This window comes from Viridibacillus arvi (assembly GCF_001274945.1).
In the GTDB taxonomy this organism is placed as follows: Bacteria; Bacillota; Bacilli; order Bacillales_A; family Planococcaceae; genus Viridibacillus; species Viridibacillus arvi.
Map to the genome: position 1 here is coordinate 1,256,465 of NZ_LILB01000001.1, position 57,671 is coordinate 1,314,135.

53 protein-coding genes and 1 other annotated feature (1 of these 54 cut by a window edge) are annotated in these 57,671 nt (G+C 33.9%); of the genes, 11 read left to right on the forward strand and 42 right to left on the reverse strand.

Annotation, left to right across the window (positions count from 1 at the left end; translation table 11 throughout):
- Positions 1-233: 233 nt before the first annotated feature.
- The 4 genes from AMD00_RS05915 to AMD00_RS05930 all read right to left on the reverse strand — a co-directional run bounded on the left by AMD00_RS05915 (position 234) and on the right by AMD00_RS05930 (position 5,098).
- Positions 234-1,136, reverse strand: a complete 903-nt coding sequence (locus AMD00_RS05915) for a tetratricopeptide repeat protein (RefSeq protein WP_169786324.1) — start codon at positions 1,134-1,136, stop codon at positions 234-236.
- 405 nt (positions 1,137-1,541) lie between these two features.
- Positions 1,542-2,678 carry a hypothetical protein gene (locus AMD00_RS05920; RefSeq protein ID WP_053416127.1) on the reverse strand — a complete coding sequence of 379 codons (1,137 nt, stop codon included), beginning with the start codon at positions 2,676-2,678 and terminating at the stop codon, positions 1,542-1,544.
- A 327-nt stretch (positions 2,679-3,005) separates the two neighbouring features.
- Entirely contained in the window at positions 3,006-4,010 is a 1,005-nt protein-coding gene (locus AMD00_RS05925) for a restriction endonuclease (RefSeq protein ID WP_053416128.1), read from the reverse strand.
- 353 nt (positions 4,011-4,363) lie between these two features.
- Positions 4,364-5,098: a polysaccharide deacetylase family protein gene (locus tag AMD00_RS05930; protein ID WP_053416129.1), complete on the reverse strand. Its 735-nt coding sequence runs from the start codon at positions 5,096-5,098 to the stop codon at positions 4,364-4,366.
- 309 nt (positions 5,099-5,407) lie between these two features.
- Between AMD00_RS05930 and AMD00_RS05935 the strand changes: the two genes are divergently transcribed.
- The 3 genes from AMD00_RS05935 (at position 5,408) to fabZ (ending at position 7,540) form a co-directional block, all read left to right on the forward strand.
- Positions 5,408-6,076: a ribonuclease H family protein gene (locus AMD00_RS05935; RefSeq protein WP_053416130.1), complete on the forward strand. Its 669-nt coding sequence runs from the start codon at positions 5,408-5,410 to the stop codon at positions 6,074-6,076.
- Positions 6,077-6,498: 422 nt separating this feature from the next.
- Positions 6,499-6,870: a nucleotide excision repair endonuclease gene (locus tag AMD00_RS05945; protein WP_053416132.1), complete on the forward strand. Its 372-nt coding sequence runs from the start codon at positions 6,499-6,501 to the stop codon at positions 6,868-6,870.
- A gap of 244 nt (positions 6,871-7,114) precedes the next feature.
- Positions 7,115-7,540, forward strand: coding sequence for a 3-hydroxyacyl-ACP dehydratase FabZ (gene fabZ / locus AMD00_RS05950; RefSeq protein WP_053416800.1), 426 nt, complete (start codon positions 7,115-7,117; stop codon positions 7,538-7,540).
- A gap of 78 nt (positions 7,541-7,618) precedes the next feature.
- Here fabZ and AMD00_RS05955 read toward each other — a convergent pair whose 3' ends face one another.
- The 5 genes from AMD00_RS05955 to AMD00_RS05975 all read right to left on the reverse strand — a co-directional run bounded on the left by AMD00_RS05955 (position 7,619) and on the right by AMD00_RS05975 (position 14,765).
- On the reverse strand, positions 7,619-8,128 hold the full coding sequence (locus AMD00_RS05955) for a GNAT family N-acetyltransferase (RefSeq protein WP_053416133.1): 510 nt from the start codon (positions 8,126-8,128) through the stop codon (positions 7,619-7,621).
- A gap of 39 nt (positions 8,129-8,167) precedes the next feature.
- Positions 8,168-8,893, reverse strand: coding sequence for a class I SAM-dependent methyltransferase (locus AMD00_RS05960; RefSeq protein ID WP_053416134.1), 726 nt, complete (start codon positions 8,891-8,893; stop codon positions 8,168-8,170).
- A gap of 164 nt (positions 8,894-9,057) precedes the next feature.
- Positions 9,058-10,932 (reverse strand): dynamin family protein, encoded by a 1,875-nt coding sequence (locus tag AMD00_RS05965; RefSeq protein ID WP_053416135.1) that lies wholly within the window; start codon positions 10,930-10,932, stop codon positions 9,058-9,060.
- A gap of 277 nt (positions 10,933-11,209) precedes the next feature.
- Positions 11,210-12,961, reverse strand: a complete 1,752-nt coding sequence (locus AMD00_RS05970; protein ID WP_053416801.1) for an ABC transporter ATP-binding protein — start codon at positions 12,959-12,961, stop codon at positions 11,210-11,212.
- Positions 12,962-13,022: 61 nt separating this feature from the next.
- Positions 13,023-14,765, reverse strand: a complete 1,743-nt coding sequence (locus tag AMD00_RS05975; RefSeq protein ID WP_053416136.1) for an ABC transporter ATP-binding protein — start codon at positions 14,763-14,765, stop codon at positions 13,023-13,025.
- Positions 14,766-14,898: 133 nt separating this feature from the next.
- Positions 14,899-15,152 (forward strand) — a binding site (T-box leader).
- A 52-nt stretch (positions 15,153-15,204) separates the two neighbouring features.
- Here AMD00_RS05975 and metG point away from each other — a divergent pair.
- On the forward strand, positions 15,205-16,848 hold the full coding sequence (gene metG / locus AMD00_RS05980) for a methionine--tRNA ligase (RefSeq protein WP_053416137.1): 1,644 nt from the start codon (positions 15,205-15,207) through the stop codon (positions 16,846-16,848).
- Between the two features lie 61 nt (positions 16,849-16,909).
- On the opposite strand, the gene AMD00_RS05985 is transcribed toward metG, so the two are convergent.
- From AMD00_RS05985 to AMD00_RS06000, 4 genes are all read right to left on the reverse strand, one after another.
- Positions 16,910-18,082, reverse strand: coding sequence for an endonuclease Q family protein (locus AMD00_RS05985; RefSeq protein ID WP_053416138.1), 1,173 nt, complete (start codon positions 18,080-18,082; stop codon positions 16,910-16,912).
- Between the two features lie 268 nt (positions 18,083-18,350).
- A complete protein-coding gene (cspC, locus tag AMD00_RS05990) occupies positions 18,351-18,551 on the reverse strand; it encodes a cold shock protein CspC (protein WP_010331195.1) in 201 nt (66 codons plus the stop codon).
- A 634-nt stretch (positions 18,552-19,185) separates the two neighbouring features.
- The gene (locus AMD00_RS05995; protein WP_053416139.1) at positions 19,186-20,742 is read right to left on the reverse strand and encodes a Vga family ABC-F type ribosomal protection protein; all 1,557 of its coding nucleotides are present in this window, start codon (positions 20,740-20,742) and stop codon (positions 19,186-19,188) included.
- A 303-nt stretch (positions 20,743-21,045) separates the two neighbouring features.
- On the reverse strand, positions 21,046-22,269 hold the full coding sequence (locus AMD00_RS06000) for a GNAT family N-acetyltransferase (protein ID WP_053416140.1): 1,224 nt from the start codon (positions 22,267-22,269) through the stop codon (positions 21,046-21,048).
- A 120-nt stretch (positions 22,270-22,389) separates the two neighbouring features.
- Here AMD00_RS06000 and AMD00_RS06005 point away from each other — a divergent pair, with 120 nt between their 5' ends.
- Complete coding sequence (locus AMD00_RS06005; protein WP_053416141.1) at positions 22,390-22,824, forward strand: hypothetical protein; 435 nt, start codon at positions 22,390-22,392, stop codon at positions 22,822-22,824.
- A 39-nt stretch (positions 22,825-22,863) separates the two neighbouring features.
- Here AMD00_RS06005 and AMD00_RS06010 read toward each other — a convergent pair whose 3' ends face one another.
- The 21 genes from AMD00_RS06010 to AMD00_RS06110 all read right to left on the reverse strand — a co-directional run bounded on the left by AMD00_RS06010 (position 22,864) and on the right by AMD00_RS06110 (position 42,566).
- Positions 22,864-23,607, reverse strand: a complete 744-nt coding sequence (locus tag AMD00_RS06010) for a CPBP family intramembrane glutamic endopeptidase (protein ID WP_053416142.1) — start codon at positions 23,605-23,607, stop codon at positions 22,864-22,866.
- Positions 23,608-23,761: 154 nt separating this feature from the next.
- Positions 23,762-24,454, reverse strand: a complete 693-nt coding sequence (locus tag AMD00_RS06015; protein ID WP_053416143.1) for a hypothetical protein — start codon at positions 24,452-24,454, stop codon at positions 23,762-23,764.
- Positions 24,451-25,320, reverse strand: coding sequence for an ABC transporter ATP-binding protein (locus AMD00_RS06020; protein ID WP_053416144.1), 870 nt, complete (start codon positions 25,318-25,320; stop codon positions 24,451-24,453). The genes AMD00_RS06015 and AMD00_RS06020 overlap by 4 nt, the downstream gene beginning before the upstream one ends.
- 2 nt (positions 25,321-25,322) lie before the next feature.
- On the reverse strand, positions 25,323-25,688 hold the full coding sequence (locus tag AMD00_RS06025; protein ID WP_053416145.1) for a GntR family transcriptional regulator: 366 nt from the start codon (positions 25,686-25,688) through the stop codon (positions 25,323-25,325).
- 364 nt (positions 25,689-26,052) lie between these two features.
- A complete protein-coding gene (locus AMD00_RS06030) occupies positions 26,053-26,988 on the reverse strand; it encodes a polysaccharide deacetylase family protein (RefSeq protein WP_053416146.1) in 936 nt (311 codons plus the stop codon).
- A gap of 37 nt (positions 26,989-27,025) precedes the next feature.
- A complete protein-coding gene (locus tag AMD00_RS06035) occupies positions 27,026-27,721 on the reverse strand; it encodes a hypothetical protein (RefSeq protein WP_157059180.1) in 696 nt (231 codons plus the stop codon).
- Positions 27,722-27,792: 71 nt separating this feature from the next.
- Positions 27,793-29,424, reverse strand: coding sequence for a GNAT family N-acetyltransferase (locus AMD00_RS06040; protein ID WP_053416148.1), 1,632 nt, complete (start codon positions 29,422-29,424; stop codon positions 27,793-27,795).
- Between the two features lie 17 nt (positions 29,425-29,441).
- On the reverse strand, positions 29,442-30,998 hold the full coding sequence (gene murJ, locus AMD00_RS06045; protein ID WP_322787043.1) for a murein biosynthesis integral membrane protein MurJ: 1,557 nt from the start codon (positions 30,996-30,998) through the stop codon (positions 29,442-29,444).
- Between the two features lie 25 nt (positions 30,999-31,023).
- Positions 31,024-32,412, reverse strand: coding sequence for an O-antigen ligase family protein (locus AMD00_RS06050; RefSeq protein WP_053416150.1), 1,389 nt, complete (start codon positions 32,410-32,412; stop codon positions 31,024-31,026).
- Positions 32,402-33,442 (reverse strand): glycosyltransferase, encoded by a 1,041-nt coding sequence (locus AMD00_RS06055; protein WP_083446139.1) that lies wholly within the window; start codon positions 33,440-33,442, stop codon positions 32,402-32,404. The genes AMD00_RS06050 and AMD00_RS06055 overlap by 11 nt, the downstream gene beginning before the upstream one ends.
- Positions 33,443-33,584: 142 nt before the next feature.
- Entirely contained in the window at positions 33,585-34,280 is a 696-nt protein-coding gene (locus AMD00_RS06060; RefSeq protein WP_053416152.1) for a CpsD/CapB family tyrosine-protein kinase, read from the reverse strand.
- Positions 34,273-35,004, reverse strand: a complete 732-nt coding sequence (locus AMD00_RS06065) for a YveK family protein (RefSeq protein WP_053416153.1) — start codon at positions 35,002-35,004, stop codon at positions 34,273-34,275. The genes AMD00_RS06060 and AMD00_RS06065 overlap by 8 nt, the downstream gene beginning before the upstream one ends.
- A gap of 48 nt (positions 35,005-35,052) precedes the next feature.
- Positions 35,053-35,808: a tyrosine-protein phosphatase gene (locus AMD00_RS06070; RefSeq protein ID WP_053416154.1), complete on the reverse strand. Its 756-nt coding sequence runs from the start codon at positions 35,806-35,808 to the stop codon at positions 35,053-35,055.
- Positions 35,809-36,161: 353 nt separating this feature from the next.
- Positions 36,162-37,919 (reverse strand): ABC transporter ATP-binding protein, encoded by a 1,758-nt coding sequence (locus AMD00_RS06075; protein WP_053416155.1) that lies wholly within the window; start codon positions 37,917-37,919, stop codon positions 36,162-36,164.
- Between the two features lie 337 nt (positions 37,920-38,256).
- Complete coding sequence (locus AMD00_RS06080; RefSeq protein ID WP_053416156.1) at positions 38,257-38,559, reverse strand: hypothetical protein; 303 nt, start codon at positions 38,557-38,559, stop codon at positions 38,257-38,259.
- Between the two features lie 2 nt (positions 38,560-38,561).
- Positions 38,562-38,759 (reverse strand): helix-turn-helix transcriptional regulator, encoded by a 198-nt coding sequence (locus AMD00_RS06085; protein WP_038184737.1) that lies wholly within the window; start codon positions 38,757-38,759, stop codon positions 38,562-38,564.
- Positions 38,760-39,059: 300 nt separating this feature from the next.
- Positions 39,060-39,839, reverse strand: coding sequence for a sulfite exporter TauE/SafE family protein (locus tag AMD00_RS06090; RefSeq protein ID WP_053416157.1), 780 nt, complete (start codon positions 39,837-39,839; stop codon positions 39,060-39,062).
- A 66-nt stretch (positions 39,840-39,905) separates the two neighbouring features.
- Complete coding sequence (locus AMD00_RS06095) at positions 39,906-40,133, reverse strand: sulfurtransferase TusA family protein (RefSeq protein ID WP_053416158.1); 228 nt, start codon at positions 40,131-40,133, stop codon at positions 39,906-39,908.
- A 134-nt stretch (positions 40,134-40,267) separates the two neighbouring features.
- On the reverse strand, positions 40,268-41,395 hold the full coding sequence (locus AMD00_RS06100) for an MBL fold metallo-hydrolase (protein ID WP_053416159.1): 1,128 nt from the start codon (positions 41,393-41,395) through the stop codon (positions 40,268-40,270).
- A 92-nt stretch (positions 41,396-41,487) separates the two neighbouring features.
- Positions 41,488-42,039, reverse strand: coding sequence for a sulfurtransferase TusA family protein (locus AMD00_RS06105; protein ID WP_053416160.1), 552 nt, complete (start codon positions 42,037-42,039; stop codon positions 41,488-41,490).
- 50 nt (positions 42,040-42,089) lie between these two features.
- On the reverse strand, positions 42,090-42,566 hold the full coding sequence (locus tag AMD00_RS06110) for a DsrE/DsrF/DrsH-like family protein (RefSeq protein ID WP_053416161.1): 477 nt from the start codon (positions 42,564-42,566) through the stop codon (positions 42,090-42,092).
- A gap of 819 nt (positions 42,567-43,385) precedes the next feature.
- Between AMD00_RS06110 and AMD00_RS06115 the strand changes: the two genes are divergently transcribed.
- On the forward strand, positions 43,386-44,132 hold the full coding sequence (locus tag AMD00_RS06115; protein WP_053416162.1) for a YqcI/YcgG family protein: 747 nt from the start codon (positions 43,386-43,388) through the stop codon (positions 44,130-44,132).
- A 25-nt stretch (positions 44,133-44,157) separates the two neighbouring features.
- Here AMD00_RS06115 and AMD00_RS06120 read toward each other — a convergent pair whose 3' ends face one another.
- Positions 44,158-45,483: an amino acid permease gene (locus AMD00_RS06120; protein ID WP_053416163.1), complete on the reverse strand. Its 1,326-nt coding sequence runs from the start codon at positions 45,481-45,483 to the stop codon at positions 44,158-44,160.
- A 34-nt stretch (positions 45,484-45,517) separates the two neighbouring features.
- Entirely contained in the window at positions 45,518-46,465 is a 948-nt protein-coding gene (locus AMD00_RS06125) for an arginine deiminase family protein (protein WP_053416164.1), read from the reverse strand.
- Between the two features lie 264 nt (positions 46,466-46,729).
- On the opposite strand from AMD00_RS06125, the gene AMD00_RS06130 reads away from it, so the two are divergent.
- A complete protein-coding gene (locus AMD00_RS06130; RefSeq protein ID WP_157059182.1) occupies positions 46,730-47,062 on the forward strand; it encodes a DUF3862 domain-containing protein in 333 nt (110 codons plus the stop codon).
- Positions 47,063-47,328: 266 nt separating this feature from the next.
- Here the strand turns inward: AMD00_RS06130 and AMD00_RS06135 are convergent, their stop codons facing one another.
- The 4 genes from AMD00_RS06135 to AMD00_RS06150 form a co-directional block, all read right to left on the reverse strand.
- Entirely contained in the window at positions 47,329-48,678 is a 1,350-nt protein-coding gene (locus tag AMD00_RS06135; RefSeq protein ID WP_053416165.1) for an FAD-binding oxidoreductase, read from the reverse strand.
- 238 nt (positions 48,679-48,916) lie between these two features.
- Positions 48,917-49,432, reverse strand: a complete 516-nt coding sequence (locus AMD00_RS06140) for a hypothetical protein (protein ID WP_053416166.1) — start codon at positions 49,430-49,432, stop codon at positions 48,917-48,919.
- A gap of 535 nt (positions 49,433-49,967) precedes the next feature.
- Positions 49,968-50,417 carry a hypothetical protein gene (locus AMD00_RS06145; RefSeq protein WP_053416167.1) on the reverse strand — a complete coding sequence of 150 codons (450 nt, stop codon included), beginning with the start codon at positions 50,415-50,417 and terminating at the stop codon, positions 49,968-49,970.
- 304 nt (positions 50,418-50,721) lie between these two features.
- Positions 50,722-52,731, reverse strand: a complete 2,010-nt coding sequence (locus AMD00_RS06150; protein ID WP_053416168.1) for a YhgE/Pip family protein — start codon at positions 52,729-52,731, stop codon at positions 50,722-50,724.
- A 141-nt stretch (positions 52,732-52,872) separates the two neighbouring features.
- Here AMD00_RS06150 and AMD00_RS06155 point away from each other — a divergent pair, with 141 nt between their 5' ends.
- From AMD00_RS06155 to AMD00_RS06170, 4 genes are all read left to right on the forward strand, one after another.
- The gene (locus AMD00_RS06155) at positions 52,873-53,748 is read left to right on the forward strand and encodes a LysR family transcriptional regulator (protein ID WP_053416169.1); all 876 of its coding nucleotides are present in this window, start codon (positions 52,873-52,875) and stop codon (positions 53,746-53,748) included.
- A 157-nt stretch (positions 53,749-53,905) separates the two neighbouring features.
- Positions 53,906-54,682, forward strand: a complete 777-nt coding sequence (locus tag AMD00_RS06160; RefSeq protein WP_053416170.1) for a Cof-type HAD-IIB family hydrolase — start codon at positions 53,906-53,908, stop codon at positions 54,680-54,682.
- A gap of 19 nt (positions 54,683-54,701) precedes the next feature.
- Entirely contained in the window at positions 54,702-55,172 is a 471-nt protein-coding gene (locus AMD00_RS06165; RefSeq protein WP_053416171.1) for a DinB family protein, read from the forward strand.
- Between the two features lie 137 nt (positions 55,173-55,309).
- Positions 55,310-55,573, forward strand: coding sequence for a DUF3949 domain-containing protein (locus tag AMD00_RS06170; RefSeq protein ID WP_053416172.1), 264 nt, complete (start codon positions 55,310-55,312; stop codon positions 55,571-55,573).
- 185 nt (positions 55,574-55,758) lie between these two features.
- On the opposite strand, the gene AMD00_RS06175 is transcribed toward AMD00_RS06170, so the two are convergent.
- Positions 55,759-56,538: a YqhG family protein gene (locus AMD00_RS06175; RefSeq protein WP_053416173.1), complete on the reverse strand. Its 780-nt coding sequence runs from the start codon at positions 56,536-56,538 to the stop codon at positions 55,759-55,761.
- Between the two features lie 84 nt (positions 56,539-56,622).
- Positions 56,623-57,671 carry the 3' portion of a DEAD/DEAH box helicase gene (locus AMD00_RS06180; RefSeq protein ID WP_211258618.1) on the reverse strand. 472 nt of this gene lie beyond the right edge of the window, so 1,049 of the gene's 1,521 nt are visible here — the last part of the coding sequence; its start codon lies off the right edge, out of view; it ends in the stop codon at positions 56,623-56,625.

Consider the following 57,671-nt stretch of genomic DNA (forward strand, 5'->3'; position numbering starts at 1 on the left):
TTCAACTCGTACTTTTGCCATAAAAAAACCCCCGTAAAAGTTAGAATGGTGTCTAACTTTTACGGGGCAGTTCAGATTTTTCATTAGCCCATTGAATGTGCTTTTCCTGTTTATTTGATAAATCATTAATGAAGAGAAATTGATAATTTATTCACCCTCTAAATATCCCTTTCCTTATTCCAAAAACAAAAAAACCTGATGAATACTCTTCTACTCATCAGGTTTACCGACTATTATTGACTCCCTAAACGTTCGAGATGCTTTTTAGCTAACTCATCTCCCGCACTGATGGCACGTTCATACCAAACAATCGCACAATTTATATCCATCGGGACACCCATAGCAAATTCGTACATTTCTCCAATCCGTACCTTTGCACTTGCATCTCCTTGCATTGCTGCACACTTATACCATATTAGTGCTAAATCATAATCTACGGTTGTTCCAATTCCATTTTGAAACATATAACCAACATTATATTCAGCATCTACATTGCCTTCTTCCGCGGCTTTTTTATACCATTGAAAAGCTAACTCCTTATTTTCCTTTACCCCAATGCCTTGATCATACATATTCCCTAATCGATATTGAGCTTCTGTATAACCATTTTCTGCTGAAGTTTTATATAACATCAATGCTTGCCCCATATTCTCTTTTACACTAAGACCTTGTTCATACATAATACCTAGAGTAAATTGAGCTTCTTTTACACCTGCATTCGAAGCTATTGTAAACCATTTAAACGCTTCATCCATGTTTTCTTTAACATATTCACCATTAAAGTACATATCCGCTAGATTATTGGCTGCGTCTGCATGACCTTGTAATGCTGCTCTTTCATAAAGTTGAAAGGCTTTCTCTATATCTTCCTGAACGCCAAGCCCTTCATAATAGTAATTAGCTAAACAGAACTGTCCTTCTGCGACATTTAATTCAGTAGCTAATTTATACCATTGGACCGCCTTGTCATACTCTTTTATATTATCGTAAAAATAGCCGATCCCAGTCGTAGCCGTTGCAAAGTCCCCCAACAGCCCTTCCTGCATATACGCTGCTATTTGAGTAGATACATTAAAATCAATATTTTGTATATCCTCGTTTAATACAGCCATTAACGCGATCATCCTCTTTGCCAATTGCTTTTCTATGTGAAACACCTCATCTATTTTGAAAATCGTTTCTATCCTTTACACACATATTTGCCAAATAACGTAATATGTATAACTAAAAACCATCTTCTATTCATATTTGATAGTAGATAGCTTTATCTATTATATATTTTATTTTTTCGTAAACAAAGTACGATGTCTTTATTATCAAAATTACGACTTTTCTCTACTACATACACCAAGTTGAATATTTAGTTTACATCAGTAAATCCAACGTTTCTCTATCTCATAATACTTGATCAAACCCTTGCTATCATAAGGTTTTCATATGACAACATGTCATTTACATATATAAATTTCTCTACTAATTTTGAGTGCCTTTACAAAATAAAAAGCCACTAGCGTTTCTTACTTCGCTAGTGGCTTTACTTATTAATAATTAACTTTTAATATGATGCTTTCAGAAATACTTGGTTTTTTAACGGTAATATATAATTTACCGCCTTTACTACTTAATGTTTTTAGTTTTATTGTAGCTTTATCAGTAGTATTTACTGCTGAAGCTACTAGTTTTTTCTTGCTAGCATCTGCATAAACTTTTACAGTTGATCCAGCTTTTAAGTTAGAAACGAGTATTTTATCGTTTTTAGTACCTTTTTTATTAATCACTTTTACAGCTGAACTTTTAAGCTTTGTTGATTTTACTGAAGTTTTTAACGTGTATGAAACGCTGTCATACAATGAATCCATCATATCTGCACTTACTTTTACATAATAAGTACCCTTTGGTAAATATACAGAACCAGTATATTTTCGTTTATCTTTTGTTACTTTTAAGCCTTTAACCGTTTTCTTTTTATCATCTAATACTTTCATTCTAAACTTCGTGCTATGTTTTTGATCTGCATAAACTTTCAAAAAACCTGCTTGTGGAACAGTTACTTTGTAATAATCATCTTCATCAATAAGATTAAAAGATGCATTATATGTTTTGTTTAAATTGATTGGTGTTGCTTTTGAAGCTGAATTGTTTGATTCTTTTTCATAGTTGCTACCTGCTTTAAAAGATAATTTAGTACTGTAGCTTTTATTTTTTCCAAAATCTAATTTATATGCTAAAAGATAATATGTACCTTTCTTCAAACCTACAGAAATGGAATGCATTGATGGATCATACCAAGTAAGTTCTGAATTTATCGCATAACCAAATAATTCTACATCATTAAATGTACTTTCCAATTTTTCTAGTGCTGATAGATCAAAATCTTTGATATCTTCTAATTGACTAGTATCAAATTCATTTACTAGTAGAAGAGCTATTTCACGTTGTTTAGGATCATTTAATTTCATCGTAAGTAAGCCGTCTGCTGGTACAGTTACTTTTATAATATCCGTGCCCATGCTGAATTTTCTATCAAGCGTTTTTGATTTGTCATTTGTTAAAGTAACCGTATCAACCTCAGTTGTTGTTGCGGCTTTCGTCTTAGTTGTTAAAGCGCCAAATGCAAACGCGAAAACTACTACTAGTGCTAACATCATTTTAAAGAAATTTAATTGATTTTTTTTCATAATTATCCTCCAAATTTATCAATCTACTAAAATTATATACATAAATTTTTGACAGGTATATGGTTATTTAGGTGGATAATTAACATTTTGTTCGGCCATTCATACTGAATCATTTGAAATATGTATTTTCTTGAAATATCCAATTTATAAAAAAAGGTGCTATCTATTAACTAATTAGATTTAGTAATTTAGATTTAGACTGTCGTTAAAATCATTACTTCGAGTTGTTTATATGCATAATAATGGAAACAGTTTTCGATATAAAGAGCTCTTTACACAAAAAAGTTACCCAGCTAAATAACAGCCGGATAACTTTTTGTTTTAACTTTAAGACTGAGCTAGTCTTCTCATTTCAAATTCTGTATATTTTTTCAGATTTTGATCAGAATAATCATAAAAGTCTTGTAAATGGTCGGTCCATTGTTCATTTTCAATAGAGATGATTTTCTCTTTCAAAACTTGATCATTCCATATAGTCACTCGCAATGTCTCAGCTAACTCCAACGCATCCTTTGTTATTGCTGAAGTGGTTACTAAGATAGATGATTCGCAATCATAATAAACCTTTTCAACCGCAATTTTATGTACTTCATCCATTTTTACTAAATTGATATCATTTATGCATCGGAACGCCACTTTGCCATTTGGCCCGTCAGCAAATATATCTACTTTAAAGTCACTATCATCCCTAGCTAAACGCACATTTTGAAAATCAAGTTTTTGCAATTGTTTTGCCATATATAATTTGAAATCATATGGGCTCATTTGATGAATTTTTCGTTGACTAAAGAAATTACTATCGTATTTCTTTTTAACATTTCTCACAAATTCATTCACTTGATTAATCTTAGTGGGCGTTTGAAATTTCTCATGGACTTCAGCTTCATTTGCAAAAGGTTTCAATAAAGTAGCTTCCTCTTTTTTTATCTCTTTTAGGCTTTTAATAGCAGCTATCCAGAAATACCCGCCAAGAGCAATAAAACCAATAGCAATGAGTTGAACAAGAGGTTGGAATAGGAACTGACTATACAATTCTTTTACTCCAGTGATATATTCGGATAAACTTTTGGGCGAATGTGTAAACAAAGTGATGAAAATAGGCAAGCATTCTAAGTAAAATGCTAACGCAAGGCTCTTCCACAGCTCTTTCATTGCAACGTGGCGTCTTTTTCTTATATCTGCTAATTCTTCAGATTTTAAAATTTTCTCTTCTTGTAAAACAATTTTATGTATATTAGCTTCAGCACATTTTGGACAGTACACAACAATTTTCTCGTCTACTAACACCTCGGCAGCTTTCACTTTATGTATGTAACAACGATTTTCAGACATGCTAAAACAACTCACCAACCTAAATAAGTAAATATATAGTCCTATTATTTTAATAATAATCGTAACCATTACTTATTATATAATAAGTAAATGATTATTCAATAATATAAAACCACTACATTATTGGTAAATATTATACAAAAAGACTATACAAAACACACATTTTGATTGATTTTCTTAATTATTTTTCAAACTTCTTTAGTCGCATTTCTAAAGTAACTTCAAATTAATGTATAAAAGCGTTTAGCAAATGCCATCATGCATCACCAAACGCTTTAGTTTTTTTAGGAAGAACGAGATTCCTTTTTTCATTTTGGCGTTTTTTCATATCAATTATAAGCCGTTGAAGTTCACTATTTACTTACTTTCCCATTTACACTGGCAATAAGCTCAGATATTGTAACAAATTTATACCCTTGCTTTTGAAGCTCCGGTATTATTTTTTCAAGTGCCTTTAACGTTTGAGTCCGATTTCCTCCTCCGTCGTGAAACAGTATCACATCACCTGGTCTCGTACCTTTCAGTACTTTATTTATGATCTTTTGGGACCAAATTCCTTTCCAATCTTCCGTATCTTGATGCCATGACCATATAACAACTTTATATCCGTTTTTTGTGGCAATCTCGATCATTTTTTCATCATATTGTCCTCCAACAGGACGAAATAATACAGGAGCAAAGCCAGTAATACTGTGAATTATTTCATTTGTCTTTTTTAATTCTTCTTCAAATTCTTTTGGCGACGTCTTATACGGATGTGTATACGTGTGATTAGCTAATTCATGTCCTTCATTATATTCCCGTAAAACCAGCTCAGGGTGCTTCTCCGCCATTTCTCCAACAACAAAGAAAGTAGCTTTAGCTTTATATTTAGCGAGTAAATCTAAAACTTGTCCTGTATATTTGGGATGTGGTCCATCGTCAAAAGTAATAGCGATAATCTTCTCTTCAGTATTTATATCCCAAAGCATTTGCCCTGATTCTTCGTAATATCTCCGTCCCTTGTCAGCAGCAATACTAAAACCAGCATAAAATACTGAGATGATTAAAGCGCAAACAGTTAGAATTAATATATTCTTACGAGTCAATACATCACCTACCAAGCTTAATAATTATTACAAAAACGCCGTTGTCTTAATATTCACCGAACGCGATAAATTATACTTTGCGAAAGTCTCTACTTCCGTCCATGATTTGTATTAACTAATTGCTCTGGCACTTAATTTTGTAATGCAATTGCTTTGTCCTTAAGTGTAAGCTCGAAGATATTTTAGGTATAATTTTGTTATGTGGAGGAAAAATTAACTATTAAATATTATGTAATGTTTGAAAAAGCGATTTAAGAATTACACTACAAAGTGGTTTTTGCTTATTTTATAGGCAGAGGAGGTAAAACGATGAACATCTCAATCGAATGGGTTTACAAAACACCAAGAGGAACAGAAACTATATTTCGCTCCGAGGAGATGACTGCAGAAAAAGGACTGTTAGTAGCAGAGGATCTTGAGCGGACAGGACGCGCCAAAAGTATAGCTTTTACTGACTCGTTTGACAGCACTTGGACAATTAAGGAATTGAAACGCTATATTAAAGAAATTGAAACTGAACCTCATAATATCACAGTGTATTTCGATGGTGGCTTTGATCGTACGACTAGCACCGCTGGTTTAGGCTGCGTTATTTATTTTGAACAGAGTGGAAAATCGTATCGGGTGAGGAAGAATGCTCCTTCTGAAGTGCTGAAATCAAATAACGAGGCAGAGTATGCCGCACTTTATTTGAGTCTTGTGGAGCTTGAGCTATTAAATGTTCACCATCTACCTGTCGTTTTCATCGGAGACTCACAAGTTGTCATCAACCAGATGAGCGGTGAATGGGCGTTATTAGAAAAAGACTTATCAAACTGGGCAGATCGAATTGACGAGAAATTAAAAAAGCTTGGTATTCGTCCTAAATACGAGCTCGTACCAAGAAAATCGAATGCTGAGGCGGACCGGCTTGCCACACAAGCGCTAAATGGTATCAACATCACTGCTCAACTTGAACTGACTGCTGACAACGATTGATATATGTTAAGTGATAGTCATCTCAGAAAAATAAACAAATATCGATAACATAATGGCAGTAAGAAAGGAATTTCTGAATGAAAAATATGATAGTAGCTATAATAATATTTTTAGTCCTTTTGATAATTCTTCCATTCTTCGGTATAAACTCACACTATCTTCTAACTAATACAGTGGAATGGATTACAAAGTTGGTTCTCCCATGGATTATGCTATATTGGATTATTAGACTCGTAAAAAATTTAGAAATAAAGCAATAAGATTTGTAGAAATAATCGTCTATTTTGCTTAAGGAGAAATTGAAAATATGGTCAATTTTTTTTATAATAGACGTGTATTTCGTGAACTAGTAAATCCGATAGCTTTTCTAACACAATTATGGTAGCATTAACTACTATATAATAATGAGGACGTGAATTTTTTTGATCAAAATTGAAATGCCAAAACCAGACGTAGTAATTCGTCAACGCGAACAAAAAATTAAAGAAGGGGACGCTATTATCCCTTCAATTTATGGATTTATTGATTTCCATGAAATCCCTCGTGATAAGGGCGGCTTTTTCATGTTCTTTAACAAAGAAAATGAGCTTTTATTCGTAGGTAAAGCACGTAAAATCCGCCAACGTGTAAAAAAACACTTTGAAGATAACGTTTCACCTATTAAAGATCACCGTAACGAAGTTCATAAAATTGAAGTATTCGTTGTTGAAGATCAAATGGAACGTGAAATTTATGAAACATTTGCTATCAACCATTTCCGTGCGAAATACAATACTGAAAAAGTATTCTTCTAAAAACAAAAGCGTTCAACCTGTGCACTAGCACTTGTTGAACGCTTTTTTTATGCTCTTAAAATATGTATAGTACGAGATATTAGGAACTTTTGCACCTTATGTTTCGAATATAATAAATTGAAAGTACGATTTTAAAACTCCATTTCATTATTTTTTCTTAAAAATCCGCAAAAAACATTACCAACTATTAGCACCAGGTGTTAATATGAAGAGGTATCAATTTATGATCTTGGAGGAAAACATATTGTTAGACACACAAAAGATAAAAGAAATCATTAAACATCGCTACCCTTTTCTATTAGTAGATCGAGTGCTCGAATTAGAAGAAGGTAAAAAAGCAGTTGCCATAAAAAATGTGAGTGTAAATGAAGAGTTTTTTAATGGGCATTTCCCAGGCTACCCCATTATGCCCGGTGTATTAATTGTAGAAGCATTAGCTCAAGTTAGCGCTATTGTTATGCTTACAAAAGAAGGTAATGAAGGACGATTAGGACTTTTAGCTGGAATAGATAAATGCCGCTTTAAACGCCAAGTGATACCTGGAGACCAACTACGCCTTGAAGTTGAAATAACTCGAGTAATAGGTGCTATTGGGAAAGGCAAAGGAACCGCCACTGTAGATGGTGAAATAGTTTGCGAGACAGAATTAATATTCGCCTTTGGTGATTAATCGAATTTCCAATCAATTAAGAAGTAAAGATAGAAAGCAGCCGATTATTAAAATAGGCTGCTTTCGTTTTTACATATACTAAATTTTCGGCCAACCATATGTAAGTAATGCTAATTGTTCACCGCCAATTTGAATTGGATTGGAGTCGATAAATTCAGCCCCCATCGCTTCGTAAAAGCGACAAGATGAATTGTCTTCTAATACTTTCACAATTGACGAACTGTAATTGAGTTTTTTAAACTCTGCAAATAGTTGTTTTAACATAGCTTTGCCAATTCCTTTTCCTTGCTCATGCTCAAATAGGTAGATAGCCGTAAGATCCGCATCATATGTTGGATATTCACCTTCTTGTGTTTTAGAACCACATATAAATCCTACAATTTGTTCTTCTTCATTCACTGCTACAAGAATAAGATTCTCTTCACTTTCAATATTACGCTGCCATGATGCTTCTCTACTGCTATATGTTAGTTTATCCAAGAAGTCTTGCTTTATTATTCCTTTGTACGTTGTGCGCCAACTGTCTACATGTACTTTCGCTATACCTGCTATATCTTCGATTGTTGCAGGACGGATAACATACGTCATAGTCTAAACCTCACTTTTTTCGTAAAATTACTGTATATATCATTGCTTCTTCCATTGGCACTTGCTTATGGTAAATCCAGTTATCATAGTCCATTCTTCCACCTGGAAAATCTCTTCAATAGCTAAAGAAGTATCTATTAACATTTTTTCGAAATCAGCTACTTCATAACAGCGCAACGATTGTTGCTTTTTTTCATCCGGATTTTCCGTCAACCACCAAGTATCTAGCATACTATTAGTGTCTATATCAAAATCATATTGTCGACAAACTATCTGAGAAAGCTCCATAAATTGCCCTGCTGTTTTGGCCCAATATACAGGTGCATAAACATCTATAAATACTGTGCCATCAGGTTTTAGCCAGTTATCAATATTGTGAAGTAACAATTGTTGATCTGCATCTGACCCAACTCCAAAACCATCCCAATAACATATAGCATCAAATTTTTCAGCAAGCAAAATGGTATAGAAGCTGCCCTGATGAACCTTAATTCTTCTCGTTACATCATTTTCTTTAGCGAGCTCAAACATTTTACTTATGGCATGTGGAATGATTTCAACAGTTGAAACGTAGTGCTCATGCATCGATGCTGCTACTGCGAATTCTCCATTGCCACTCCCCAGTTCTAGAATATTTAATTCTTTCATTAAGCCATTTTTCTCAACTAATTCTACTTTGTCATGATGGTATGCTTCTACCTTTGCATCAAATATTTGAGCCATATATTCGTATTGTTTGTCATAAAATTGTTCATTCTTGTTCATTAATTAACACTCCTTTTTAGTATCTGAAAGGTGTGTTATTGACGTAAATTCCGAATACCCATATGAAATCCGCCCTTCTTTTATATTCCCTTTATTGTAACATAATGGAATTATCTCTACAAAAAAAGATACTTACACCCAGTTACTGGGGTAAGTATCCTCGCTTAATCACTAATACCGCTATAAATAGGCGGTTCTTCAATTTCCGATTTCATATCATCAATTGTCAATTGAAGTGGCATTAAATGATATTTTTCATATAATCTTGATTGCATTTTTGAGATTTCATCATTTTGTTCATCGATATGTGTACTTGCAATTAACGTTTCATGTGATAATTTAATACTTTTAATCTTTACTAAAGTTTCACTCAGTGACAATCTTTCCTTTTTTGTCACTACGAGATCCTTTTGTTCAATGAGTTGCTCCACAAATGTTTCGACAAAGTCTTTTGCCTCCAAAACATTATTAAAGCCATTTAGCTGTCTAATTGCGGTTATTAACTGTTGTTTCTTTTTCTTTCGCTCAGTACCAATCAGACTAACTCGATTAATAATTCTTTCAATTTGATCGTTCGCGATGTCATTTAAATTCTTCAACACTGCTGGATATTCGTTAAATAATTGCGTTTCTAAAGCGAGAACTTTCTTGTATTGTTGCTCGAGTGTTGCTTGTAAAACTTGAGATGATTCGTTGGGTTTACTCTGCTTTACACTTTGTTGCTCGTTAACGAACATTGTTTTTAACAGACCTTTCCCTGTTGAATGGCGCTGTTTTCCATCGTTTCTATTAGACTCATTTTTGTACGATTGAAGCATTGTACGGTATTCCCTTACCGCCTTCAAATAATCGTTTGAATACTCAACAAAGACCATGACGTCATAGGTTTTAAAATGCTTATTATTCGAAATTACTTGTATCAATTGATACAAGGTTTGGACATCTTTAAAAACTACACTTGCCTTACGATATTCCTTTTCATATGAGATAAGCTTTTGATTTTCAATTTCTGTTCTTTCAGATGCCTTTTGTTTTCCTATTTGATTCTGGACTAATAGATTATAAGCTGTTATATAAGGCTCCCTTTGAGGTATTAGTTCCATCTCAGTTTGAAACCTTTTAAGCCATTTGATAAAGCGTTCCATTATGAGGTAGACGCGATCTGTTTGGTTAGCGTGGGAATTCTCAATTTCCTCTAATAACAATTCAAACTTACTTTGGTTCCACTTAACCTCATCATCGGTTGCCACAGCTACTTCGGCATCTCTAACAGAGATCCCCATAATTTTACGGAAATAAGGCGAAAGTAATTTATTTTGGTCAGCTATGAATTGCTCATAAGCCGTTTCATGAATATCAATAGCGTTAATTATTGCTAATGGTTTTACATTCCGTTCGTGAAATTTTCCGAGTAGCTTTAACTCACCTTGTGTTGGTTTTGAATTACAGTTGAAAATCCAATACAAATCATCTGCGCGGTTTAATATCGATTCCTTTACATACGCTGATTCATCACCACTCGGCTCTAGCGGTGTTGTATCGATAAGTGTAACTTTTTTTAGCAGTTCATTATTAACATAGACTTCAATATAATCTAGGTTTTCTCGTAAGATTTCGGCACTAAAGGTGTCCGATGTTGTGAATAGTTCTACTTTATCAAGGTCAAAACTCGCTACTTGTCCATCAAGGAAATAAGCCTTCACTTCTTCTGTTTGACCGTATCGAATAATGGTATTTATCGCAGTTGCTTTCGCCATTACCGTTGATAGAACGGTTCTTTTAAGCAGTGCATTCACTAAACTTGTTTTCCCTGCGCCAGTCATGCCTATAAGTAAAATCATTGTCTGATTTTGAGCGTCTTCAATAATTCGTGTCAGCACTTTATTTGTACCTTTAACATATGTATTTGTTGAAAGAATCATATTCAAACTTTTTAACTTAGTAACTAATTGTTGTAAAAACTCATTAGGTTCATTTTTGTTCCAACGAATAAGCGGTGTATCTTCTAGATGATGTATTTTTCTTAGGTCCTTATCCATATTAACCAAACCCCATTTCTAATAGTTCTAATTATACAGCAAAACTATATTCAAATAATTAAAGAAAGTAAAACCAATGAAAAAATAGGGCAAAACATCGTCCACACACTGCTATAACCAAGACTATTGAACAAAGAAATACAACCTATATTAATATATATTTTAGTTAATTATTGTATTTAGATAAAATTTTATTAAAAAGACCCTAACCTCTATTAATGCTGCATTAAATAAAAAAGATGATAGGTAATTATAACTATCATCTTTTCTTTTCAATTTAAGATGACGTGGGTAAAATATCTAATTTCCTTTGTAATTCAGAATAAAATCCTTGTTGCTCTATGAGTTCTTTATGATTGCCACGTTCTATTATTTCTCCGTCTCTAATAACAAGTATTTTATCGGCATTTTCTATCGTTTTTAAACGGTGTGCTATGACAAAACTAGTTCGACCAGTCATTAAATGCTTCAGCCCTTTTTGAATCTGTACCTCAGTACGTGTATCTACACTAGAAGTAGCCTCATCAAGAATAAGAATATCCGCATCTTCTAAAATGGCTCTTGCAATTGCTAGCAGTTGGCGCTGACCTTGACTCAAATTCGTTCCACCTGACTTAATTTCCGTTTGATATTGAAGTGGTAAGTATTTTATAAACGAATGAGCATACGCCACTTTTGCTGCTTGAATGACTTCATCGTCGGATGCATCAAGGCGCCCATAGCGGATGTTATCCATGATTGTTCCTGAAAACAAATACGTATCTTGCAATACAACGCCAACCTTTTCACGCACATTGGCAATTTTATACGAACGAATATCTTCGTTATCTAGTAATATTTCTCCTTGATCAATATCATAAAATCTTGTCAATAAATTAATAATCGTTGTCTTCCCTGACCCTGTAGGACCTACAAGCGCAATTGTCTCACCTGCTTTTGCTTGAAAGGAAATATTCTTTAATACTGGTTTTCCTGTATCGTACGAAAAAGTAACATTTTGGAATACAACCTCCCCTTTAAGCTGTTCTTTTTCGATTGCATTTTGCCCATCAATACGTTCTGGTTTTTCATCCATTATCTCAAACACACGTTCTGCACCTGCAATCGCAGATTGAAATGTATTCAACAGATTGGATAACTGATTAATTGGACGGAAAAATTGACGTGTATACGTTACAAATGCAGCTATAACACCTATTGACGTATGACCACTTACCGCCATCAGTGCACCTGTCCCAATTACTAACCCTAAACCAAGATTGTTCATAAAGTTATTAATGGGTCCAAGAAAGCCAGAAGTGATTTCAGCCTTCATAGCCGATGTTCTCAAACTTTCATTGATCTTTGCAAAATGTGTAGTCGTCATTTTTTCTTGACCAAACAAAGTAATTACTTCAGAGCCAGTTATAGTCTCCTCGATATAGCCGTTTAATGTCCCTAGATCCCGTTGCCTCTCAGAATAGTTAACACTACTCCTTTTAATAATTTTTTTCGATACAAATACGATTAGCGGAATAATGGTTAAAGTGACTACTGCTAACTGCCAGCTTAGTAAGAACATTGCAACGCTCGTACCAATCAACGTTAATACTGATGAGACAATTTGAACGACACTTTGACTCAACGCAACATTTAAATTATCAATGTCATTTGTTACGCGACTCATTAAATCCCCTTGTGACCTTTTATCAAAGAAACGTAGTGATAGCGAATGCAATTTTTCAAATAAATCTAACCTTAACTTTTGAATTGTTTTTAATGCTGCATTGATCATGACATACGTTTGAAGCCAAGTGAAAATCGACGTTAATACATACACACCTACCAAAATAAATAACATTTGAGACGTGCCTCTTAAATCTTTTGGAATAATATAATCATCCACTATTACGCCGATTAGAAGAGGCCCTGCTAAACTTAAAACAGTAGTTAAGATAACGAGAAAAATGGCTCCAATGAGTTGCAATCGTTGCTGTTTCACATAATCCCAAATTCTCATTAACGTTTGCTTTTGATTTTTCGGTTTCACAACAGGTCCGCGAAAATGTGGTCCACGTTCTAATCCATTACGGGGTTGATTAGGCTGTTCTTTACTCACTTAACACCCCTCCTTTTTCTACTTGGGTATCGTAGATTTCTTGGTAGATTGTATTATTATTAAGCAATTCTTCATGGGTCCCCATACCAACGATCGCTCCGTCTTCCATTACTAAAATCTTATTGGCATTCATTATAGAGGAAATTTTAGAAGCCACGATAAAAGTGGTCGTTTTTTGATAATCTGTTGCAATAGCTTGCTGTATATTCTTTTCTGAAATACTATCTACCGCAGAAGTAGTATCATCTAAAATAAGGATGGATGGTTTTCTGATAAGAGCTCTTGCTAATGCAAGCCGCTGTCTTTGGCCACCTGATAAGTTCGTTGCACCTTGAGTTAAATTGTGCTTTAAATCTTCTTTTAATTTCTCAACAAACTCTGTTGCACTCGCAGCATCAAGTGCTTTATACATATCTTTTTCTAAACTTTTCTGATTTCCATATTGTAAATTTTCTTTTATTGACCCCGAAAACAGCGTTGCTTTTTGTGGTGTAAATCCGATATTTTCTCTGAGCGTTTCTAAATCATATTGCTTTAGCGGAATATCATCTATGAGGATTTGTCCTTCATCTACATCAAAAAGTCTTGGAATCATTTTCACAAGTGTTGACTTCCCACTTCCTGTAGTACCAATAATGCCTATAAAATCTCCTGAATGTGCAGTAAATGAAATATTTTTCAGCACTTGCTCGCCATTTTTACTATAGCTAAAACTGACATTTTCAAACGTAACTGCTCCTTTGACTTCTTCTAATTGAATTGGATTGGCCGCATTTTGAACGTCAATTGGTGTTGCAAGTATTTGATGTACTCGATTTGCGGAAGGGAAAGCGCGAGCAATTTGCATTAACACCATACTACTAGAAATTAGACCATTCATAATAATCGTTAAATAGTTGATAAAAGCTAAAATAACACCAACTTGTAGTGTGCCATTATCAACCTTTATCGCACCAAACCAAAGCGCCGCAATGATCCCCATATTAATGACAAACATCGTCAAAGGCATCAAAACCGCTACGACTTGGTCCGCAGTAATTGTTCGCTTTGTTAATTGCTCATTTACATCCGTAAATTGTTCAATTTGATGGCGTTTTCGATTAAATGCTTTAATCACACGGATTCCAGCTAAATTTTCCTGCAATTTCGTATTCACTGCATCTATGGCTTGCTGCACTTTACCAAACATAGCACCTGATAATTTCGTGAAAAAGTAGATACAGATTATCAAGACAGGCACTACTACTAGTAGTAGTGGGAATAGCTCTCTAGCAGTCATAAACACTATGACAATACTTCCGAGAAATAATAAGGGGCCACGCACGAAAATTTTCAAAGTCATCATTAAAGCACGTTGTAGGGCCTCTACGTCACTTGTCATTATTGTAATGAGCTTACCGGCCCCAAACGAGTCTCTATTACTACTTGAAAAATAAGTAATTGTATCATATAAATCCTTTCTAATATCCGTTGCAAAATGGACAGCTGTCTTAGCACTAAAGATAGAACAACCTACTCCACCAATAAGCCCGACTAATGCACTGACAATCATTAGAATGCCCATTTTCACTACATATATATGATCTTGATTAGCAATACCTGTATCGATAATATGTTGCATAATAGTCGGTTGAATTAAGTCCATTGTTACTTCGACTACCATCAATAACGGCCCTAAAATGGCCAACCATTTATACGGTTTTAAAAACTGTAAAATTTTTTTAACAGCTTGCATAGTCTTCCTCCAATTTCGTAAATTAGATAATTATAACATATTATTTGATGCTCTTTCATTCAACAGCTGATTTTCATTCGAAATATACTTGCTTTTCCATCAATATTGTTTTATACTACTTTTCAACATATAGAAACACGCGTTGATGAGGAAAAGTAAAATAAATTAAGTTATCTAGAGAGCTTCTGTTGGTGGAAATGAAGTGAACTTAACTATTTGAAAATGACCTCTGAGCTTCGTACCGAACGATTTATTTAGTAGGCTACGACGAGAAAGGCACTCGTTATAACAGCAACAGTATCCCTAATTGGCGTACTGATGAAGGCAAATGGTGCAAGCTATTTGCAAATGAAGGTGGTAACACGGGTATATATCCTCGTCCTGATCAATTAATTTTGATTAGGGCGAGGTTTTTTTATTTTAGGAGGGATTTTTTAAAATGAGTATTGTTATTGGCGGAGCTTGGCCGTATGCGAACGGATCATTACATTTAGGGCATATTGCTGCTTTATTACCAGGAGATATTTTAGCTAGATATTATCGATTAAAGAAAGAAAACGTTCTTTATGTATCCGGTAGCGACTGTAACGGGACGCCTATTTCTATCAGAGCAAATCAAGAGGGTGTTACTGTAAAGGAGATTGCAGATCGATATCACGAAGAATTTACAGCCTGTTTTAACAAACTGGGTTTTACTTACGATTTATATACACGTACGGATGCTGAACACCACCATCAAACTGTTAAGAATATCTTCTTGGAACTACTAGATAACGGCTTTTTATATAAAATAACAATTGAACAAACTTATTGTGAACATGATAAGCAGTTTTTGCCAGACCGTTTTGTCGAAGGTATATGTCCAATATGCGGTAGTAAGGCACGCGGGGATCAATGTGATCATTGCTCAACAATATTAGATCCACTCGATTTAATTGATCGACGATGTAAAATATGTGGCAATCACCCTACCGTGAAAGAAACCGAGCATTTTTACTTTGCACTAAGTAAGATGCAAAACGCATTAGAACACTATGTACAAAATGCAAAGGAACAAAAAGCATGGCGCCAAAATGCAATCGATTTATCCGAACGTTACTTAGCAGAAGGCGTACCAGATAGAGCCGTTACGAGAGATTTACCAAACGGAATCGAAGTACCAGTAGACGGTTTTGACGGTAAGAAAATATATGTTTGGATTGAAGCTGTATCAGGGTATTACACCGCTACTTTAGAATGGGCCCAACAGCATCAGAAAAACGTTCAAGATTTCTGGAATAGCGATACCATCTCTTATTACGTTCATGGTAAAGATAATATCCCTTTCCATACAATCATTTGGCCATCTATTTTAATGGGTCTAAATAGCCCTGCCCTGCCTACACATATTGTTTCAAATGAATACTTAACACTAGAGAAACGGAAACTCTCCACTAGTTTAAACTGGGCAGTATGGGTACCCTATATTATTGAAAGATACGATGCAGATACAATTCGATATTTCTTGACGATAAATGCACCAGAAAATCGCGACACAGACTTTTCTTGGCGTGAGTTTATTTATAGTCATAATAGTGAACTCCTAGGTGCATACGGAAATTTCGTTAATAGGACATTAAAATTTATCGAAAAATCATTCGATAAACAAATTCCTAAAGGCATACTAAATACGTCAATCAAACTTCAAACGCAAAAACTCTATGATGAAGTAGCTATCGCGATTGAACAAGGACATTTTAAAGCACCACTTGAAGAAATCTTCTCTTACATCCGCTCGGCCAATAAATACTTTGACGAACAACAACCATGGTTACAAGTAAAAGATGATGAAGTTGGTTGTGCGAACACTCTTGCAACGTGCGTTTATATCATTGCGAACTTATCACAATTACTAGAACCCTTTATTCCGTTCTCGACAAAGAAAATTCGTGACATGCTTGGAATTACTAATGTCTCGTGGCATGAATTAGTGGAATTACCAACATCTATTCAATATGTAGAGCCGTTGTTTGAGCGATTGGACATTGCGCTAATCGATGAAGAATATCAACATCTCATCAGTCAAAGTAACGCTGTAAAATAAACAAAAAAGCTTTCGGCAAATGGTTAATCCATTCGTCGAAAGCTTTTCACAATGAAAATCCTTAAGACTCTTCTTTTTGTACTTTGCCATACTTACCACCACCACCAACTTCTATTAACAACTTCCCTTTGCGGGATTGGTCAATATATCGAACTAATTTTTCTGGTACCACTGCTGCTAACTCTTTATAAGTTGCTTTATGCAAAATATTCATTTCTGTCCCAACTGCAAGAAGTAAGCGGTCTAGTGATTTCGGGCCGAGTCCTGGTATGAAATCTAGCGGAACTTGATGAATATAGGGCGGTCTAGGTCGCTCGCTATCTTCACTTTCAGAAAGCTCTTTTATTCTAGTGGCTACACCTTTAATGATATTATGCTGGTGACATATTGGGCATTCAGATAAACCCTCATCCACTTTTGCAGCACAACCACCACAAACTGTTTGATGGTATTTACCTAGCAAAGGATTTAAACCATAATTAGCGACTACAGCTCGTCCGTCTTTTTCTTGAAGCGCTTTTTGTAATTCAGTAAAACTTGCATGATCAAGTCTCATTTTTTGATATTCTCTCGCAATTTTACCGACAGAATGGGCATCTGAATTCGTCAAGAAGGTAAATTGCTCTAACTCTTTTATACCTCTCACCATATACGTATCGGAGCTTAATCCAAGCTCAATGCCGTCTATCATAGATGGATCAAACACTTCACTTAAACTAGATATTACACCTTTACCGTATAAGCTTTTAAAAGGAGTAAACACATGAGCAGGTATAAATAAACCTCCAAGTGAATGGACTTTCTTTTGAAGTGTTATACCATCACAATAAACTCGTTGAGAACTTAAATTGATATTCTTCACATAGCCACTCATCCACATCGAAAAAGTTTTCATAATTTCAATAGTTGGAAAATAAGCAAGGACATGAATTGGCCCGTGGCAATGCTCATCGTAAATCTCAATTTCAGAACCAAGTATCAAGGTAGATTGTCCAAATTGTAGTCCTCCATCAGCAATCTCCACCATCTCTCCCTCTAGTATCATTTCTTCAATTTCTTCAATAACCTCTGGAGATTGGCAATCTATAATACCTATTAGATCAATACCCTTTCTTTCACTAGCAGCTTCTAAAATACGTCGTAAAGTTAATCTTTTACTACCAGTAATTTTTACAGGTCTGCCACTTTTAGTACGACCAATATGAATATGTAAATCTGCGTAAAATTCCTTCATTTTTTCACCACCTTCATAATTAATTTTTTCAATTTGAAGTTAAAATAATATGATGGATCACTATATTGAGTTAACCATATGGTTCACTTTTCCCCGAAGTATTATACCTAAACGAGTTGAAGCAATTAGACATACTCTAATCATCGTAATATCAGTTTATGTGCTATCTAGTAAATGCACCATTGTTCGCCACACTATGGAAAATAAAAAAGACAGTAAAAAACCCGACTCTCATAAGAGAGTCGGGTTTTTCTACTACTAGTTCAAATTAAGCTTTTTGAACGTTAGCAGCTTGAGCGCCACGTGCGCCTTGCTCAACGTCAAAAGTAACTTTTTGACCTTCGTCTAAAGATTTGAATCCTTCACTTTGGATTGCTGAGAAGTGTACGAATACGTCATCTCCGTTTTCGCGTTCGATAAATCCAAATCCTTTTTCTGCGTTAAACCATTTTACTGTACCTTGTTCCATTATTGTTGCCTCCTAGTGTGATATCCACACATTGTATTACTATCCTTGTCCAAAGTGATGGTCCAGACGACAAGTCAAACTTATACTGCCCTTTGCACCGAACAAAAATAACTAACTTCATAATACCATGCACTTACGAGATATGCAAGCTTTGTAACGAATAAAAAACAAAAGAACAGAATTCCACATTACACTTTTTCTTTCAAATAGCTCAAAAACCTTGTCAAATAGGGCTTTTCATTCGAATTCAAAATATGATAATATTTAGAAAATAATTTAAAAAATGTATTTTTTATAAATATTTTCACAATATTTCATTTATTTGAAATGAAGATCTTACCCTTCTATTTAATGACGCCTAATTTGAAAACTTCTGCGAATATTTTGGATCATCTTAAGTTCTTTCAATCTTAGTATATCCATTTTTTATTTATTCAACCTCTTTTAACATTTTTTTAATATTAATAATGCGCTCATTCATTTCTGGTAGCATCTTCTGTTGAACTTATAGATTTTCGATTTCTCTTTGTAGCCGCACATCCATTGTACTTTTTCACAGTATAGATGACGAACATCATTAGAATATAATAAAACCTCAAAAAGAAAACCTTTCACCCTTTTTGAGGTTCTACTATTATAATTTACGTTTTTCTTCTATGAGTCGTTGAAATTCATTTTCAAGTTCCTTTGTAGGCTCTATACTAAGTCGACCTAACACTTCAGATATCTTTAAATTTAATATTAATAATTCGTTTTCCTTGTTATCAGGTGCTTTCGTTTTCTTTGTTTGCACTCTTTCTTTTATCGGCCCTTCAAATAATTGAAGTTTTCCCTTTTCAATTTTTAACTGTCGAGTAGAAATATTTTCTACAAAACGTCGATCATGAGATACAAAGATGATTGTTCCTTCGTATTCTTTTAGGAGCGATTCAAATGCTTCGACAGCATCTATATCAAGGAAATTCGTCGGTTCATCTAATATCAACGCATTTACATCGCTAACGAAAATTTTAGCAAGCGCTACTTTCACACGCTCACCTCCACTGAGTACCCCAACTTTTTTATATACATCATCTCTATAAAAATGGAGTCTTGCCAGTACGGTTCTAATAAATGTCTCATCTTGTATCGATAGTTCACTGACATTTTCTAAAATAGTTTTTTCAACATTTAAAACGTTTAAGTTTTGACTAAAATAACCGAGTTTCACTGCAGGTGAAATGGTAATACCTTTTTCTTGATCAACGATTTTCTTTAGCAATGTCGTTTTTCCACTACCATTATTACCGGTAATAGCGACCTTATCTCCGCCGCGTATTTGAAAACTACTTTTTCTCCAAAGCAATCGCTCTCCTACACGACCTTCAACATCTTCTACTCGTATTATGATTTTACCTTTCACTGTTTCAGCGTTTGGTAAATCCATTTTAATCGCAACTGGATTTTTTACTTTCTCCACTTTTTCTAATTGCTCTAGTCTTGTTTCAATTGCTTTCGCTGTTTTTTGTAATTTCTTTTGTTTTTTCGCAAAATAGGGTTTTGTTTTAGATGCTTCCAATTTACTTACTGATTTTGGTACTTTTGCTGCTCTCGCTGCTTTCTTTTCTTTTAAAACTAAGGCTTCCTCTAACTGTTTTTTCCTAGTTGTATATTTTTCGTAGGATGCTTCTTGCTGTTTTATCTCAATTTTCTTTTGCTCAGTATAGTCGGAATAATTCCCTTTATATTCTTTTAATCTGCCGTCTTCGAGCTCCCAAATTTTCGTACAAACTGCATCTAGAAATGCACGGTCATGGGATACGATTAGTAATGCTCCACCTCTTTTTAGTAATTCTCCTTCAAGCCACTCCACGTGATGCGTGTCTAAATGCGTTGTAGGTTCATCAGTTATTAGTAGACGGGTCCCCTTTGCTAGTGCGCCTTGTATATATGCCTTTGTAACTTCCCCACCACTCTTAGCAGATGTCGATTCCTTTAACTGTGGTACAAGTTCTAACGGACTATAAGCTTTCACATATCCGCTCTCGGGTTCTTTCAATCCCGCTAAAACTTCAAGCAATGTCGTTTTTCCAGAGCCATTTTTACCGATTAAACCAATACGGTCATAGTCATTGATTTGTAACTTTTCAATATTTAAAACTTCTCTATCCTTAATTGAATACTGCAATTCATTTGCTTCTAATAACATCATAAAAAATCTCTCCCCTCATGTATCGGGGCAAAAAAATGCCCCCTATTACAATCAGAATAGGAGGCATGGGTGCACAGCAAAAAGAGGCATCTCTTTATTGTCCAACACATGAATAACAATCCTATTCTGAAAACACTGGAATGAAGGCATTTTGAAAAAACAGAGTATTTCATCTGATTTAAAATACAATTCATTCTTAGCTTTCGAAAAAATAGGATTAGTACTTCATGTAATTGGGTCACCCTTTCGTTTTTAGTTATATTTACTATACAAAATTCAGCTTATATTGTCTATTCTAAGTTACTAGAAATAATCGATAAAACTTGGTACCGCATTTGGTAAAATCGCTTCAAGTAAGTCAACAGATGCAGCATCACCTTTTAATCTTTCTATACTATGCAAATACGTTGGACGTTTATACCCTAAGAACATCGTGACAAACGTTTGAATCGTCATTTGTACAGTATTTGACTCAAGCTCATTACTCACCTTTTCGATCGTTACTTCTCCAGATTGAACAGTAATTTCAAATGTTCCATGGTTCCATTCTAGGAGGGTGTCCGTTAAAGCTATACGAATGTGGAAGTTCGATCTTGCAAAAGGAAAACGCTCAAGAAACTTTTGGACATCAATAATTCTTGCCATGAAGTATGGGGAAACATTTTGCTTGATTTCACTATCCTCCATTAAGAAAGCTATAGCATCATTGCCAGAAGTTTTGCCATAGACATGATAAATCATCGAACGATGGGCGTGTACAAAGTTCCACAATGCTTTACGGGCGACTTCCTTCAAATATACAAGCTCATCAATATAAAAATCCTCTTCCATAATGCGATAGAACATATATCCAAGCGCTAAACCGTCATCATCATAATACACGGCAGCTTGTAATTTCGTATCGCTACCTTCAAATTTCTCTTCCCAATACGATTCTTGGAATTTCTCATTCCAAGCTATAGCATTTCTTTTCATCGCACCATGCGTATTTCGAGCATACCTGTTGTATACATCACGTAGATCTGAAAAGTCATCCTTCATACGTCTAACTTGCCCAGGAATATTTCTATAAAAAGGTAGTTGCGTATCTTTCACTTGATATTCTAGAATGTCGCTCATAATTTCAAATCCCTTTTTACGATAATAAGGAATGGAATAAGGGAATAGGTAGGCTATATAACGCCCTTCTTTACGCATCCTTTTCATACTCTCAACCATTAGTGTATGCATCAAACCATGGCTTGAATATTCCGGATAAGTACCAACTGCTGTCATGCCACTCATATCATAAATTGTTCCATGTATATTCACTTGAAATGGTAAATTTAATACTTGTGCAACAAGTTGCTCTCGATCAAACCAACCAAGAGCTAGTCCCTCATCGAACTGTTTACTTTTAGCATTTACAAATAATCGATCCTTATTAATAGATAAGGAAATTTGAAACACATAGTTTAATAATTCAATCGACTGACCAATTTCGGATTGTGGAATTTCCCGCATTACTAATTCTTTGGATCTTCCCATTTAAAAGCCCCCTTATCTCTTTAATTCTTATTAAAAATATAACCAAGTTTTCTTCATTTTGTACTAATTTTCATATTATATTATGTTAAACTAGGAAAAATCCTTAAATGAGGAATTTTCTTGAAATGCAAACAGATTATTGCTTTCTTGATTTTCATTTGTTTTATGACCTTACCTAATCATTCCTCTGCTACTAAATGGGTATATTCACTCGTTACTTGGGATGGCTACGTTTATGAAGTAACGGATGAACTTATCACTGAAATAGACAAAGAAATTGGACATGTCACGAGTTATTCAGATATGGAACAACTTAGTGGAAACTTTTCGAATACTTATAAAAAAGGAACTAAGTACTTCTCTATTAAAGGGATAAGTACAGAGCAAGCAATTGCTGTTCAAGTAAAGGATGACCAGTTTTTGAAGGCATTAATGAGGCATGAACAACAGTCCACTGTACTCGACACGTTACAGAACAAGCTCTTTTTCCCTTTCGTCGCTGGAATTATTATTTTGATATTGATGACCATCGTTATTATAAAACGCTTCAAATAAAAATGCCAAGAGCTACACATTGTAGTCTTGGCATTTCATTTATTTGGTTAAAGATCCTAAAGGAACTGAAGAATATGTTTTCCCCTTATTCTTTACTCGTTTCCATAGGAAAATTGAATATACTAATAATACGAAAAAGATGATATATGCTGAAGTGATCGAGCTTTCGACATTTCCCATAAAGTTGAAAAAGTTATTAAAGCCGTGGAACAACATCGTAATGATAATCGACTGCCCATCCATTACAAGCAACGCTAACACTAATCCTACAACAAGTGCATACAAAATTTGAATAATCGTATCTTCAACTGATTGGCCACCTAATAACTGTAATGAGTGTGTCACACCGAAAAGAATACTTGAAATCCAAACTGCTGTAAAAGTACCCTTTGCTGATAATATTCGCAACATCATTCCTCTAAAAACTGTTTCTTCGATAAAAGCGACGATTAATAACTGCATAAGAAACATAGCAATTAGGTTAGGAACAGATTCAAAATTTAAACCGTTAGTGCTAAATAGAATGATACACAATACGAGAATAAGTGGAACATATAGTAGTAGACTTTCTTTATTAAATTGAACTTTCATAAAGAAGTATTGACGCCATTTCTTTTTGAATGATATATATAGGAAAAGAATGATTGCTAATGGAGCCAGCATAACAAATTGTAAATATGGACTGGTGGGTTCTGTAATCGTTACAAAGGCGCCATTTAACGTATAGAAGAACATTAATAGTAATTCCAAACCAACAATTTTAAAGACGATTTTTTTATTCATATCGCTATTTCCCTTCTCGGCTAAATTTCCTCAATCCGTTCATCTTATGATAATAGATTGCCAGAGTATACGTTTCTAAGACGAACCTTCTAGATTTCCTTATATCAACATTTACTACTTATGTTTTTTCATTTCTTATACATTTAGTAATCGACTATTCTCTTTTTAAATCTACTCTATTCAATAATAAATACGTACATGCCCATAAAACGATGGAAACAATCAATAACCAGCCAAAAGAAGCAAGAGCTTGCTCGCTATATACTCTTTCGAAGAAATCAAACAAGTTGCTGCGAATAAAAGGTAATGAGGTTGCTAAAATTAACACCACTATGACACTAATTGGCCCTACTAATCCCCATTTGTAATACAATGCACCACTCAGCATTGCTGCGCTACTAACTAAAATTCCGACACAGAAATCGATCCACATATTAGTAACAATTAATGAGTGATCCGTAAAAATGCTACTCCAACTAAAGATATTAAAGTGTTCGATGCTAAACGAAGTTAATATTTGATTTACAGAGACTAAAATGATGATGTTAATAAGCGCCATCACAATAACATTTTGAACACGACTCAAAATACTTGCTGTCATAAACTCGCCCCGTGTTAAACCAAAATGGATACAATAATTAAAATTTTTACCTATTAATACATAGCTAGAGATTGCCATAAAAATGTAAATTGCCACACTGTTTGTAAATTGTGTTGTAAAATCATTTACAGTTACTGTAAGAACAAGACTAAGTGTTAGAAATAATAATAAGAATCCCCAGAAGATACTTTGTGTTTTTATGTTTCTTACTTCCAATATACTTTTAGCTGAAAGTATCCGATTCATAGTATTTGTTCCCCTTTCTCAGTTACATGAACAATAATGTCCTGCATATTCAACGCATTTCTCTTACAGTTTTCTGGCATTACATGTTCTTTTTCCGATTGATCGAAGACAATAATTTCTCCATTCCCCATAAAATGCTTTTCTTCCAAAATGGTGAATTTATTTTTTATTTCCTCGATTTCTTTAGTCGGACCTGTAATCGCATAAACTTTCTCTTTCAGCTCATCCGTTTGGATATCTAAAAGTAGTCTGCCTTTATTAATAACGTATACTTTTTGAAATAAGGAACTTACTTCGTCAATTAAGTGCGTTGAGAAAATAATTGTGCGCGGAACCTCTATATAATCATTAAGAAGATATTGATAAAATTTCTTTCGTGCATTCGCATCCATACCGATGTAAGGCTCATCGAAAATAGTTATTTCACATCGACTTGAAATACCTACCATCACGCCGACTGCGGATTCCATCCCTTTTGACAGTTCCTTAATCTTCTTCGTACGATCTAAATCGAATAGTTCTAAAAGAGATTCAGCCACTTCCTGATTCCAGTTCGGATAAAAATTCCTACATAACTTAAGTAACTTAGAAATTTTCATATCAACAGGGAAGTTATTACCTTCTTGAATAAAACAAACCTTCGCTAATACTTTTTTGTTATTAAACGGTTTTTGATCATTTACATATACTTGACCTGAAGTCGACGACCACTCACCAGCGATGATTTTCATCAGTGATGTTTTGCCAGAGCCATTTTTACCTAAAAAACCAACAATTTGATTTTCTTCAAAATCAAAATTTAAATTATCTAAAATCATGTGATTTTTTATTTTCTTTGAGACATTTTTCATTTGAACAACAGTCATTTTCATTCCCCCTGTTTATCAATAAGTTTCTTTACCTCATCAATCGAAATCCCTAGACGTCTCGCTTCTTCTAATAATGGCTTTAAAAAAACATGGGTAAATTCATTCTTTCGTTGTTGTAAAATTTTCCTAGTAGCCCCTTCTTTTACAAACATACCTATTCCCCTTCGCTTATATAAAATCTCATCCTCAACTAGTATATTTAACCCTTTCCTCGCGGTCGCTGGGTTTATCTGATAAAATTCCGCAATTTCATTTGTGGAAGGTACTTGCTGTCCTTCTAAAATATTGTTATTCAATATTTCATTAGAAATGATTTCTGCCACTTGTTGAAAAATTGGTACTTCACTGTTTACATCTAATTTCAAAGTATCTCCCCCTCTTGTGAGTTGAATTTAGTTAGTCGGTTAGTTACTTGTGTAACTAACTATATAACAACATGAAATTAATGTCAATAAATAAATTTAATGTAAATAAATCAACTAACAACAAAGTTAATTACAATCAGCAAGTTCCATAAACTGGTTGAACTGAAGTGCCGTACTTTATTTAGAAAACAAAAAACGGGTGGGATAAAATAGATAGACAAAAATTTGTAGATACGGATATGTAAGAAGCAATTGAAGGAAAGCTTGAAGTCGTTAATCATCAAACAGCTGCTCATTGGGCTACAGATTGTGCTGAATAAATAAAACAAAGTCCAAAGAGAAATTGCCTGTTCTCTCCGGACTTTTAATTTTTCTTATTCGAATTAATCAAATTAACGATATCTCTCATATGCATGCTTTGGAAATTATATTTCCCCTTTAAATATTCAACATGCTGTAATATTTCCTCAAGAAACTGAAGATTTTTTTCGGTGTTCTTTCCAAAATTATGTGGGTGCCACCATAAATGATAATACTCATTGTTTTTAGCTGCTTCCGTTAAGCTCTTTTTAATACGTTGTAATCGAAGTCTCTCTAAAAATCGCAATTTAGGGCTATATGGTCTTAAAAAACGGCTAGATGGTACATTAATAATCGGCTGAGTGCTAACTTTCTCCAATTTATAGCTATGATGACCTGTAATATTTATATAATGATCTGCTAATCGAAAAATTCGTTTTATAGCTGTATTCATTTCTTTAATGTATGGGCCGTATATCCAGCTATCTTCATTTCCTCGATAAGCGGTTATACCATATTCATCACATAGCTCTAGATACGCTAAATTAACTTGATTTCTCGGAAATACTAACGAAGAAATTCCTTCATTCAAATTAACTACTGCCTGTAGATCCTTTTCGAAATGCTCGATTTTTTGCCCTTTTTCAAGACAATAATAATGACTGAAAGTATGTGAGCCAATCTCTTGGTTTGGCATTTCTTTAATTTTATTAATAAGTGAATTTCCATAATGATATAAATCTACTTGTTCATCTTCACCGACATTCGGTAGGTTATGTTTTGCTGATAAAGCTTCATTTTCATATGGAACTTCTATACTTTCCAAGCAAGTTAGTAGTTCTTTTTTATCTTTACAATGAATCATTCCCACAATGGCCCACGTAGCATGAATTTCATATTTTTGAAATAACTGAAGTATTTTAGGGATAGCTTTGCGAGAACCTAGAATATTTTCTCCATACTTGTCAATTGTAAAAACATCATGTACTCCCCAATTCAACTCAAAATCTAATGAAACAATAAGAGCCCCCAGTTCTTCATCCTTTCTTCATTTTTTTTATACGTAACCACAGTATGAATTGCCCTATTTTAGTATTGGCTTCATAGCCGGAATATACATGAACTATTTCCCCACCAAACTCCATTTTGAAACTACGAATATTTGGATTCGTTGTAAGTCCACCCATATCAAAAATTGTATGGTTTCTTGATTTAAAATATAATATATTTCTCCAAATCAAAAATCTATTCGCTTCGCTTAATAATCTTTTTTCTTCAGTTTTCTCTTTCATGCGAAAATGAGAGGCAGAATATAAACAACAAGCTATATTACCGTCCGAGATATACACTCGATAACAAAGCACTTCATTTTCTTCATTCAAAACTTTCGTGATTACAAGTCCATTCTTGTCTTTTAACATATTCATTGTATTAACATGAAAGGAGTTACAAGTGTACGTATTTGCAAAAGTCGCAAACTGATTATAAAACTCTTGAAATGCTCGAATATCTGCAATTGATGGTTTTTCAAGAACTTGTATATGAAAATGATGGTCTGCTGCTTTTTTTATTTGCTTTCTATTAGTACGATGCAAATTCTGAAGTAATTCATTTTCACTTTTAGTTAAATCGATATAAAGTGTTTCAAACTGCTGTAGTTGTTTTTTAGGAACTAGAGAATGGGAAAAACCTTCAATATCTATCAATTTTTCAGTTGAAACAATCTCTTTCAAAAAGTAATAACTATTCATTTTTATATTCAGAAACTTTCTCTCTAATAGAATAATAAAAGGCACCTTCTCTTTTAATTTTCTACTTCTTTTTTTATTTTTTTCTTCCCTAAGATTCTTGAGTAAGAAAGCCTTTCAGTAATAATAAAATCATTTGATTGAAGTGTTCGAATACTTTTTTTATCAAACTTATTTGCATGTACTACAATGTACTTCGGTCGATAGGTTACCTGAACAAAAGAAAGGATTTCATCTAAGTTTTCATTCTCCCAATCTCTAATATAAATGGTCTTTTTCTTTAAGTTTTCTACTACTTCAATGTCATCTAGCCGAATGACATTTTCATTTACCCAAAATGCATTATTCACTTCAGTTGCATAATAACCATTATATCCGTTATATATTTTCTGAAGTATTTCTTTTCTTTGATCTTTCATTGAAAGAGCCATTTCAGCTGTTATTTGTTCAAAGTGACTATCCAATTTCATTTCACTAACCGTCAACTTAGCTATTAAATATTGTTTTCGTTCATATACAATAGGTTGCAGTCTATTCTTCCAAATATCTTTCCAAAAATTAAATTCCCCTTTATTTCGAAGATAATATTTCAACTTACCAATTTTATTTCGTCGGAAAATAACAATGGAATAGTGTTTTCTAATCTTAGAAAATACCATTTCCTTTAACCAAATAAAATTACGAAACATTCTTGCTCGTATTGTATTTGTCGAGAAAACTGTTTTTCTCGTATAATCTTCACCTGTATTCCACTCTAGCTTATATGGTTCATATCCGATGCTCATATCGAGTTTATGAAATCCATCGTCTATATTTCTTTTTATCTTTTCTTTAACTAAAATTCTCCCTGGACCATAGACATCAAAATCTGAATCATGCCCTAATACATATCCCAAATACCTTCCTCTACATGCAAAACCGTACGTAAATGCAATCATTTCATTTTGTAACATCAATGTAGATAAGCGAACACTTAACTTCCCCTTATTCTGTTCAGCCAAATATTTAAAAAAAGATTGCTTTCTAATACTAGAAAATCCACTCGTATCATTTTTCTTTTCCCATCGCTTTTGATGCACTTTAAATACTTGATTGATCTCCGTTGCAGGTGAAATTTGTAGTTGAACATCACCTAGTGCTCTCAACCTTTTTTCCCTACGATCTAATCCATGCAACTTATGCCGAGGTTTCATGTAATCTTCGTAGGTTATATTTTTCAAATCAATATAAGGAGTGACAATACGAGAATATCGCTCCTTCATATTTCTAGCTTTCAAATAATTCGAAAGTTTACTATGTGTTTCTATAGTTTCTAATAATCCATGTAAATAAAAAACTATACTCTTCTTTTCTTTTATTAACGCATCAAATACAAACATAATGACTTGGTCTAAGTCTCTTTTTCTTGCAATAATATCCATATAATTAGCATCTCCGAGAGCTAGAAAGTGCAAAATATACCCATACCAAGTTTTTTCTAATTGAAATGGAAAGAATGCAATCATACGATCATTTTCTTTTACTGCATATATTTCTACTTTTTCATCCTTTCCTAAAAACCTCCACCAATTATAAACAAATTCATACTCTATAAATGGATTTGTATTATTATTTTCTTCTAAAATAGCTGACCATTCTTTCTCGTATCTTCCCAAGTCCATATACGCTGTAATTTGAATGAGTTCCAAGTTATCCTCCATTCGGTTTAGGTTTGTTTTGGACGGATTTTTTTTAACAAGAAATTTACTAATAGTTTTGATTCTTTCACCTTCAAAAGAATAATAGTTAGGAAATAGATACTGCTCCCTACAAGGATGACTAAACTTATTTTCAATAAAATGTTCCAATCCGACAATGCATATTTGTATAAAATATATACAACAGCACCCATTACACTGGACGCAAAAGTTACTTTTAATAAGGTGATGAAATTCCCTTTCAAACCAAATGATCCTATTTTTTTTCGAAGCTTTATAACTAAAAGAGTTGAGCAGAAAAGTGCAGAAATACTCGTGGCTAGTGCAATTCCACTGATTCCCATATATGAAGATAGTATAAAACTTAAAAGAATATTCAAGATAACTGCAAAAGAAGCATTATACATAGGAGTTTTCGTATCCTGAATGGAATAAAAAGTCCTATTTAATATCTCGCGAATACCATAACCAATCATCCCTATAGAATAGAAAAAGAGTGCACTAGTTGTCATATCTATTGCATGTTCGTCAAAATGGCCATGTCCATAGAGTAATCTAATGATAGGCTCTGCTAAAACCATTATTCCGAAACTAGCAGGAACTACAATCAAAATGACAACCGAAATCACTTCACTAATTGATTTTTTAAAGTCTTCCTTATTTTTTTGAACAGCCAAATTAGAAATGAGAGGAAACATTACCGTAACAAATGAAAGAACAAAAATACCTTGTACGAAATCATTTAATCTACTAGCATATGTCAAAGCAGAAACTCCACCTTCCACTAAAGTAGAAGCAAGAGTTTTATCAACCATCAAGTTGATTTGGTCAATAGATATTCCAATCATTATTGGAAAAACGACAACTGCCATTTTCTTTATATGCTTGTCGTTAAACTGCACAATCGGAATATAACGGTAGTTTGTTTTTTTTAGTGATGGGATTAAAAATAGCAGTTGAATGAACGCTGCTGTAACACTTCCAATTGCTAATGCAATAATATTTGTTTGAGTGCTAACAATAATTGAAATAATAATAACAAAATTGAACGGCAGTCCAATCATGGCTGGTACTTTGAATTTTCCATACAATTGTAGATAACTGCTGAAAAGCTGAGTAACACTAGTGAAATATATACCTACTAATCCGATTCGTGTAAATAGAACAGCAATTCTTAAAGTTTCTCCATCAAATCCTAAAGCAAATAATTTTACTAGCACATTTGAAAAAAGAAGACCAATTAATATAACTGAAGTTGTAACTATCAAAACAATGTTTATGAGATTATTCGTAAAATATGTGGCAGTTTGCTGGCCTTCACTATGTTCGATTTGTTTAAACATTGGAATATATGCCGTGGATATCCCTGAAATGATAAGACTAAACAATACAGATGTAATCGTAATGGAAATAATATAGGCATCACTCGTAGAAGAAGCACCATAAAAATAGGATAGTGTAATATCCCGTAGAAATCCGGAAACTTTTGATAGAATTGTTATGACCATCAAAAGAACAGCTGTTTTTTTTATAGTTTCTATGATTTTTCCTTCTTTTCTTTTTATTTATGTTGCAATTCTATACTTATGATTATCCATACTCGGTCTTCATCGAATCAGTCTCCAACGAATCGAATTCCATAAGGTTTTTTATTGCAAAAAGTAGTAAAAGGAAAAAACTTTCATTAGACATTGCATTTAGTGACAAGTAACTTATCCCTATACAAATTATAGGTAACCAACTTATAAAATCTTTTTTCAAATTCTTTCTGTAAGCATTGCTATATTTTAATAATGTTGCTATTAACATTATAAAAACTAGGAACCCTACTAATCCCCATACTACAAGAATTTCTACAATAATATTATGTGCTTCAAGTTGAATACCTGATCTAAGGTGATAATCTTGAATTCCTATCCCGAAAATCATATCTTTTGTATCAGACATTAATAATTGAATATATTGTTCAGCAAGTACATTTCTATTACTAGTAAGAGCAGAAGGATCATCGATGAAATCTGTAAATCTAGAAAGTAGTAAATTTAAAATAGAAGTAAATTCCGAAATAAAGAAAATAGAAAACACAACAAGGAATCCAATTACCGCCATAATAAAAAACATGATTTTTTTATTTTTTTTCAATCTAAAAATAATCTTAATAAGTAATAACGCTAACAACAGAGAAATAACTAATAAAAACATTCTTGATAAGCTGAGTACACCAAAAGCAACAAAAAAAATAAATATCAATGGATACATGAATTTAAGAAGTTTATTTGTCTCACGATTTACGAGATATAAAAGTAGAAACAATGAAATCATTACATACATTGAAAAATAATTTGGATCTCCCGCTCCACCTTTAAATCTAATAGTTGCATTATTTGACATCAGAGTACCGTAACTCCCAAAAAAATCTAAGATACCATAGCATATTGAAATAAACACACCTGTAATAGAATATATAATCACGATTTTATGATTATATGATTTCAGGGAATAAAAAAAATATAAAGAAACATATAAAATAGCGATACTCCAGCTAAATAATAAGATAATAGATTTTATATCATAATCAAAAATATGGCTCCATTCATAAGCAATAAAAAAAACAATTATTAAAAGATAATTCTTATGAATAGGCTTCTTAAAATTAAAAATAAAAACTTTAAATAAAGCAATTCCCATTAATACATTTAGAATTGGTACAGACATACTTGGTATGGGAATAAACATTACTGCTAAATTAGGGATTAGTGAAATTAAAATTGCAAATGTGTGATCTGGTGAAATAAATAATATACGGAAAGCTAAATAGATACCTAGACTATAAACTAATAAATTTATATTAAATAACTTGTCACTTAAAATACAAAATCCTATGATATATAAGTCTAGATAACCTAATCTTTGACGTAAGTGTTGACTAGTTTTTTTTGAAGTATAGCTCAATTGATCTTCTCGAAATTCAATGGACACTACAATACACCTGCTGCAATTGATTCTTATAGTCTTCCATATTAAACATTTCTTCTGCTTTTTTAGAAGCCCTTAAAGACATCTCCGCATATTCATTCTCTGAAAGTGAAAGTGAAATTATCGCATTGATAAATTCCTGATCGTCTTTACAAATAACACCACAATTACTATTAACAATACTCTGCATTTCTTCCAGATTAGGTACTATTATAGGTTTGCCCATTGATAAAGCTTCAATAGCCACCATCGGTAACCCTTCAGATTTAGATGTCATAACTAGAATTTTTGAGTTTTGCAAAACTGGGTAAGGATTATCCATAAATCCTATTAAATCAATGTTCTTCTCTAATGCTAATTCTTTAATTAAATTTTCACATTGTCCTTCTAAGCTTCCTTCCCCCATCATTACTATTGAGATAGTTGGCATCTTTTTAACTAATTGATAGATAATTTTAATAAATCGTAGTGGATCTTTAACATCTTCCAATCGTCCCACGAATGCTACGTCATATCTTCTCTCAGTTGGAACTGAAGCCATTTCAGCTATTCGTTTAACATCTACAATATTTTTAATTACGATTGTTTTTTCTTTGAATATTCTAGATAAAAATGTATGTTCTTTAATTGCTGGTGTAACTACAATTATTTTTTTTATTTTTATACATGCTAAGAAAAATAGTATTGAAAATTTATTTATACTTTTCAACCATTTTGGATATTGATGAATATGTGAGACTACAGGGATATTAAAGCTTGCAATTAAACTTTTAAGAGTCGCAGTAAAATCATGCGCATGAATTATATCAGGCTTCCATATTTTGATTGCTTTTCTAATTTGTTTAATCGACAGTTTTTTCATCGGAATATAAGTAATGTCTCTACTAATCAGTATTTTTTCAATACTTCCCATTGGTGATGAATAGGCTGATTCGGAGAGTTCAGATAAATTATTTATGATACACATAGCTACATTTTCTGCACCAGCTAGTCCATCAGTGCTTAGAATATGTAAGACTTTTCTGTTCATCATGTTCCCCTTCCGCTCAACAATATGAAAAAACTTATTCTTATCTAGCCACTTAGATTTCACTTAGATTAAAATTAGCAAACTACTATATTAGCGCCAAACGTTTACAATATTGACTGATTAGATATATCAATCCAGCTACAATTTACACATCTTGCCCATAATATTCATAATAATAATGCCCTTTCTCTAGTTTAAAGTTGTTCAAAATCGTCCCGATTATGTTTGCTTTAGAAGATTGAAGTACTTCCTTAGTCTTGACGGCAAATCTTTTCTCAGTTGACCCTGCATTGATAACCAAAATTGTTCCATCACACTTTTCAGATAAAATTTGCGCATCTGCTACTGAAAGTACTGGAGGGGCATCGAAAACGACAATGTCATATAACGCTTTTGCCTCTTTGATAAATAGATCCATAGATGTCGATCCAAGGAGTTCTGCAGGATTCGAAGGTATCGGGCCACAAGTTATTAAATCTAATCCTTTAATACCGGATTCTTTAACTACATCAGCGATTTTCCATTGGATCATTAGCAAGTTAGTAAATCCCGGCGAGAGCAACTTATTAAACGTATGATGCATAGTGGGTTTTCTCAAATCTGCATCTACGAGAAGTACCTTCTTACCTTCTTGTGCAAATGCAATAGCAGTATTAGCTGCTACTGTTGATTTGCCCTCCCCTTTTGAAGCAGAAGTAAAAAGTAATGTACAAAATTGCTTGTCCTTCATCGAGAATTTGATGTTCGCTCGGACCATTCGAAATTGCTCTGAAACAATTGATCTTGGGTCAGTACTTGTAATAAGCTTTCTTCGATGCTCCTTCCGCTTCTTCTTAAACATCTTTTACCCCTCTTTTCTTTTTATTTTTCTTTTTCTTTTTTGATTTCTTTTGTGAAATTGGACTAATGAGACCAAGAATCTGTAACTCTACTACTTCACTAATATCTTGCTCTGTTTTTATAGTTTTATCTAAATATTCAATAAGAAATGCTATTCCTACTCCAATCATTAATCCAATAAGAGCTGCAATAGCCATATTGAGAATTGGGTTAGGACGGATTGGTTTACTATTTTTGATTTCGACTGCAGGTGAAAGTATCTTAACGTTATCAACGTTCATTAGTTTCGGAATTTCTTCTTGAAATACTTCCGCAGTTGTATTGGCTATTTCAACAGCTTCTTTCAAATTTGTATTCTGAACACTCACGTTAATAACTTGTGAATCTTGCTCACTGCTTACGTTGATATTCTTATTAAGCACTTCCAAACTATCGTTAAGGTTCAAGTTATTCACGACTTTTGTTAAAATAACAGGACTTTTTATAATGACACTATACGTATTAATAAGTTGGAGATTCGTCTGGACATCTTGTTGTATAAATTGTTTATTCTCCACGTCCTTTTGACTGATAAGAATTTGTGTAGACGTTTCATAAACCGGTGTTAAAAAGAAGTAACTAACTCCCCCTGCAATAGAAACTGCTAATATAAATGTACTAATAATGAGTAAGAGTCTTTTCCTTATTGTTTTGAATATGTCATGTAGGCTAATCGTTTCTTCCATAAGAGTTATCCCCTCCTTTTTTGCCATTCTTTTGAAAGAATTCATTCATTAATCTCGAACTTTTTTGAAACTGATTGGACGTTTAGGTTGAAAACTAGTGCCATTTATTACGTGTTTTGCATTTTCACTATAATAAGATACATGACCCTCTGAGAATTTTTCTCGTATGTATTGATATGCAGCTTTCAATAAAAAAGGTCGCTTTAGATAATGATGAGCATCTGAAGAGATAAAATGGACTATATTATGTTTAATCAAATACTTTATGTATTTTTTTATGGCTCTACCATTTACACCAATTAAACTGGATGCTGTTACTTGTACGAGAGTACCTTTATTCACTAGGTCATATAGCTTTTGCTTGTCTTTTCTAAATACCATATTCCTTTCAGGATGGACTATTATAGGAATAAAACCTTTTAATTGTATTTGAAACAGAATATCAAAAGTAAAGGGAGGGATATGATTTATCGGTAATTCTATCAATATATATTTGCCACTATTAGCTAGTGTTATTAGGTCGTTATTTAAATCAGCTATCAAGGTATTGTATATATGCGTTTCTTGACCTGGTAGAATTTCCAATGGAATCAATCTTTCATCTAGTTCCTTATTCAAATTGACTACAGCCTCTTCAACTACAGAAGATGGGTTCATATATTTTCCATCATGATGATGAGGGGTAGCAATAATATGTGTTATCCCATTTGATACTGCATTCTCGGCAAGTAACACAGCCTCTTCAATTGACTTTGGCCCGTCATCAAGTCCGGGTAAAATATGATTATGAATATCTACAAGCAATCGCTCCGCTCCTCCAATAAATTGTTATGACTAAAATAATGTCGTTAATAGTTTATTTAAAAAAACCATTGGCATTTCAAACATTCATCAAAATATAGTCCTTTAATTACTATTTTTCGTCTGTATTTTTTTATTAAGTGCCTATTTTCTTGAATCTTAATAAATATGAGCTTGCTATGAGTTTATTCAACTTTTAGAGTGAAAAGAACTAAACTAATTTAACTTTTGAGAAGTATATAAATAGAAAAAAGCTGCCCTATAGTTCCGGACAGCTCTTGAAATTACTATTATTTAACTTTCATAATACGAAAATAGTATACCTATCTTAATATATTTGAAACAACTTGACATGTTTAATTTCTAAAACCATGTCTGTCTCTTTCTTGAGTATCTTGAAACTCATCTGCCATTACTAATTGATTGTAAAGCAATTGATTGTCTTTTAAGTCATTGTGTTTACCACATGTAATGGTTCCATCAGTGTCTACGACAAGAATTTGATCCACTCGTGAAGCAAAAGATAGTCGATGGCTGACAATGATTTTAGTTGAGACCAGTTCCTTACTCCAAATCAACTCCGTGATTTCCGCGCTTAGTATAGGGTCTAATGCCGATGTTACCTCGTCAAATATAAGAATAGCTGGATTTCTCAACAATGCACGTGCCAGTGCAATCCGCTGCCGTTCTCCACCCGAGGCTTGAACAGCATTTGGGCCAAGAACTTCTTCTAATCCATTAGGTAATTTTTTCACAAATGACTCTAATCGAGTGATTTTAATTACTTCATCAATTCGTTCGGGAGATATTTGATCCGCATTTGATATGCCATACAAGAGATTTTCTCTTAAAGTACGGTTCCAAATGACAACACTTTGAGGTACGATTCCAATTTGTTTACGTAATTCGTCTTTGTTCCAATCTACAGTAGGTATACCTGCAATGCTTACTTCACCTTTGTTTGGATAGTACAAACAAGTGAGTAAATCAATTATTGTACTTTTCCCTACTCCACTTGGGCCAACAATCAAGGTAGTCGAATTTTGCTTTGCGGTAAAATTAATATCTATTAATCCTTCTTGACGGTCAGGATAATGGAAATCCACGTTTTTAAACTTGATTTCTAAAGCATTATCTTCCATAGTCTTTCCTTTGTTTTTAGGATGCTCTGACTGCGAATCCAGCAAAGTATAAATTTGATTGAGTACAATTTTCACCTTTTTTGTGCCGAGCTGTGCTCTTTGTAAGCTTGATACAGATTGAAAAATCATAGGCACATACGCTATAAAAGCAACGATACTGCCGAGGCTTAGCAAATCATTTTGAACTCTTATGTATCCATAAATAATGACAATGCTTAAACAGAGCGATTGAATAAAAATCAATATACCATTTACATTTATATCTGAAATTAGTCGTCTTTTCATCCAGAAACCACGATCTATTTCCAACCACTTCTTCCAATTTGCAATTTCTCTATCTCTATTAGTAAAAAGACGCACTGTTCTAACGTTCGCCAACACTTCCTGAAGAAAATCAGCACTACCTATTCTTGCATCTCTATAGTTACTTTCAACCTCCTTAACCTTCTTCCCTGTCATCGCTGTTAAAAAAACTGTTAGTAATGAAAATACTAATATTATTAGGCTAATAGGTACATCAAGCAACAGCATGGATCCAAAAGTTAAGAGTAATGTAAAAACAGATAATATGGCTGGAACCAGCTCGTAATCAATATAGCCATCGCCAACTATTATTGAGTCTTGTACATTTTGATACATGCTTCCAGCTGAATTTTTGTCCAAATACTCTGTTGGTTGATTTAACATACTTTGAAATGTATCTTCACGGAGTTTTTGTGAGATTTTTTGGCCAATGCCAGATAGGAAATATGTTTGAATATAGGAGATTACAGTAGCTAATATAGGAATAGAAATAAGTAGAGTAACATTCCTAATGAAAGAAGTTGTTTGTCCACCAGTAAGTGTATTAATAAGATTCTTCATGACGAGTGGCTGTGAAACCATAAGTAGTGTCGATACTAAAGATAAAGCTAATCCTATTATAATGGGTTTCCATAATGGTTGAACATAATTAATGAACAGACGTTTCAATACGTTTCCCCCTATTATAAATACAGTTTTTATTAGAGATTAATTAGTTGCCATTTGGTGTTTACTAGAGTGAGAATATACATTAAAAAAATCCAAGTAGATTAAATCACTTGGATGCACTTTAGAATAAGCATATTTCCTTTGAACTCTCAATAATAAAGTGATTATTTAGATAATTTGACTTAGATTTAAGTAAATACTAAGTAGAGGAATTTATTTCACTTCTCTTTAAAAGAATTATCACCACACATTCTAATAGATAAACTAAATTCAAAGTGCCTCAAGATGTTAAATTGTACCATAAATAGTGTTAAATATAACTAAAAATCAAAAGATACTAATTTTGACTTTGTGCAAATGCTGCTCCTATGGCGTAGGATACCATGTGACCAACATAAATCGCTGTAATTAAGAAAAAGGCAAGTAATGAATCAAAAACAAAAAGTGCTAAAAACCAAACAATGACAATAATCCCTGTTGACGCAAACCATGCATAAGAACGACCTAAATGATGGATACGATTATATCGCTCATCAACGATTTTTTTCTTTTTCAAGTACATATGGTTTCCTACAGTTGTTAATAATAGAATTGCCACTACAAAGGTGAAAATTCCAATCCCCATCCACATTCTTTCCATTCTTATTCCTCCTCATAAATAAAAACATCTTCAATTGAACAGTTGAATAGTCGAGAAATTTTAAAAGCTAAAGTAATTGAAGGATTGTATCTTTCCTTCTCCAATGAAATAATTGTCTGTCTAGATACTTCTAACTTTTCCGCAAGATCATCTTGTGTGTAATGATGTTTTACTCGAAATGCTTTAATGTTATTTTTCATTTTATCTCCATCTTCTTAGTAAAGTTAACTTTACATTCATTTTAATTTACAATTTATTCAAAGTCAAGCTTGCTTTACATTGAATTCAAATAAAAAAAGGGTACCAGCAAACAACGAATATCTATCTTTCCTATAAAACTGTTCGGATACAGCAAATTAGCTAAAAGACTTTGCTCTAATAGTTGATTTAAGAACTAAAAAGTAAAAAATAACCATTCTTACACCTTAGTGATCTTCTTTTGCATACATTCAATAGAAAAATGCAGGATATATTTTCTTATCCTGCATTCATGACTTCTTCTACATTAAAATGTCCAACCAGATTTTTATAGCGGTTGCACCAATGATCAATGCTAGCATCATCTGTAATAATTTTGTATTCATTGCTTTAGCGACTTTGGCTCCAATTGGCGCTGCAATCAAACTTGCTGCTACTAACACTAACAATGGCCCCCATTCTACTTGTCCAGTTGTAATTTTCCCAATTGATCCACCGATGGAAGAAATAAACGTAATTGCTAAACTAGAAGCGATTGTTATACGAGTTGGGATTTTTAAAATGACAAGCATGATAGGTACTAATATGAAACCACCTCCTGCTCCGACAATACCGGAACCTATGCCAACGATAAACGCTAAGCCAGCTGCAAGAGATTTATTAAACTGCACTTGATGCACTGGCACATCAGGAATTTGTTTACGAGGAATAAACATTAATATTGCTGCAAGTAATGCAAACACTCCGTACACTACGTTAATACTTTCTGCCGATAACCCATTCGACCCAAAGCTACCAAGTAAGCTACCTGCTAATACTGCTATACCCATTGTAAAAATCAATGATTTATTTAAATATCCGCCTTTACGATACGCCCATACACCTGCAATCGATGTCACAAGTATTTCAACTGCACTAATACCAGCAACTTCGTGTGAAGTAAAACTTGTTAAACTAAGTAATGCCGGAATATATAACAGCATCGGGAATTTGATAATAGCGCCACCAATACCAAGCATTCCGGAAATAAATGAACCAACAAAACCAATGAGAAATAATACAGTTATTAATGAAAAACTCATTTTTTTTCCTTCTTCCTTACTAAAAAAGCGAGCATCGATTGCTCGAGTACCCGACCATTTATTCTTTTATGCTTTTTCTATGAAGAAGCTTAATACACCTGCATCTTCTTTCTGTTCTACGATATTGTGACCTCCAGCTTTTGCCCACGCTGTAAAATCATTTAACGCGCCTTTATCTGTTACCAATACTTCTAGTACTTCGCCAGAAGCAATTGTATCGATTGCTTTTTTCGTTTTTACTATTGGCATCGGACAGGCTAGCCCTTTTACGTCTAAAGTTTTTATGATATTCAAGTTTATTTCCCCTTTTTATTTCGTTTTATTTTTTATGTTGGAAAAAATCCTCGCTTTTCCTTATTAAACTTGCAAACGAATAATCTGCAATCGTACACATAACATTTCTACCATCTGTTTCCAAGTTCAAAAAATCATCTTACAGCACAACGGTTTGGACCAATTTCCATCTCTGTTTGCGCTTCATTATCTGGTGTAATTTCACCCATGTTCACTCGTCGAATTTCTTGGTATGCGTTTGGCTGTGGTGGTAAATTCTCGGTTACAAGCGTACGAAATTCCTCTTCGTCTTTAATATTCAACCCGTAGTTTTCTACAAATAAATCACCTAAGCGTTTTGCGACTGTACCATCTTCGTTTAATTCATCAATTTTCATAAAGTGCGAAGGATGAACGATTAAGTCCTCTGCTAATTCGCGGTAACGTCTATAAAGCGTTTCACGTAAGTCACCTACCCAGTCCTCTGCAAGGCCAGCTAAGTCAGGACGGCCAATTGAATCGATAAATAAAATGTCACCAGTAAATAAATATTTACCATCGATTACTAAAGAAGTTGATCCAATTGTATGACCTGGTGAATATAGCACACCAACATCAATTTTTGAGCTACCAAGTTGTACTGTTAAACCATCTGCAAGTTCTGTGTATTCGAAAACAACTTCTATAGCATCGGCTTTTGGTAAGTAATACTTTGCACCAGTCGCAGTTGCTATAGCACGACCACCTGAAATATGATCGGCGTGTAAATGTGTATCAAATACATGTTTTATTTCAACACCTTTTTCATGAGCAAAGTTTGTAAATACTTCCGTAAAACGTACCGCATCAATTAAAGCTGCTTCACCTTCAGAAATCACCATGTATGAAAGACACCCCTTACCCAGACGGATAAATTGATATAATTCACCGCCGTTCGGAAGTTCGCCTACTTTTATTGGCTCTAAGTACATACTCCAAGATTTCATACCTCCTGCAAGATAACAAACGTCAAGTCCTTCGACTGAAAGCATTTCAGCAATCATAATTGATGAACCTTCTTTTGCACAAACGATTAATACATCTTTATCCGTTGGAATTTTTGGAAGGATTTCTTCAACACCATCAAGTAGCTCGAAATAAGGTATATTTAAGTACTCAAATTTCTGACCTTCAATTTTCCAATCTTCAAATGCATCTTCATTTCGTACATCTAAAATGAATAATTCCTTCTTTTCGATAACTTTACGTGCAACGTCTGCTGCGGTACATGTATTTACTGTCATATCCACTTTACCCCCATAGGTATTATTTTTCCGATTTTTTTGCAGTAAAAAATACTCCTACTGCACGGATGAAAAGTTCTATTTAATACATATTATATATTTTTTGTTAATTCACCTTTCCAGGCTGTCATCCCTGGTAGTACGTTGTATACCTTATTAAATCCAGCGTTTGCTAACTTATGTGCCGCCATATCACTACGTTTACCTGTTCGGCAAATCACATAAATTTCCTTATCCATATCTAATTCTTTTATCCGTGCATCAAGCTCGCCCATTGGAATGGATATTGCACCTTCTATATGACCGAATGCGTATTCAACTTCTTCACGAACGTCTAGGATCACTCCAGAACGACCTGTGATTTCTTCAATTGAAATGGTATTTTCAAATGTTTCTTCCACATTAATATCTTTTGAACATTTACGAATATAGTGATATAGGATCTCATTCTCTTCAATGGTACCAATATACTGATGTCCAATATTGCCTGCCCATGCAGCTAAATCTGCCTTTGATCCTTTATCCGTTGCTTGTACCTCAAGAACTTCACCATCTACTAAGCCTTCCATTGCTTTTTTCGTTTTAACGATTGGCATAGGGCAAGCAAGCCCCTTAGTATCTAATTGTATATCTGCTTTTAACATCTCTTACGCCTCCATACCCACAGGGGTATTATTTATGATAAAAAAATATTTTAGATGAACAAATTAACATTGCCGTCTTCAGCATCTGCTAGGTACGCTGCAACGCCTGCATAATGTACTCCGTCTATTAATTCATCTTGTTGAAGTCCGAGTAGATCCATTGTCATCGTACAGGATACTAATTTAATATCTTGTTCCTGTGCCATATTAATCAATTGCGTTAATGTTAAGGCATTATGTTTGTTCATAACGTGCTTAATCATTTTTGGGCCTATACCCATCATTTGCATTTTTGATAAACCGAGTTGTTCTGCACCACGTGGCATCATTTTGCCAAACATTTTTTCAAGGAAACCTTTCTTCGCTTTTATATCTTCTTGTTTACGAAGTGCATTAATTCCCCAAAAAGTGTGGAAAATTGTTACTTCATGATCATATGCGGCTGCTCCATTTGCAATAATGTAAGCTGCCATCGCCTTATCATAATCACCGCTAAATAATACGATTGTTGTTCTTTTCTTCTCCATTCCAAACTCCTTTATACCACCAGGGGTATTATTTCTTTTAAAAATAAATAGTCGTAAGCCTTAGTGACTTTTCCCGACTACATTTACCGTTTCCTTAAAGACTTTTTTGAGTTGTCTTCATCTGCTCTTTTAATTCAGTTCAGAAGATTATCTGTATCTGTAAACATTACACAAAGTTTCACTAGAAATCAGAATGTACTGCCCTATGCTATACTATGACCTACTTGTATCTCTTTCCTTCTTCCAACGTTCGAAGAAATGCAAGCACTTGAACTTCACTTCAATGAGTTTTAACCGATTACTTACTTTATATCATCGTTCAAATTCATAGTATCGCAAATCGCTGACAACTTTCTTACAAACACCATATTATACCCCCCTGGGTAAACAGTCAACTAAAATATCTTGAAAGAATCTATCTTGATTAACCGTACTTTTTATTCATTTCGGAATATTGAACTATCTTAAAATTAATAAATCCCCTTAGCTACTTAATACTATTTTTAGGTTAGGAATATACAGGGCAGTATTATCAAAACATCTGATATGTATAGCTTAGTACAACTATTATTCTACAGTATTGACATATTTCTAAACATCTTCTTGAGGGATAATTCCATAAACCCCGTTAGCAATTTTAGAAAAGTTTATGAACTCACGATTGTTACAGTTACTATCAATTGGAGAGGATTATCCATTAATGGTATTAGTTTATTTTTTATAAAGCATAACTGCTGATTTTCAAATAGCTCCAGATTCATAGTCACCCATTTGTACCTCCTTTAATACAGTAATTAAGTATAGAAGGAGGCGTCTGAAGTGAAAGGTCTTTTAGAAAAACGGTGGATAGATGTACATTTTAAAACACTTCCATTATGGCAACAATCAGCTTATACATCCTTCTCTTCCATGATTGCAGATGAAGACAATACGTATCCGTGTTTCCCAGCAAGACATGGATTTTTCTCGAATTACCTTAGATTTAGTTTTGTAGGAGATCCACGGGAACTAAGTTCTATAAATGATCTTGCAAACTGCTTGAGGACGTATGGAAAATGTTCACGTGATGTAGGGAAAAATACCGCTTTAGCTATTTTCTTGGAAACACCAGAGGATATGATTGAGGACTATGACTGGGAGGATTATCGTAAATTATTTTGGTCCATATTAAATAAGCTGACTACATTGGATGAAAAAGATTGGCCAACAGATATACCTATAGATCCCTCACATCACAAATGGGAATTTTGTTTTGATGGAGAATCTTATTTTATTTTCTGTGCCACACCTGCTCATACATTACGAAAGAGTCGCCATTTCCCATCTCTTCTCCTAGTAGTTCAGCCACGTTGGGTGTTCGATGAAATTAACAACTCTACTGATTCTGGACTCAAAATGAGAAATTTGATACGTGAACGCCTTGTTGCATATGATGGCATTTCAAGTCATCCTGATCTAAAATGGTATGGACAAGAAGACAATCTTGAATGGAAGCAATATTTTTTAAGCAATGATGATAATAGCGAATCCAAATGTCCTTTTATGAGGTTAAAAGGCAAATTTTGAATTCGCCCTAAATCAGTACCTTTTATCAAACACTCTTTTTACTCTCCTCTTTTTTCACCATTATAAATGCACAAATTCCAATAATGACTATAAAGAGCAGACTCACATATAATCCGAGTCTGCTTGTTTTTTCGCCTAACGTACCTGATATCGTTATAACGATCAACAGCATTCCTATAATTGTTTTCACTCGTTCCCATAGCGACACTTTCATCAGCTTCGTATAAGTCACTAAAATGAATAACCAATTATACAAGAGCATCAAACCAGCAGCTGTTATCAAGTATTCAAAAATCTTATCTGGCAGCAAGAAGCCAATGATAATGGTTATGAGCAAGCCAACAGCTAAAAAAAGAAATGCAGGTAACGGCACTCTCATTTTCCCTTTTTTCGCCAAGGAAGCAGGCGCATCATGATCTTCTGCAAGCGAAGTTAATATTGTCAGTACTCCGTATAATGAGGCAACCATCGTCGAAAAACCAGCTATTATCAGAATTCCATTGAAGACGTCCATTACATATGGGAGCTGAAAATTTTCAAGAGCTGTAATAAATGGACTTTCTTCTACTTTGAATTTTTCCCAAGAAATGAGTGTCAACGCAAGAGCAATGGACAATACATAGATGATGGTCAGTACAATTATCATAACTTTCCCGGCCTTAGGTGCTTCTTTGGGATCTTTTAAATCAATAACTAAAAGGCCCATTACTTCAATTCCACCGTAAGCATAAAAAGCATAGAGCAGCGCAAGCCAAATCCCTCTATATCCCTCTGAAAAGAAGTTCTTATAAGTATCTAGCAATGAATTGACGTCACCCGGTTGACCATTCATCCCCCTGCTCAATAGGATCACAGCAACTATGATAAACATGACTATAGCTGCCATTTTCATCAATCCAAAAATATTTTGAAATTTTTCAAACCCTTTCATGCCTGTAAAAATAACAAGTAAACCTAGTACAGCGTAAATGGATGTTCCTATCCAAATAGGCAAAGATGGTAACCAAAACTGCGTAAATATCCCTAATGCTATGAGCTGACTTCCCATAATGAGCATTTCAGAAAGCAAATATACCCATCCATTGCTAAAGCCAGCCCATCTTCCAAAAGCTTTCTTAGCATATGAACGGAAAGATCCTTTATCAAGATGCTCTACAGACATTTTTGACAGTGCATCGTATACGATATATGTTCCGATTGCAGCTAAAATAAAGGGAATTAATACAGCAGGTCCACTTTTCTCAATGGCTATACTTGAACCAAGAAAAAAACCTGTTCCAATTGTACATCCCACTCCAAGAAGAGATAACTGCCACCACGTCATAATGCCTTTCTTTGTTTTTGACCCCATTAGGATCACTCCTATACATTTATTGCAAAGTGTTTTATTTTAACGATTTTCGTCTCAGGGGCAGTGTCATACAGCGAATACCTCCTCCACCTTTCTCTAACTCTGTTACTTCAATTTCAATCATATTCTTCTTTTGCAATTTAGGATGATTTTTGATCATCTGCTTATGTGCTTGTTTACTTATTAATAATGTTTCTGGATCTATGTTAAGAAAGTTAATATCAGGAATAGTGTTATATTCATCTAGCCAATGTACTTCAAATCCATGGCGTTTTAAAAATTGCTCTGGCATTTCAAATCGAGATACATTCTCTGTCAAAACATTTATAGGTAAATAGCGCACGAAACTCTTTGCTATAAGTAAATCCTCGTTTGCTACATTACAATTCATATCCAAATGAAGTGTATCTGACCTACGTGGTAAATCAATTATTCCTATTTCAGAAAAACCAGCATGAAAAATCTTCTCCTTAACCTTCTCCACACTTTCTTTACTTGTCCGCATCCCAATATTTATTAATACAGCATCTCTATTAAGAATTAGAACATCTCCACATTCTAGTGCTCTCACATTATCATTTTCATGTAATAAAAAGGTTTTTGGAAACCATTTTTCCATTAGCGAATGTGCATGAGTATACTCCGGACGCCTCATTGAAACCCCTGCTTCCCCTGGTAAAATGATGTCTCCAAACACACATGCAAGATCCCGTACAAAATAACGATTAAGCAGCTGATCACTTAAATTTCGTTCATCTGGCGTTAGCTCCTCTGAATAATCAATGACCTTAATTCCTCTATTCTCCAAAGTATATTTGAATTCCATGAAATTTTGTTGTGCTTTTGCATGATTAACAGAAGAACTCCACCCTACATACTCAGCAGTCTTTAATTTTGGCACCTCTAGCTTAGATGGGGCACAAAGCAAAACAACCTCAAGCTCTTCATGCTCTGACCAACAATTAGGTTGAAATGATAACATGATGGATCCACTCCCTTATGTACATATCTTCCTTATTGTTAGCACTCTGAAATGAATTATGCATAAGGATTGGCGCAATCTTCTATAAGTTCCAATCAAAACTATTAACGTGAACGTATTATTCGATGTAATTTTAAAATTGTATAAACCTATTATTCACCTAATTTCATAACTATCAAACGGCACAATTATACAATTAATTCCTATCAATTAATTGTATAATTATGTATAATGAGTAAAATATAACTTAAAAGGGATGGTTAGATGAAGAAAATTATTATTGGTCTTTTAACTGCAAGCGTATTAACATTCGGAGTAGTTACACCTACTTCAATTAACGGACAAGATGTAGCATACGCAAAGTCAAAAGTAACAATTACAAAAAAAGAATTCAATAAAATTAAAAATGGAATGTCTTATAAAAGTGTAAAAAAAATCGTTGGTGGTAAAGGAGAATTAATTTCCGAAGTTGGTCAAAAAGGAGATCCATATTATACTTATATGATAATGTATTATGGTAAAGATGGCATATCAAATGCTAACTTTACATTTCAAGGCGGGAAATTACAAATGAAGGCACAATTTTTATTAAAATAATAATATATGTATTATTTTATAAAATTAATAGAATGATATATATTAAAAACCCCTTCTCATTGAGTTGGGGTTTTAAAATTGGAAAGATTGAAGCTTGTATTATTGTTGCAATATGTTATTTATTTAATAGCAGAATACCCATAACTCCTACGAGTGCTTCATTTGGAAATTAATTTTTACGTACATACAAAAATGTGTCGATTATACCCATTTGGTTATTTCGACGCCATTTATTGGATTTAAGATCTATTGATGTGTACTCTCCTTTATATCCACCTCTTATAAGGAGGTATACTCTGAGGAAAATTAAATACATTGAATGCATCATATTTTGTTTTCACTTCTCGAAGGCGTCTAAAATTATTTCCATAGTACGTTATTGGCCAATTTTTAATATATAGATCTGGAAAATTAACATAGTCTCCATCTGTAAAGGGAGATAATGTGTTTCTTATTTCTTCTACCCACCTAATATTTTGCTTTTCTTCTTCTGGATTTTCCCAAGTAGTAAGGTACTCTTGAGCAATGATTGCATTCCTATAAAAATAAGCCGTATCATAAGAATCGATTTTGCCTACTGCTCCACCCAGAGATTGGTGCCAAATGCTCGAATTTTTATTTGGTGCGTTTGCTAATAAATGCTTCATCTGATTGATTGCTTTATGCGGAAAAGGTTTCTCGATAAATGATCCTGATCTCTTGCGAAGTGCTGGTCGATTTCCACTTGGAACGTCAAAGAATCTTACCGCTTCAATGTACGGAACTTCTTTTACCCATACATTCGTTGGTGAGCCGGCAGTTGTAATAGGCTTTAGCAATTTTCTTAACTTGGATGTAGAACCAACAAATATGCCTTGAGAAATGATTTCTCCCGCTTCTTTTGATTTCAATTCAATCTGCGAAGTTAATTTTTCATCCGTGTGAGGTGCCCAGTTTTGCCATGCATCAAAGGCAACCTCAAGATCTTCCCACTTCCATGAAACAGAGAAGAGAGATACATTTGAAATAGCATGCAGTTTAAATGTTAGGAACGTGACAATACCAAAGTTACCCCCTCCTCCCCCACGACAAGCCCAAAATAGATCACTATTTTCATTTTTGTTTGCTTTAATCAGTTCTGCACCTTTATGTCCATCAGCTCTAACCATTTCGATTTCAATCAGATTATCACAAGTAAGTCCGAATGGGCGTGATAACATACCTATTCCTCCACCGAGAGTCAGGCCAACGATGCCCACACTGCCTTCTGTCCCTGCAGGTATGGTAAGGCCGTATTTCCATAGTTTTTTATATACTTTTCCTAAATCAGCACCGGCAGCTATTTTTGCCGTCATTGCTTCCTGGTCAATCTTAATTTTATTCATTTCACTGACATCAATGATTAAGCCATCATTGATTAATGAAAAATTCTCATAACTATGTCGACCGCTTCGTATCCGGAATGGTTCGTTATTTTCCCTTACCCACCTCAATGCATTTAATACGTCTTTCGTCTTTTGACAGAATACGATTTTACTCGGGAACTTTGGAATGCTTAAGTTGTTATTTATTCTTGCCTGTTCATAATCAGGATCATCAGGAGTAACAATTCGCCCTGTGAGCTCAGTATTAGCCAACTCATAACTCCTTTCTCAAATGAGATAGTGCAAGTGCACATGTAACATACTATGCAAAATCTTTGAGAAAGACATTTCCTTTGTAAGGCTCCTACTTTAACTGATTAATGTCTTAGAAAAAAACTACACCAGCAATTGATAGTAGTACATAACAATTGATGGTGTAATTCACTTATTTCTATATTTTCAGAAGTATAGCATTTTTTGATGAATAAGTTATTCGGCCAGTACTCCTTATTTATCTTATACCCGATTCTTCTGCCATTTTTTCAAGTTGGATATAAGCATCTTGATGTTTACAATAAACTGGAAAACTCAATTCGAAATTCCCTAGGATTGCCGTTTCAATTCCAGGAAAAAAGAAAATTGGCAACCAAATTTCTCTTGTTGAAAGCATTACAACTAATAATAATTCCTGTATGGTACTTACTTTAAAAGTGTTAGTTTTATAAGTGAGTAATTGAACTACTTTCTTTTTTTCCGCTTTGCTTAGATGATACCCATTGAAATGAGAAGGCTTAAGTTTATTAAAGTCTTCTCCCCAGAAAGTAGACATATGAATGTAAACTGGCATCTCTTGTGCCCAGTGAAAAGTTTTTATAAAAAAGTCTTTGAAATTCTTTTCATATTTTAATTGATGACCTTCAAATGAAGTAAGAAGTTCTGATGCTTCTTCTTCAGAAAGACAATAACTATAAACGTCTAAAAGACCAATATATTTGAACTCTTCTCTCGGATTTTTCATTTTCTTCAAGATCTAATCTACCAAATTCTTCAATTATGTATTTTATATCTACTTTACTTGCTTGTTCAATTGACAAAAAATTCACCTCATTTTGATTTACTCTGTCTAAACTAGACGATGGGCTGCCCAATTCAACAAAATACAAAATACGGTCTTCTCAATAAAGGAACCATTCACTATTTATACTAGAAATAGACACTAAGTAAGAGTCCCACTATGAATACTGAAACAAACCCAGATACTAAAATTAATAAAACTTTAACTCCTTGAGAGATCTCGTCGAACCTGGAGAAAAAATCATAGATGAGCCACATATAAGACGACAAAATTATTATAATAATGATTATCCTTGTAATATCTAAACTACTGAAATTGCTAAATGACTCACTAAAAGTATCCCTATAAAAAAAACATAAACATACAATAGAGTTTAGGAAAAATAGATATAGAAAAAATCTGATGTACTTCAAATTTGATAACCCCTTATAATTTTATATTTTACTTTTACATAAACTCTTTTACATAACTCAGCTATATAATCAATTCAATCCACGTCCGGATTCTCATCCAGTACCCAAGGAATTTTAGCTTCAAAATCTAGCTGAAGTACGGGATTCGGAAATCCAGTTGGAACAAACTGTAAATCTATAGAAAAACCAAAATTAAAATCTTTAATTTGAAATGTATTTGTAGCGTTCGAGTTAGACATAGTAGATAATTCTCCCTTTAGTAATCTACCTACAATATGATAACTCCCTATATATAATCGAAATTGTTCCTCATAAGGAAATTCAGATAGATGACTTGGCTTTGAGGGATCTATCCCCAGTTTATTAAATACGTCAAATACACAATTATCCAAATGTTGACTAGCCTCTCTATAATTATTGCAATAAAGACAACTACAATCTTCTCTCTCATTTTTATATAATTTTTTAGTCATTTCAACATCAACTTCTATTACCCAATCATAAATATCAATTGTTTGAATCATTAAACATTCCCTCCTTCAAAATTACACTAAATCCTTACTTCCTTCATAGTATAAGTAGACATCAAATCTAGTTCAATAATATAGTAATATAACTATAAACAGAAGTGAATTACGTATAATTTGCCATCAAATAAATCCAATTACCGCCAATAAATTATATTATACTAATGTTTTTAAAAAAATAAGTAGTTCACACTAAAAAGGTATTTGATTTTAACAAATGCCGATTTAATCAAAAAAACTACACCTCAAATTGTTAGACGTTCCTAACAATTGAGATGTAGCTCATTTAATTACGATTATTTTATACCGTTTTTCCTATTTCCGTAAGATTGCTCCGCTTATTGCTTAGTAAGAAAACTATCAGTGCTATGATCAAAAATGCCGCGATATAGCCAAATAGTACTCCGATACTACTCCAATATTGACTCCAGTTCTGAGTTGATATTACGCTTCTGAAGCCATTCACAGCATAGGTCATTGGTAAATAATTACTGACGAATTGAATGAAAGGTGATGACATCTGTAGCGGGAACGTCCCCCCTGAAGCTGCCAACTGGATAACTAACATAAATATCGCTGCTAATCGCCCTAATGCTCCGAATAAGGCTATTAACATAAATATACAAGTAGAATAGGTGAACGAAGCTATCAAACTAAAGAGAACAAACTTTGGAATGCTAAAGACTTCTACTTTGAATCCATAAAGGATTACAGCATCCACAATTAGGGTCTGTAAAATAGAAATAGATAGAATCAGTAATAATTTATCAACAAAATGATCCCATCCCGATACTCCCTCTTTTGCTTTTCTACTATAGTGAATAATATTCGCGGCAATAAGTCCTCCAACAAATAATCCGAGCGTTAGAAAATAAGGAACCATCGCCGTACCATAATTCGGAACAGCGTTAATCTGCTTTTCTACCACTTGAACAGGGCGAGCGAACATATCCATAGTAGAGGCTGTATTATTGATATTTGCAGAGTCTTCTGCAGCGCCTATGAGGCTGCTGGATAATTCTTCACTACCATCAACTAGTTTGATCATGCCTTTGCTCAAAGATTTTGTTCCAACCTGCAATTGACTACTCCCAGCTACAAGTGCTTGTATACCATTACTCACTTGATTAAATCCATTTTGCCATTTGTTCATGCCTTCTATTATTTGCACTGCGCCTGCGTTTAGTTGATCACTACCGGTGCTGACTAAAGAGAGTTTTGAACCGAACTGGGCCATACCTTCAATTAGTTGTCCCTGTTCTACATGTAAATTATTCAAGCTCTGCATTTGCAGGTTTTGGTTTTCCTGGGCCGTTTTTAATTGGGCCGTAAGTGCTTCGGCTTTAGTTAGAATCATCTGCAAATCCTGATTCTGTTGTTGATCAGAATTGTTCTGAACAAATTGTCTCAATTGTTCAGTTAGCTTAGTTGCATCAACTTGAGCTTGAGAAGTACTTCCTGCTGTCTTCTCTAACTCCGCATCTACAGCACCGATGCCTTTGTATACTAGGTCCTCTCCTTGTTCTAGTTTTTGTTGTGCCCCAGATAACTTGTCCATCCCCGTGGATAAATTTGCAGCTCCATCTTTCAAACCATTCATGCTTTGATGAAGTTGTTCTGCGCCATCAACAAGAGGCTTAACCCCGTTTGATAATTTAACAGTTCCTTCGGCAAGTGTACTTACTCCACCTTCGACAGCTTGCAGACCCGCCTTAGCCTTTTTAGTGCCCTCACCTAATTCGCTTGCTCCATTTCCAGCCTTAGCAAAACCATCTGACATTTGCCCTAGGCTATCAAATACCGCTTTTGTATAAAACTTTGTAATCTCACTACTTATCTCATCTTTAATTTTATCTACTGCTGTAGCTCCAATTTGACCAGAGATAAAATTATTTCCTGGATTTGTTTTGTATATTAACTCCGCTGATTTAGGGTTTTCTTCCATCAATGTAGTTACCTTTTGAGAAAAGTCATTCGGAATTTGTACAAGTATAGCGTACTGCCCGTTCTTTAATCCTTTCTCCGCATTATTGGAAGTTACAAAGTGAAAATCTAATGTTGGATCTTTCTTCAGATTATCCACTACATCTTCTCCTATATGGAGTGGCTTTCCATTCATCTTGTCACCTTTGTCTAAATTTACAACTGCTACAGAAAGTTTATCTAAATTCCCATAAGGATTCCAATAACCTAACAGAAACATTCCCGCATAAAGAAGGGGTATTACCAAAAGAATTGCTACAGCAACTCTAGCTTGCTTGTGCTTCACGATATGAAGCCAGTCCTTAATAAATAATTTTAATCCACTCACAATTTCGCTCCATTCTCTTTTAAGGAACTATTAGTTCCGTGGATTATATTATAAAGAGCATTCTTTATAGTGTATAATACATAATTACATATAATACATAGACTTGAGTCTATAAATAATATTAAAGGGGTGATATTATACATGGAATTTCTACAACTGTACTATTTTCAGACTGTTGCTCGCATGGAACATATGACAAAAGCGGCTGAGGAACTACGTATTGCACAACCATCGCTTAGTAAAACTATTGCTCGACTAGAGGCTGATTTAGGTGTACCCCTATTTGACCGCCATGGTCGACAATTGCGATTGAATAGCTACGGGAAGACTTTTCTTCAACGTGTGGACAGAGTGTTTATGGAAATTCACGAAGGCCGACGTGAACTTCAAGACCGAGCTGGACTTGATAAAGGAAATATCACTTTAGCCGTTTCTATTCCTAAATTGTTACCCGAATTGCTTGGTTCATTCTTAAGAGAGTTTCCCGATGTACTCATTCGCCAACGTATTGAATCTACATCAACAATGAAGCGCCTACTAGAGATTGGGGATATCGATTTTTGCATTACTTCAGTGCCAATAGAAGGACCTGAACTCGAATGGATACCTCTTCTAACGGAAGAGATTTTCTTAATTATTCCCTCGGAACATCCCTTAGCAGAACAAGATTCCATCCATTTAATTGAATTGAAAGATGAATCATTTATCAGTATGAACACCGGGTTTGGTTTTAGGGATTTAACAGATGCCCTTTGTAAGGAGGTCGGATTCATACCCAATATCACTTTTGAAGGCGACGATCCTGAAACGATTGGTGCACTCGTTAGACAAGGCCTTGGTATTGCCTTTATCCCCGCTCTATCCATGAACCGAATTACAAATCCGAAATTGAAATGTCTACAAATTAATGAGCCAAATTGCCAACGGACCATCGGCTTAAGTTGGTCTAAGCGTCACTATTTGTCTTTGGCAGCTCAGAGCTTTAGAGATCACGTTATACGATACTTTTTGAAGTGATTAGTCAATTTACTTTGTGATTCACAATAAAGGATCGAAATATATATTTTATACTTTGATAAAACAGCCTGTGATGAAAAATTACAAGCTGTTTTTGTTTTCCCTTTCCAGTTACAATAAATAGTAAGAATTCCCATATAAATAAAGGAGAATTATTATGACCTATAAGATTGTATTTTTTGACGTTGATGGCACACTTACTAATTATCAAGATGGCAGTATTTCAACAAGTACAAAGAAAGCTATACAGATGCTAAAAAATAGCAGTATTAGAGTAGTAGCTGCAACTGGTAGACCGCTATCAATGTGTGCAGAATTAATAGATTTAGGAATAGACACGTTCATTACAGCTAATGGTGCTTATGTAAAACATCAAGATCAAATTATACATAAAACCCCTGTTACAAGAGCTATTGTGAAAGAAGTAAATGAATTTGCTTGTGAAAACCAACACAGTTTATCATTTTTCACAGAAGTACTTTCAATGAATGGTATACAAAACCCAACTACTCTAAAAGCTTTAAATGAAACACTATCTTTAAATGAATTTCCGAATACAGATGAAGAAATTATTAACAAAGAAGTATATTTAATGTGTTTGTATGCGGATAAAAAATCGATAGAAAAATATGTTCATAAATTTCCACACTTAAAATTTAAAAGATGGCATCCCTTTATTCTTAATGTATTAGAGCAAGATGTATCTAAATCTATTGCTGTTAAGAAAGTTTTGGCACACTTCAATATACATTCATCCGAGGCAATTGCTTTTGGTGATGGGGAAAATGATATAGATATGCTCGAACTTGTTGGATACGGCATCGCCATGGGCAATGGACATGAGAGATTAAAGATGGTCGCAAATTTTATAACTAAAGACTCAAATGAAGATGGAATTGAATTTGCGTTACAGAAACTTGAACTTATCAAATAAAAAAGGAGGATACATTTATATGTACGAATTGTTTCAATATAATTGGCAAATTAGAGAAGAATGGTTCCAATGGTGTGAGACCATTCCAAATGAAGAACTTTTAAAGAAACGAGCAGGTGGCATGGGAAGTATTCTCAGAAATTTATTTCATGTTATTGACTGTGAACAACTCTGGATCAATCAAATGCAAGGAACACCAATTATTGAAAAAGATATCAATGAAATAATAAATTTGAATGCGATAAAAGAATTCAACGCTCTAACAAAGCCCATTACAGAGCATTTCATCAAATCGTATATTAATGAAGCTGAAGAGAAAATTCTCGTTTACCCACAGAAGAATGGTGATAAATTGCAATTTTCATATAATAAAATTCTTCATCACATCATTACACATGAAATTCATCATATCGGACAATTATCAGTTTGGGCTAGAGAAATTGGAAAGCAACCAGTGTCCTCGGACTTAATAATGAAAGATATATTTTAGACAATATGACAGTTCAACTAAAAAGCAAATAGTTAGAAATGAAGTGCATCAGAAATAGCATGCATGCGTATATATATGTATAAGTGAAGAGAAACCGACCTTTTTGAATAAACATTTATGAAAGGGGGATTTTTAAAATGGGTTTAAATATAACATTATGGATTGTTGCTGCTTATATTTTATTATCGCTGATTTTAGTCCCAATACAATATAATTACATTACACATTTAAAAGAAACCGATAAGAAAATAAAGGAATTGGGTTTAACGAAAGAAGAATATTATGAGAAGATGAGTTTCGAAACACAAGTTTTAACTTTTAGTGTACAAGGAAATTTATTGTTTTTGGGAGCAAACCTTTTCGCTACACTTTTGTATAATTGGAAGCAACGAAAGAATTGAACATTCAATTCGATATTTAGAGCTTAATAAAATGGGTTAACTTTTCTTCAACTTCATCCCCTTCTCTCTTCACACAAAAAAGTACATTACTACAGTTACTTAGTAATGTACTTTCATTTATTATAGGTGCATTTTAATAATCAAATTTCATCCCTTAGTTTCATACAAAATGGCATCAGTACTCATTATTTCAAATAAAACAACCCACCATTTATTACTTCGATTTTAATTCTAGGGTCGTATTGTTCCTCCAATGCTTGCTTCTCCATTTCGTAACTTTCCGGCTTATCTTCAACCCCATCATAAAAGTACTCTAATACTTGTTGAGCCTTATGCCATCTTTTGTTCGCTTCTTCAGCCCAAGTATGGTCATCTTGTTGAACGATATTTTCTATTGCTACATTTAATCGTTCTAAAGCGCGAATCGGTTTTATAATATAAGGCAGCTCAAATGCATTTTCCGGCATAGCTGTTACTAAATCCACTTCACTTAATGATTCTTGGAAGCCATCTAAAAGTTGGCCCGTCATTAGATTTAAGCCAAAAGAATACAGCATTTCTTTTGTTTGATCGCAGTAATATGACACTTTATAATTTACAGCAAGCCATGGAGTTAAAATGGTTTTTGTTTCAAGATGATTCACATTCTCAAACATTTGTACAAATGCACCTAACTCTTTGGTTGCTCGAAACAATTGATTGAGTCGAGGAGAACCGAAATGTACAACCTCTCCTTTAATATTGCCATCAAGCTTTGTTTGGTCTGTAATTAAAGTTAATTGTGCCGGACATGGTACACCGTTCGTGCTTTCTAAATATCTCCAATAGAAAGGACGGTTCATAATCCGTTTATCCATATCAATCGATAATTGTACAGTAATGTAATGGTCACTTTCATTTACAATATGACAATCGTTCTCTAGAAAAAAATCCCGTAAGTAACTATGAACTTGTTGCGGGAACATGTAAACCCTCCTCTGAATTCTCCTGATGCATCTTTTTCGGGCAAAAAACATTTACCACCGTTACTTTTTCTTTTACATGGACTTTTATAATGCAGATAAAATGTCATCTAATTCCCCTACTACTTTTTCAAAGACGTCAATTTTAACGTAGAGCATGTCCAATATATCTTTTTCAATTGTGTTATCTGTCACTAGATTATAAATTTGAACGTCATGTTCTTGTCCTAAACGATGGACACGGCCAATTCGTTGCTCTAACTTCATCGGGTTCCATGGTAAATCATAGTTTATGACATGATGACAGAATTGCAGGTTTATCCCTTCCCCTCCTGCTTCCGTTGCAATGAGGACTTGTGCATGTTCCTTGAATAAGTGCTTCATATAATCACGTTTACTTTTCTTGAATTTCCCATTAAAAAGAACACTTGTAATACCTTTTGAATTCAAATACCACTGCAAATAAGCCTGGCTTGCTCGATATTCGGTAAAAATAATAACCTTGTCAGTTGTCTTGGAAATAATCTCATAAGTTTTCTCCGCTTTCGAATTTACTTCCAATGCCATTAGTTTTTGAATGACTCCTTCAACGTGATCTTCCTCTTCTTGGTCACCACAATTTTGACGCATATTATTTAAGGTTAAGTAAGTGGCTTCCTTGCTACTACACATTTCCTTTTGCAAAGTAATCATTGAAAAAGCGCCCGAAAACGCGGAGGATACATCTTTTAAATCCAAAATCAAATTGTAAACTTCTCTTTCCTCGTCTGTAAATTGAATCGGGATAATCTGCACTTGTCGATTTGTCCATTCAATCCCTGTATCCTGCCTTCTATTTCTTACCATCACCTGGTTAACTAATTCTCTTAAATACTCATCGTGCTCTAAATCATGTTTGCTTGCTGAAAACGAGGACTGAAACATTTCGTAATTACCTAGATGTCCAGGCTTTAATAAAGAAATGAGATAAAACAATTCAAATACATCATTTTGAATAGGCGTAGCAGTTAATAATAGACAAAACTTCTTCTTTAAACTTTGGACAAACTCATAGATTTTCGTTTTATGATTTTTTAGTTTGTGTGCCTCATCAATAATAATCATGTCATAATCTTGAGCGTATATCGCCTCTCGAT

Bases quoted from the DNA above. Each gene is read 5' to 3' on its own strand.
- AMD00_RS06020 (WP_053416144.1), bottom strand. From the start codon at position 25,320: ATGACTGTTGTTCAAATGAAAAATGTCTCAAAGAAAATAAAAAATCAC.
- AMD00_RS06080 (WP_053416156.1), bottom strand. From the start codon at position 38,559: ATGGAAAGAATGTGGATGGGGATTGGAATTTTCACCTTTGTAGTGGCA.
- AMD00_RS05920 (WP_053416127.1), bottom strand. From the start codon at position 2,678: ATGAAAAAAAATCAATTAAATTTCTTTAAAATGATGTTAGCACTAGTA.
- AMD00_RS06060 (WP_053416152.1), bottom strand. From the start codon at position 34,280: ATGTTTAAGAAGAAGCGGAAGGAGCATCGAAGAAAGCTTATTACAAGT.
- AMD00_RS05985 (WP_053416138.1), bottom strand. From the start codon at position 18,082: ATGAAGGAATTTTACGCAGATTTACATATTCATATTGGTCGTACTAAA.
- AMD00_RS06055 (WP_083446139.1), bottom strand. From the start codon at position 33,442: ATGATGAACAGAAAAGTCTTACATATTCTAAGCACTGATGGACTAGCT.
- AMD00_RS06085 (WP_038184737.1), bottom strand. From the start codon at position 38,759: ATGAAAAATAACATTAAAGCATTTCGAGTAAAACATCATTACACACAA.
- AMD00_RS06175 (WP_053416173.1), bottom strand. From the start codon at position 56,538: ATGTTCCCGCAACAAGTTCATAGTTACTTACGGGATTTTTTTCTAGAG.
- AMD00_RS06145 (WP_053416167.1), bottom strand. From the start codon at position 50,417: ATGATTCAAACAATTGATATTTATGATTGGGTAATAGAAGTTGATGTT.
- AMD00_RS06090 (WP_053416157.1), bottom strand. From the start codon at position 39,839: ATGAGTTTTTCATTAATAACTGTATTATTTCTCATTGGTTTTGTTGGT.
- AMD00_RS05975 (WP_053416136.1), bottom strand. From the start codon at position 14,765: ATGCAAGCTGTTAAAAAAATTTTACAGTTTTTAAAACCGTATAAATGG.
- AMD00_RS05925 (WP_053416128.1), bottom strand. From the start codon at position 4,010: ATGTCTGAAAATCGTTGTTACATACATAAAGTGAAAGCTGCCGAGGTG.
- AMD00_RS06130 (WP_157059182.1), top strand. From the start codon at position 46,730: ATGAAGAAAATTATTATTGGTCTTTTAACTGCAAGCGTATTAACATTC.
- AMD00_RS06125 (WP_053416164.1), bottom strand. From the start codon at position 46,465: ATGTTATCATTTCAACCTAATTGTTGGTCAGAGCATGAAGAGCTTGAG.
- AMD00_RS06165 (WP_053416171.1), top strand. From the start codon at position 54,702: ATGTACGAATTGTTTCAATATAATTGGCAAATTAGAGAAGAATGGTTC.
- metG (WP_053416137.1), top strand. From the start codon at position 15,205: ATGAGTATTGTTATTGGCGGAGCTTGGCCGTATGCGAACGGATCATTA.
- AMD00_RS06155 (WP_053416169.1), top strand. From the start codon at position 52,873: ATGGAATTTCTACAACTGTACTATTTTCAGACTGTTGCTCGCATGGAA.
- AMD00_RS06100 (WP_053416159.1), bottom strand. From the start codon at position 41,395: ATGACAGTAAATACATGTACCGCAGCAGACGTTGCACGTAAAGTTATC.
- AMD00_RS05995 (WP_053416139.1), bottom strand. From the start codon at position 20,742: ATGATGTTATTAGAAGCAAATGAATTGCAGTATTCAATTAAGGATAGA.
- AMD00_RS06160 (WP_053416170.1), top strand. From the start codon at position 53,906: ATGACCTATAAGATTGTATTTTTTGACGTTGATGGCACACTTACTAAT.
- AMD00_RS06105 (WP_053416160.1), bottom strand. From the start codon at position 42,039: ATGTTAAAAGCAGATATACAATTAGATACTAAGGGGCTTGCTTGCCCT.
- AMD00_RS06015 (WP_053416143.1), bottom strand. From the start codon at position 24,454: ATGAATCGGATACTTTCAGCTAAAAGTATATTGGAAGTAAGAAACATA.
- AMD00_RS06170 (WP_053416172.1), top strand. From the start codon at position 55,310: ATGGGTTTAAATATAACATTATGGATTGTTGCTGCTTATATTTTATTA.
- AMD00_RS05935 (WP_053416130.1), top strand. From the start codon at position 5,408: ATGAACATCTCAATCGAATGGGTTTACAAAACACCAAGAGGAACAGAA.
- AMD00_RS06120 (WP_053416163.1), bottom strand. From the start codon at position 45,483: ATGGGGTCAAAAACAAAGAAAGGCATTATGACGTGGTGGCAGTTATCT.
- AMD00_RS05955 (WP_053416133.1), bottom strand. From the start codon at position 8,128: ATGACGTATGTTATCCGTCCTGCAACAATCGAAGATATAGCAGGTATA.
- AMD00_RS05965 (WP_053416135.1), bottom strand. From the start codon at position 10,932: ATGGATAAGGACCTAAGAAAAATACATCATCTAGAAGATACACCGCTT.
- AMD00_RS06010 (WP_053416142.1), bottom strand. From the start codon at position 23,607: ATGAATAAAAAAATCGTCTTTAAAATTGTTGGTTTGGAATTACTATTA.
- cspC (WP_010331195.1), bottom strand. From the start codon at position 18,551: ATGGAACAAGGTACAGTAAAATGGTTTAACGCAGAAAAAGGATTTGGA.
- AMD00_RS06000 (WP_053416140.1), bottom strand. From the start codon at position 22,269: ATGGGAAGATCCAAAGAATTAGTAATGCGGGAAATTCCACAATCCGAA.
- AMD00_RS05960 (WP_053416134.1), bottom strand. From the start codon at position 8,893: ATGAACAAGAATGAACAATTTTATGACAAACAATACGAATATATGGCT.
- AMD00_RS06110 (WP_053416161.1), bottom strand. From the start codon at position 42,566: ATGGAGAAGAAAAGAACAACAATCGTATTATTTAGCGGTGATTATGAT.
- AMD00_RS06065 (WP_053416153.1), bottom strand. From the start codon at position 35,004: ATGGAAGAAACGATTAGCCTACATGACATATTCAAAACAATAAGGAAA.